Below are 55,029 nucleotides of genomic sequence, written 5' to 3' on the forward strand. Positions count from 1 at the left end.
TTCGGCTTATTCACTTCAACTTCGCCCAGCACCGAATCCTGGAAAATGATACTGTGCGGACCGCCGCCGCGAATGACGGTTTTTCCTTTGACGGTGACTCCCTTCAAATTTACGTTGCCTTCACCGACATCCTCTGTAATCACAAGGTTTCCCGGAATCGTCATATTCTCTAACCGGGTATCGGCCGCGCTGACAATCAGGTTATCGGCCGGCTGGCTCGTATAGGTGCCCGCCTTGTCCGCGCGCATCAATCGGGCCGTAATCTGTTTGGCCCGGTCGAGCGTAACGACCGCTTCCGAGCGGGAGATCGATTTGGCAGGCTGATACGTCGCATCCGGATATCCGTTCATATATCCCAGTGCCGTGACCGCTTCAACAGCCGCGCGGCTCCAGCCCGCAATCTGCTCCACATCCGCAAACGATGCCGACTTGAGCTTGTCCGCTGCGGGAAGCTTCATAACATTGTTCAGAATGACGGCTACTTCCTGGCGGCTAATCATTGCGTTCGGGCGAATCGTATTGTCTTCATAGCCCGACAAATAGCCTGCTTTTACTGCTTTGGCGATGTCGTCGTAATACCAGTCTTCAGGCTTGACATCTTTAAAGCCGACGCTGCTCTTCTCACTGAAGCCGAACACTCTGTTCACAATGGCGACAAATTCGGCTCTTGAGATCGTTGAATCCGGTTTCAATGACCCGTCGGAATAACCGTTAATAAATTGCAGGTCACTCCAGTTGCGGAGCTGTGTCTCCGCCCAGTGTCCTTTGGCGTCAGGTATTGCAGCCGCCGACACATGAGGCGCGACCGGCAGCGCAAGTCCGACAACAAGCGACAAGGCCGCGACCGCAGTGACCGATTTTTTCAGCTGTTTCTGAAAAAACAACAACATTCCCTCCCTCTTGCTTCCCAATGAATTTTAAAAAAGTAGTAATAGAGTCATACCAAAAAATCATAATCATTGTTTGTAATGACAATGTAAAAACAATAATAAGATTTTCTTAAGCTCGAACAGAGGAAAATGAACGCAAAAAAAGTCGAAGCAACTTCGAGCCGCTCCGGGCAAGCTCGATGCTTCGACTTACTTCAACATATTCTTACCTATTTATACATTATCAATTATGCTCTCCAGAGCTTCCACCACGCCAGCGCGATTTTGTACATCGCATATACACCTAGATAGGCGCCTGCGGTCAGGAACAGCGGATTGAGAAAGATATGGTGAATATCCGTCATCATGACGGTGCCGTTGATCAATACGTTTCCCGTGTAAACGGCTGCAATGACTCCGAATAAGTAGGCGCTTACGAATGCCAGGCCTTCGATCCAATAACGGGCAGGCGGCAAAACCCAATGGGCTAGGAGCAGCAGGAACACCGCCGCAAGAGCGGCCAATCCAACAAAAATGGTCATCGTTTCCACCTCTTTCCTACAGGATGCTCCGCTGCAGCCATTTTCATGCAGAGGGCCCCGAATCGGCGGTTGCGATTCCGTCCCAACTATGTCAATATTATCGAAGAACGAAACGCAAGAACCTATATAGACAGGAGACCCAACGGCATCATGGCAAAACCTCTATACCGTTTAATGACAGAGCTCTCCTCCCGCAAATGGGTGTCTCGACTGACGGGTTCGCTCGCCAAATCGAAGCTCAGCCGCAAATTCATCCCAAAGTTTGCCGAGGCATACGGAATCCGCATTCAGGATGCGGAGAAGCCGCTGCATGAATATTCGACACTAAACGAATTTTTCACCCGCCGGCTAAAGCCAGGGCTGCGTCCGATCGATACCCACAAGGATTCGCTCGTTAGTCCGGTTGACGCGCTGATTACCGGAATGGGGCCGATTCACGAAGGGGCAATCCTCAACATAAAGGGACAGGACTATACCGTCGAAGAACTCCTCAACCGCTCGCCTCGAGTAGTGAATTATAAACACGGCTTTTGCTTTGTTCTCTATTTAAGCCCGACCGACTACCATCGAATCCACTCTCCTGCCTCCGGTGACGTTGTGGAATCCGAGCATGTGCCGGGGAAAGTGTATCCGGTAAACGACTTTGGGTTAAAGCATATGCGGCGTGTCCTTTCCCGAAACGAACGGCTCATCACCTTCATTCGCGAGGAGGCGGGTGAAATTGCGGTCGTCAAGGTCGGCGCGCTGAATGTGAGCTCCATCCGGTATATCGAACCGCTTCCGCAACGTTTGGAGCGCGGCGGAGAGCTCGCATATTTCGAATTCGGCTCTACCGTTGTCCTGCTAACGGAAAACGGTATTTTCAAGCCTCGTGACGATCTGGGAGTCGGCTCCAAGGTGAAGATGGGCGAAGCGCTCGGTCGTTTCATCCGAAAACATTAGCGAGAGAGGAGCGACCCGAAATGTCGTCAAGCACCACAGCCGCCGCAGCCGGCGCAACCTCTACCTTGCAGCCTGGCGGCAGCGCAAAACCAACCATGTATCGCATCCTGTTGTCGATCAGCATCGTTCATCTGTTGAACGATTCGATGCAGTCGGTCATTCCGTCAATCGCCGGTGTGCTTGAAGAATCCTTAAAGCTCTCCATGTCACAGATCGGCTGGCTCCTGTTTGCCATTAATTTTACGTCCTCCGTCATGCAGCCCGTCGTCGGCATGTATACGGACCGCAGACCGTCTCCGTTCATGCTGCCGATGGGCATGGCCTTTTCCTTGATCGGTATGCTGACGCTCGCCTTCGCTCCTTCCTATATGACGGTGATGATCGCCGTCATATTCGTCGGACTCGGCTCGGCAGCCTTTCATCCCGAAGGGTCGCGGGTTTCAAGTATGGCGGCCGGCAGCCGCAGGGGGCTCGCGCAGTCGATTTTCCAAGTGGGCGGCAACGTCGGGCAATCGCTCGCCCCGTTATTTGCGAAGTTTATTTTCATCCCTTTGGGGCAGTTCGGAGCCGTATATTTCACGGCAGTCGCCGCTGCGGCGATAGCCGTCCAAATGTACGTCGCTTCCTGGTATCGGGGTGTGCTTGCCTCGGGGGGACGCACCGCCAGAAAGGCGGTTACGCGGACGATCGATCCTGCCCGTAAAAAGCAGCTGCAATTCGCCATCATCGTACTCATTCTGCTAGTGTTCTGCAGATCCTGGTATAACGCCATGATTACGGGTTATTATCAATTTTTTCTCCGCGATCATTACGGCGTTACGCTCAGTGATGCACAGACGTACATCTTTCTGTTTTCCATTGCCGGAGCGGTGAGCACGTTCTTCGGCGGCCCGCTGGCCGACCGGTTCGGCCGCAAGAACGTCATCTGGTTCTCGATGATCGGTTCGGCGCCGCTTGCGATTCTGCTGCCTTATGTAAGCTTAACTTGGGCGTATGTACTGTTGATTGTAATCGGGCTCATCCTTTTGTCGAGTTTTAGCGTTACTGTCGTATATGCGCAAGAATTATTTCCCGGGAAAGTGGGAACCGTGTCGGGTCTCATCGTCGGCTTGGCGTTCGGTTTGGGCGGCATTGGGGCGCTGGCGTTCGGCTACCTGATCGAGCTGTACGGTTTGAAATCGGTTATGATTGCAAGCAGCTTCTTGCCGATATTGGGAATTTTGACGTTTCTCCTCCCGTCGGACCGGACGATTCGGGAGTGGACGAAGGACGTGTAAGTGGAAGGCTGTGGGTACAAACGGAGACGGTATGCGTCATGCTAGGGACGCGTCCGTTTTCGGCGATGCGCTGGTTATGAGACGCCGGGCCAATTGTTCGTCGGCTATCCCCGGGATTGATTTTCCCAACGCATAATCAGCCAAGCTTTCGTTTGAATGTAATAGTGATGAAGTGAAAAGGCAGCGAGAGTCGAGGACGCAGGGCGTTCCCGGACTACGCTGCCTTTTTATATGGTCGGTTACTGACGCTTGCCGCCTTTGTTGACGCTCCCGTTTCCCTCATTTATTCTTCTTGGCGGTGTCCGCGCACCCGGCGGGCAACACCCGATTCGACAGCCGCCCTTATGACCGCTTCGCGAACCCGCTCGACGACAGCGGCGTTAAATACACTCGGAATAATATAGTGCTCGCTAAGCTCGTCCTCCTTGACCACGGAAGCGATCGCTTGGGCCGCCGCCAGCTTCATCTCTTCATTGATCCGAGCAGCCCGGCAGTCCAAGGCGCCGCGGAACATGCCCGGAAAGCACAGCACATTGTTGATCTGATTCGGGTAATCGGAACGGCCGGTAGCCATTACGCGCACGTACGGCTCGGCCTCCTCCGGCGTAATTTCCGGTGTCGGATTCGCCATGGCGAACACGATCGGATCCGCCGCCATTTTCTTAATGTCGTTAACGGACAGTACCTTCGGACCCGACAGCCCGATGAATACGTCGGCACCTTCGATCACATCCGACAGCCGTCCGGTCAGGCGATGCGGGTTCGTATGCTCGGCATACCAGGCCCACGCCGCATTCCCGTACGTTTCTCCTCTTACCAGCGCTCCGGCCCGGTCGACGCCGATCAAGTTGGTTACGCCGGCGGCGAGCAGCATTTTGGAACATGCAATTCCCGCAGCGCCGATGCCGCATACGACGACTTTGCAATCCTGCAGCCGCTTGCCCGCCACCTTAACCGCATTCAAGAGTCCCGCCAGCAAAACGACGGCCGTACCGTGCTGATCGTCATGGAATACCGGAATGTCGAGCTCGGCGATCAGCCTTTGCTCGATCTCGAAGCAGCGCGGCGATGAAATATCTTCCAGGTTGATGCCGCCGAACGCCGGTGCGATCGCTTTGACCGTCCGTATAATTTCCTCGGTGTCCTGCGTGTCGAGGCAGATCGGGAACGCATCGACGCCCGCCATCTGCTTGAACAGCATCGCCTTACCCTCCATGACCGGCATAGCGGCTTCAGGTCCGATGTTGCCCAGACCGAGCACGGCGGTTCCGTCGGATACGACAGCAACCGTATTGCGCTTGATCGTCAGCGAATACACCTTGGACTTGTCCTCATGAATGGCCGTGCATACCCGCGCTACCCCCGGTGTGTAAACGCGAGACAGGTCGTCCCGGTTTTTGATCGGCATTTTGGCCTGGACTTCGATCTTCCCTCCAAGATGCATCAGGAAGGTTTGATCCGATATATTGATAATTTTTACGCCTTCCAAAGCGTTCAGCTTGGCGACGATCGTGTCGGTATGGCTCGAATCGCTCATTTGCACGGTGATGTCGCGGATCGTCGTCGTGCCGCTTGCCTGGCTGACGTCCACCGCCACAATATCGCCGCCGCCTTCACCGATAGCTGTGGCGATCTGTCCGAACGTGACGCGCTCCTTGTGCATTTCCAGACGCATAATGACGCTTGTTGCCGCTCCCGGCGCCGAATTGACTGCCATAGGTATCACTCCAGTAAATAGGATGTGTTCCTAGCTTGCCCCAAAATTCGGAGCAACTTGGCCCTATTTACAATTTCTTTACGGTCACTTGACAGGGGGAAAACGAACGGAACGTATAATGGCGTCGGTAACTACATCGTTCGACAGGAGGACCCCTTCTTTGCAGATAGAATTAGATCGCGTTACGATTCAGTTCGGTTCCGTCACCGCAGTGGACCAATTGTCGGCTGCATTTCGGAGCGGCGAGCTGGTCGCGCTGCTCGGGCCGAGCGGCTGCGGCAAAAGCACGACCCTGTTCGCGCTCGCCGGCATCTACAAGCCGACGTCAGGAGAGGTGCGGTTTGACGGCAACGTCGTCAACAAGCTGGAGCCCGAGGACCGCGAAATCGGCATGGTGTTCCAAAACTACGCCCTCTACCCTCACATGACCGTGCTGGACAATATTCTATTCCCTTTGAAAATGAAACGGACGCCAAAACGCGAAGCGCTCGAGCGGGCTCGGGCTATGGCCGATACGGTGCAGATCGGCCATCTGCTCGACCGCCGGCCGGGCCAGCTGTCCGGCGGCCAGCAGCAGCGCGTAGCGATCGCGAGAGCGCTCGTCAAGGAGCCGAGGCTGCTGCTTCTGGACGAGCCGCTCTCGAACCTGGACGCGCGGCTGCGCCTGGAGATGCGCGAGGAAATTCGGCGCATCCAGCTCCAGGTCGGCATCACGACGGTGTTCGTGACGCACGACCAGGAGGAGGCGATGAGCATCGCCGACCGGATCGTCCTGCTGCAAAGCGGCAAGCTGCAGCAGGACGCCGCGCCGGTGGCGATGTACCGCGAACCGGCGAACTTGTTCGCGGCACAGTTCATCGGCACGCCGCCGATGAACGTGCTGGACGGTGCGCTCAGCGCCGACGGGCGCACCGCCGTGCTGGAGGCCGCGGAGCCCGGAGCCCGCGCCGTCAAGATCGGCGTCCGTCCGGAGGACTGGACGCTGGCCGAGGCCGGCGCCGGCAGCGCGGTCGCCACGGCCGTCGTCTCGCACGTCGAGACGATCGGCCGCGACACGCTGCTGCGCGCGCAGATCGGCGCAACGCCGGTGCGCCTGTACGTGCCCCAGGAGCGCGGCGCCGAGGTCGGCGAAGCGCTCCGCCTGAACGTGCGCCCGGGCAAGGCGCACGTGTTCGACCCGGCGAGCGGGGCGAGGCTCGCCGGGCCGGTGGAGCTGCGCGGCGGCAGCGGGCCCGACGCCGGCAGCGGCGGGGGCGCAGGCGCGCACAGCGGCGCCGCCAGCGCGAGCAGCGCTGTCCGCGCTCCTGCGGACAGCGGCGCTTCCTCAAGAGCAAGCGTCAACGCCGCCGCTAACGGCAACGGCAGCGCTTCCGCTGACGATCGCAGCAGCGCGGGCCGCGCGAACGCCGCCGATACCACAACGGGAGGCGGCTCCCGCGTATGAACGAACGCCCGACGCTGCGCCAGGCGGCGTATGCCTTGCTCTACCTGCTTCCCGCGCTCGCCGTCGTCTTCATTTTCACCCTGTACCCGATCGTTAAGTCGTTCGATATCAGCTTGTACACGAAGTACAACTTCTACAAAAACATCGTGTTCGAACGGGGCTTCGGCAACTATGTCACGATGGTGAACGACCCGGAATTTTGGCAGTCCCTGCGCAATACCGCCGTCTTCGTCGTCGGCACCGTGCCGCTCACAATGCTGATTTCGCTGGCGATTGCGATGCTGCTGACGTCGAACATCAAGGGCCGCGACTTCTTCCGGTCCATCTACTTTTTGCCGGTTGTGACCTCTGTTGTGGCGGTGTCGCTCGTCTGGAAGTGGATTTTCCATACGGACTACGGGCTGCTGAACGAAATGCTGGGCTGGTTCGGCATCGGCCGGATCGGCTGGCTCACCACCCCGGAATGGGCCATGCCCTCGCTGATCATTTTCAGCATATGGAAGGGGCTCGGCTACAACGTCATCATTTTTCTCGCCGGGCTGCAGTCGATCGACAAGCAGATGTACCTCGCCGCCCGCGTGGACGGCGCCCGACCGTGGCAAAGGTTTCGGCGCATTACGCTGCCGCTGCTGTCGCCGACGACATTTTACATCTCGATTGTATCGCTTATCACGTCCGTGAAGGTGTTCGACGAAATATTCGCCATGTTCGGCGGAATCGCCTCGCACGGGGGGCCGGGCCGCAGTGCGATGACGATCGTTTACTACATTTTTGAAAAATTTTACGTCGAGAACAAATTCGGCCTTGCCTCGGCGGCCTCCTATGCGCTGTTCGTCATAACGCTGCTGTTCACCTTGATCCAAATGTACATCGCCCGGAAGAGGGTGCATTACACATGAGCACGACGACCAAGCCATGGGCGCTCGCCCTCATTTACGCGCTGCTTATCGCCGGGAGCATTCTCATGCTGCTCCCCTTTCTCTGGATGATCAGCACCTCGCTCAAGCATAGCTCCGAGGTGATCGTCCTGCCGCCCAAATGGATTCCGTCCCGCTTACAATGGCAGAACTATGTCACAGCATGGCAGGCCGCGCCGTTTGGCAGGTACATGATCAACAGTGTCGTTGTCACCTTCCTATGCACGGTCGGCGAGCTGGTCACGACGATTCTGGCGTCGTTCGCCTTCGCCAAGCTGCGTTTTTACGGACGGGATGCGCTGTTTGCGATTTTGCTCGCGACGATGATGGTGCCGCAGGAAATGCTGCTCATCCCAAACTACATCACGCTGACGGAGCTCGGCTGGCTCGACCGTTACGAAGCGCTCATCATCCCGTGGATCGCCTCGGTGTTCGCCATTTTCCTGCTGCGCCAATACTTCCTCGGCATTCCGCAGCAGCTTTACTACGCTTGCCGCATCGACGGCTGCCGCGACTGGGGCTTCCTGTGGCGGATCATGGTTCCGCTCAGCAAGCCGGCGCTCGTCACCATCGCGCTGCTTAAGGCGATCGGCTCGTGGAATGCCTTCCTTTGGCCGCTCATTATGACGAACTCGGAGGAGATGCGCACGATGCCTGTCGGGCTGACCGCTTTCTTTTCCGAAACCGACCTGAACTATGAGCTGCTGATGGCGGCCTCGATGATGATCGTGGCGCCGATGCTGCTGCTCTACGCTGCCCTGCAGCGCTCAATCGTGGAAGGCATATCCCGCGGCGGATTAAAGGGGTAATCTCAGCCCCTGCAATCATAAATAAATTCAACCATTATCGGAGGGGAACACGTAATGATGAAAAAGCAATTGGCAACCCTGGGGCTTACGCTCGTATTCGCAGCGACAGCTGCGGCTTGCGGCAGCGATGCGGCAAATAACGGCGCTGCTAACGGCACATCGAACGGTACGGCGAGCGGCAGCGAGCCTGCCAAGGCGGCTGCACCGGCAACGGGCATTACGACCAGCATCGAAGGCAAGCAGGTGGAGATCGAATTCTGGCACGCGATGACCGGCGAGCAGGAAAAAGCGCTGAAGAAAATTACCGACGATTTTACCGCGAAAAATACGAACATCAAAGTGAAGCTCGTTCCTCAGGGCGGCTACAACGACCTGCAGCAGAAGCTGACGGCGGCGGCTAAGGCGAAGAACACCCCGACGCTGTCGCAAACGTACGAAAACTGGAACAACGAATTTATCGAAAACGGTGTCGCCGCCGATCTGACTCCGTACATCAACGACGCCAAGTACGGCTGGACGAAGGACGAGCTGAACGACATCGCCCAAGTGTACCGCGACAACAACACGTGGGACGGCAAGTTCTATTCCGTACCTTTCAACAAGTCGACGAACGTGCTGTTCTACAACAAGACGCTGCTCGACAAAGCCGGAGCTAAAGTGCCTACCACTTGGGACGAGCTGAAGGACGCTGCGAAGAAAGTAACGCAGGACAAGCCGGACGGCAAGGGCAAAATTCTCGGCATGGGCTTTGAAAACTCCGTCGGCCTCGACTTCAACACGTACGTTCGTCAAGCCGGCGGTAATTTTATCGACGAGAAGGCCGGCAAGGCGCTGTTCAACTCGGCGGAAGGCAAAGAAGCGCTGACGTTCATCAACAGCTTCATCAAGGACGGCACGGGCCGGCTTGCAGGCGAAGACAAGTTCATGTCCGAGCCGTTCGGCCGCGGCGACGTCGCGATGTACATCGGCTCCTCCGCGGGCTTGACCTTCGTGGACAAGGCTGTCGCCGGCAAGTTCGAGTGGTCGGTCGCTCCGCTGCCGAAGGGCAAGAAGGCCGCTGCGGTCATCCAGGGCACGAACGTATCGGTCTTTAACACGGCTAACGATGAGCAGAAGCTTGCCGCCTGGATGTACCTGAAGCACCTGATCAACACCGAGAATACCGCCTACTGGGCGATGAAAACCGGTTACTTGCCGGTGCGTACGTCAGCTTCCAACTCCGAAGAGTACAAAAACTTCGTGAAGTCGAACCCGAACCAGGGCGTAGCGGAAAAGCAGCTGGGAGACGGCTACTTCTACTACCGCGGTTATGGTGCGAACGCGATCCAGAACGTGCTGATCAAGGAAGTCGAGAACGTGAACCTTAACAAGAAGTCCATCGAACAAGCGCTGGCGGACGCGGAGAAAGCTGCAAACGACGAAATCGCGAAAGCGAAGGCCGCTGCCGGAAAATAATACGCTTACTGCTAGAGGAGAAAGGATCCGCCCCGGCGCGATCCTTTCTTTCTTCCCGATATTCCAAATGCAACTTGCTAAAGGAGTCTACCGCCATGTCTGCATCCTCCAAAACATCGGTCCGGTTCTGGTCCGGACTGCGCACGATCGGCGGCACCGTCGTTACCGTACAATATGAGGACGCGAAAATCGTGTTCGATTTCGGCGCAGCGTACAATCCCGCAGCGAATGTGCTGGACGGTCAAGTCCGGCTGCGTCAAGGCGCCCTGCTGCACGATTACATCCGCCTCGGCACGCTGCCGGGCGTCGACGGCTTATATGAGGCCGAGCAGCTGCGCGGGCTGTCCGGCATTCGTCCGTTCGATCGAGAAAGGGACGCCCGAACGGCAGTGTTCATCTCTCATCTGCACTACGATCATATGCTGGGTATAGGCCTCATCCCGGAGCACATTCCGGTTTACATGAGCCGTATGTCACGGCGGCTGTACCGCCGTCTGCATAAGATCGGCGAAGGCGTCGCCGGTTCCCGCCACCGTTTTCAAGCGATGCCGGGCGGTCTGCAGCCTGTCCGCATCGGAGCCATCGAGGTGACCGCTCTGCCGGTCGACCACGATATTCTCGGCGCCTGCGCATTCCATATTCGCACGCCGGACGGCACGATTCTGTATACCGGCGACCTGCGCTTCCACGGCAATCATCCGGAATGGACGGAAGCGATGATGGCCAAGGCGAAGGAGCTCGGCGCCGACATTCTCATCATCGAGGGCACGATGCTGAACCTGCCGAACGACGACGGACTGCCGGTGGACGTAAAGCCCGCGGACCTTGCGCCGTCGCGGGAGCTTCCCGAAGGCTGGACGCGGGAGCCGGATATGCCGGGTCTGGTGGCGAACCGCTTGCTCGCTGCGAACGGGCTCGCCCTCGTCAATACGGCCCCGCGCAATGTCGAGCGCCTCGTCTCGATGGCCGAAGCTGCCCGGCAGGCAGGCCGGATGGCCGTATTCGAGCCGGAATCCGCGTACCTGCTGCACACGATGACCGCTTGCCGGGACTTCCTCGTCTACGAATCGGATACGACCAGCCGGCTTCTCGCCGCCGGCAAAGCGCCCGGCTGGCTGCGTAAAACCGCCATTCGATCCGTACTGATCAACGCTGCTGGTGTGAACCGCAGTCCTTCCCGCTACCTGCTGCAAAACACGTACGGCAACCTGCTGGAGCTGCTTGATCTGGATACGTCTGGCGGCATCTATGTGCACAGCGACGGCGTACCGCTCGGCTCGTTCGACCCGACCTACGGCAAGCTGCTTGCCTTCCTGGAGAGCCTCGGCCTGCCTTTCGCCGCGGTTCGCTGCTCCGGCCACGCTCCGGCCGAGAACCTCAAGTACATCGCCGACATGATCGATCCGCCGACGCTCGTGCCTCTTCACAGCTTCCATCCCGAGCTGCTGCTGCCGAAGTCCGGCGTACAGCTGCTGCCGGAATACGGCCGCACGTACCGCCTCGAAGGCGGACGTCTGCTGTAAAGGCAAAAAGCCCCCACCGGCGGCACCATCGTCGCGGTCGGGGGCTTCTTCCTACTTATCTTCGATTTTCACCAGCTGTTCCCGTATTCGCTCCAGCGGCTTCTCCAGCTTCGGCTTCACATCCGGATACGTCTCCGCCAAATGCGTGAATATCCGATGCGCATCGCCGAACTTCCCGGCCGCCTTCGCCACCTCGGCGAGCGAGGCGTCCGCCCGCCAGCGCCGGATCTCGTGATCCGGCGACACCGTGCCGCGGTACTGCTCAAAGCCCTTCTTCGCGCCGCGCAGCAGCTTCTCGGCTTCCCGGTGCAGCTGGCGGGCGCGCTTCATCTGCAGCAAGGCTAAATAATACTGCGCGTCCGGATAATGCGGCTCCAGCTCCAGCGCCTTCCGGCAAGCCCGCTCGGCGGCGTCCAGCTCTTCCCGCTCCGTATACAGCTTCGCCTGCAGCATATACACATCAAGCCTTCTCGCAAAATGCGGCTGCCGCCCCGCATGCTTCTCGGCTTCGTGCAAACCGCGCAGCGCCTCGTCCTTCGCTCCGTCCGCCAGCGACTCTCTCGCATAATACAGCCACCAGCCGGGATTGTCCGGCTCCTCCTCGACCATCATGCGCAGCAAGTCGAGATTGCGCCGGATTTTCCCCTTGCGCTGCATCATTTCCGGCTCATAGCCGTCATGCAGGAGCCGAATCCGCACCGGCTGGCGGTACGCTTCCGACGCGAACATCCCCTTCCCTAGGGCGATGACCTGCTCATGCACGCGGCCGTAGTACCGCAGATTCCGATTCAAGGGAAACATCCGCGTCTGCGAAAATTCATGGTGAACCGCGCCTTGCTTCTCGTTCACCTGCCAAATATAGAGCACCGGCGGCGCCTTCAGCTCGTCAAACAATCCAGCCGCTTCCCGCACCGCAGCGATATCGGCCGGATGAAGATGCTCGTCCGCATCGACCCAAAGCACCCAATCCGTGTTCATCGCCGCAAGCCCGGCATTCCTCAGCGCCGCAAAGTCATTCTGCCATACCGCCGACACAACACGCACTTTCGCGTATTCCCGAGCGATCTCCACCGTGCGGTCCTGCGACTCGCAGTCGACGAGGACGATGTCATCCACGGCGTTCAGCAAGCTCTCGATGCATCGCCGGATCGAACGCTCCTCATCTCTGGCAATGATACCGGCCGTAACGGTCACCGGCTTGCAGCGGAGCAGCTCCTCGATGTCCGGTCGGCGCGAGCCCTGCGGCACCGGCCGCAGCGACTCCTGCGCCTCCGCCACCCACGTCGCCTGCGGATCCAGCAGCCAGGCGCGCTCGTAGGCGGCCGCCGCCGCGGCGCCGGAGCCGCGGCTCTGCAGCGCTTGCCCGAGCAGCACCCACAGCTGCGCCTGCAGCGGCTGCTGCCGGAGCGCCGCGGCAGCCTGCGCTTCCGCTTCGGCATGCCGGCCCGACTGCAGCAAGCCGATAAGAATCTCTATTGCACTCATACTGGGTGATCCACGATAACTGCAAAGCGATCGATGATCCCTTTCCCCGTTGTCGGATCGGTACCCACGAGGGTGATGTAACCATGACCTAAGCCGTTTGACTTCACCTTCAAATCGTTTCCTTCCATCGTCACCGTTGGTGCCAGATCATTGCTCTCCATGCCTGTCCATTCCATAGCAGCGATCGTGAATCGCGTCGCTGAGGTAATCCCGGCATCGGCAGCGGCATACAGCTCATACAAGTTCTCTACAACACTTTCCGTATCAATATTCAAGTTGATGAATACATAATCAACAGGTTCGGTTAGTGGATCAGCCGGAGCTCTGAGCGTGACGGTCTTGCCTGTCAGCTGCTCCTCGGACGTATTGCTTATCGTCACATTGATCAACGCATCCGTAGGACGCGATTCCGCATGGCCGGCAAATTCAATCACAGGATAAAACGGATCGGTTTCATCCGTATGAACCCAATCCTGCTCCGAACCATACGTTCCCGGGATCCATGTGTCCACCGTATACATCCGCCCGTCCGTACCGCCGATGAAGAGCGGCTTCAAGCTTAGCGACAGCCCCTCCGCTTCATACACCGTATAAGAGTCCGCCAAATCGATAATCGGATTGATCGTATACGGCACCGTCAAAGCCGGACCTTTACCGTCCGTCGCTGTCACCATGAACGTAGCCGGAGTCGACCAGTTGTCAAAGCTTCCTGATAGTACCAAATTACCGCTATCCAGCGTGGCCGTCACTCCGTTGCTCTCATCCGTCATCAAACTGGACGTAGAGGACAGGCTGAACGAAAGCTCATTCGATTCCCGATCGTAAAACTTATTATACAAAGATACGTAAGGGCTCGAACCGCTCACTGTAGGCGTATAGTACTCGTTCGTGGATACCCCGTCTTTCGTTGTGACAGGCGTATTGACTTCGATGCCGTACCGCTGCCGAGCACTTTTTCCGTCGGAAGCGTAGAAGTACAAGTAACCCCCGGACCAAAACGTTCCGCTGTATACCAGCTTATGTCCATCTACAATGTAGTCCATTAGTGCGCCTGAAGCCGAGCTCCAATCATATTCGAAGGTGATCGTATCGTTATCCGAATCGGTAAAATAATCCCGGAGATCGATCGTCGTTATCGGTACATATTCATTCGGCACCGCGTTGATCAGCGGCAGCGGCTTCGTCAGGCTCGGCTTCGCGTTTTTCAAGATCCGATACGGCACCGTTGACTCAAACGTTTTCCCGTTAAACTCTTCCTTGGCTTTCACCGTAAACATGGCCTCGTCATCGTTCAACGTGCCGCTGAATGAGAGCTGCCCGTAGTCAAGGTTCACGGTCAAACCGCCTACATTCAACTGGTTCGTTTCGGCCGCACCGTCCATCAGGTAATACGATAAATTTCCACCGTCGGTCGACTCGAACATATTCCACATATACTCGGAGCCATAAGGTTCTTTCAGGAGCTCGCCATCCGTCCAGTAAATAACAGGTTCACTCACTTTGACGACCGGATTCCGAATCGGCTTCAAATTCACATAGTAGTACACCGGATCTGACTTGTGATCGGTTCCCGTGACCGTAAAGGTAGCCATAGATGCCAGAGGGCCGGTAAAGCTCAATACCCCCGAATCGCTGATGCTCGCCGTCAACCCGCCGCTCATGTATGTGTAAACATCGTAATCGATCGCGTCCTGATCGCCGTCCGAGAAAATCGTATTCAAATCAATGTCAGGCAGCGGCTCGCCGTCTTCCAGCGTAAGCTCATAGCTGCTTGAAGATACTGTAGTCACGTTGTTTTGGTATACGGTATACGATGCGGTCGCGTAATAGCTCGGCTTGTAAGGTTCCGCAGCCTTAACAATAAACGTTGCCTCCGGCCCAGTCAGCTCGCCTGTAAAGTACAGATTGCCGCTTGCAAAGTAAGCGGTCAAGCCGTCCGCCGGATTGTCTCCTACCACAGAATACTCCAGATCCCCTCCATGGCTTGATGTAAAGTTCCCGCTCAAATCCGCCATTGGAAGATAAACGTCATTGTTAGGCGTTCTATTCTGGTACAACGATACGCTATTTTCGTGTACCGTCGGGTTGCTCAGCGGCCTGAAAGTAATCCGGGTATTCACATGGCCTCCCTTTTTGTCTTCCGCATAGAGGTAGATCACCGCCCTTTCGGTCAAATCGCCGGTGAACGTCAGCTCTGTGCCGGTAACGATCGGCTCAATATCACCATACCAGTCTGCTGAATACTCAAGTGTATCCCCGTCGGCATCTTGGAAGATGTCCAACAAGTTCAAAGTCGGCAGCGTTTGTCCTTCTTCGATATAGATCGAATAATTATTATACTCATCGGTCACCGTAGGGGCTGTGTTCGGCAATACGGTGTAAATGGCCTGCGAATCGAATTTCGTTCCGTCCGCAGTCGTTTCCGTCGCTTTCACGGTAAGTTCGATAGAACCGGAATATAAGTTTTCGTTAAAATAGATCCATCCGTCTTCTTCCGAGAGCTCCGCATTTTCCGGAACTACGTTCACAATCTCAAAGCTCAACTCTTCCGATTCCGACGATTTGTTGAAATTGTCCCACAGGTTAATATATGGAATCTCCCCGTTCAATGCATAATGCGTGACATTGCTCTCGAAGACCGGAGGAACGAGCTCATAATGGATGTGAGCGCCGGATTTATACTTCCCGTCGTTGGCAACAATGTCAAACTGGGCTTTGCGCGAGTCCCAATTTCCGTCGAATCTGACGATATTTCCGTCCCTGTATGCGGTTATGTACTGCTCCGGATCGAACCACAATTCATACGTTAAAGCATCGCCGTCATCATCTTTAAACAGCTGAGACAAGTCCAGCTGCGGCAGTGAATCGCCGTCCCGGATAACTTTGTAATAGTCATCCTCGTAATAGCTCGATGTCACGACCGGCTTATGGTTTCTCGAGAACGTATACACGGCCTCCGAGCTGAGCTCTTCTCCGCGAATCGTCTGCGAAGCCGTCACTTTATAGGATACGGTCTTCCCTTCCGGCAGATTACCTCTTAATACAAGGTAGCCGGATGGCAGCGCTTCTCCATCCACATACACATCCGGTACCGTTGTACCGATTTGCTCGGCGGTGAACGTCAGCGGACCTGTACCGACCCCGATGAAATTTTCGGATAAGTTAAATACGTTCTCTCCGCCATCCGCTCCGTTCACGGTGAAATATTCCGTTATGTTAGCTTCGATCACTCTCGGAGTGCCGCCCAGCAGCAAAGTGTACGTAACGTAATTTTCTCCGCGTTTACTGTCCTTCGCCCAAATCTTAATCGTCACATCTTCCGTCAAGCTGCCGGTTAAGCTGAACATATTGCCGGTAATCAATGGCGTAATGCCCGAACCGCTGATCACCTTTGCATCGTAGCTCAACGTATCTCCGTCCATATCGTAGAAAAGCTCCGTCAAATCGATCGGCTCGGGCAGCGGGTCGCCATCGAACAGCAACTCACGATACGTATCCGTAGTCACCGAAGGAACCGTATTCGCTCTCACTTTATAGACAGCTGACGCCGAGGACGTTCTTCCGCCAGGAGCCGTTTCCGTCGCCGTTATCGTAAACGCAGCTTCCGTCCCCTTCAAGTCTCCGGCGAAATACAATTGATCGTGCTCAATTTTGTCGACTTTAACCCCGTTTACATTCCATGCCGGCGCTTCATCGACCGTGTAAGACATCGTTCCGCCGTTTTTCGGTATGAAGTTGTCTCTTAAATTGACAGGGAAGAACACCCCTCGTCTCTTATCTTTTTCATCATGATAGAACTGCTCATATACGATAACCTCGGACTGAACCGCCTCCAAATCCTCATACGATTTGAAGGTAAACACCGCTTCGCCTCTTGCTCCCTTTGAATCCTCAGCATATATGACGTAATGCACAGGGGACCCTGTGTACGTTCCGTTGAACGACAATGTCGAGCCGTTAATCGTTGCCGAAATAGTAGCCCCGCTTGTCGATTGACCTTCATTGATACCGAACGTCAGGGTGTCATTGTCTGCATCCGTAAAAATGTTGTCCAGATTGTACGTTACGCCCGTCACGCTGTCCCCGCTGTCGTACGGGAACGTAAAGTTGTAAGGATGTGCTGAAGGCGCATGATTGACTGGCGGTATGGCAACAAATTGGTATGTCGCATAGCCGCTGCGAAGGCCTTGCGGATCCTCGGCATAAACGGTAAATGCCGCATCGGAGAACAGGCTGCCCGAGAACGTTAACCAGCTTCCGCTCATCGACGCGGTTACCCCGCCTTCCGTCTGAGGCGAGACCGCGTAAACGAGCGAATCGCCGTCCGGATCGCTGAAATCGGCGGACACGTCAATCGGTTCGAGTTCAGCAAGATAAGGCTTCTCATACGTATGCGAAGCGGTGATGACGAAAGGCGGGCGGTTGACGTGCTGCGGGGCCTCGGGGTCCAAATACACCTCAGCCGTTACCGTGTTCGCGCTCTTTCCGTCGTTAGCAAGGACATAGAACCGTGACGGAGCCGTCATCGTTCCGCTCAGCTGCAACTTCGAACCGGATATCGATGCGTTCACACCGTTCTGATGCTCGGAGCCTTCATTCAAAATAAATGTCAGCGTATCATTGTCCGCATCTTTCACTAATTTGTTCAGCTCTACGGTTGTGTCTACATACCCGATCGGCGCATATACACTATACGTCACACTGCTTACTGTCGGGGCATGGTTCGGTTTGACGACTACTAACGTCGATGCGGAGAGCCCGGCGCGGTCGGTTGCGGTGACGGAAATCGTTTTGTCATTATTCTCGAAGCCGGTCACCGACAGGAGCGAGCCGGATACGAGACTTGCACGGAGTCCGGTGCTGGTAGGATTATAGTCGATAGAGTAGCGCAAAAAATCGTCCGGATCCTCATCGTCGAAGAATTGGGTCACATCAATGTACGGCATCAATTCATTTTGCGTCTTATACCGTGCCTCGGGAACCCGTACGACCTTGGGTGCATGATTGAACGGCATTTCGCTGGCAACCGGCGCAACCTGCGTTTCGATCGCCGTCGCTAAATCAGTCGCCTTAAACGAGTTTTGGGAGCCATATTGATACATATGGCTGACGAGGTCGCCGATATCCGCCCTGCCGTTGGCGCCTAGCCCGATGACGTTGACGTTCACGGTTTGCTGCTGGCTCGTTACCATATTGGTGACCGTCAACTTGGCAAATCCGGCACTGCGCAGCTTGACATTGAGGAACGCCCCGTTCAACTGCCATTCGGCGATATTTCCCGCCCCCGGAGTCTCGGCGTCAATTTTAAAAGTTGAAAAACTGTTGGTTGCCAGCTTAATCGTTTTTGATTCGCCCGGTTGACCGAGGATTGTGAAAGGCTCGGCAGCGGCATATGCAGCGGGAGCCGCCGCGGGAACGATCCCCAGCGTTGCGGCTAATGCGGCCGCGATTTTCGTATTCGCTGTGTACTGCTTTGTTTTCGATTTTCTTCTACCCATACGTCACCTCTATCAACTTGCATCGTTATGAATATTCTAACATTGAATTAGTTCTGAAGGAATGCTAAAGTCAGTATTTTTCGACTATTATTCGTTCATTTGGACTACAAAAAGAGGAAGGCCGCTCGAACCGAGCAGCCTCTGACTATCCATGATGTAAACTAATTCATAAACTTAACGTATTGCAGCATCCGCTTGAGAATGGAAACTCCTTGAGCTCTCGTAGCCGATTCTTTCGCCGCAAACGACGTATCCGTCATGCCTTGAATAATCCCTGCTGACACCGATTGTGCGGCAGCGTCCTTGGACCAATCCGCTATGTTGCTTTGGTCGACGAATGGATTCAGTACGGTGCGGTCTGCTTTAACCTCGGTGCCTGCGAACTTCATCGCTCTTGCAATCATGACCGCGAGCTGTTCGCGGGAAATGACCTCATTTGGACGGAAGGTGCCGTCTTCATATCCATTGATCAAATCAGCCTCTTGAGCGGCTCCGACGCTGCCTGCGAACCAATCGTCGGCCCGCACGTCCTTGAATCCCTCCGCCTTCCGCTGCTCAATGCCAAGCGCACGAACAAGAAGAGTGGCGAATTCTGCTCTGGTGATTTTGGAATCCGGCACAAAATGTTGATCATCCACGCCGCTCACAATCAATTTGCTGGCAAGCTGCTCAATATCCTTTTTAGCCCAATGGCCGGACAAATCATCGAACGTCTTGGAGCTTGTGATGATGGAATAAATGCTGTTACCTTTTCTCAGCATGGTGGCTTGATTGTTCTCAAACCACGTTGGTATTGGATACAGGGTCTTTGCCGTCGGATCGTACAGAACGCCTATAGACTTTTCGGCGTCAACCGGCTGAACCAGCGGCACGGAACGGGAAACGTAGGAAGCAAACGAGCTCAGCTCCTGGCGCTGGCCATTCGCGCCGGTTACATCCACCTTGAAATCAACCGGTGAAACGATCATCGAGGCTCCCAGGCCGGAGGCCGTCTGTTCAGCCTGCGACGACACGTCCGGCTTGGCCTTCTCGATCGTAATTGTAATCACTGCGTCCTTCTCCGTTACCCCGAGAGTTTTAGCTAGAGTAGGCGCATCTACGTTGGTTGGCAGATTGTATTTGCCGATGTTGGTGTTGACTTGCAGAACGGACGAAGGATTCTTCTCAGCCATCCGAGCTAAAAGCTCGAGCGTCAGTTCTGTTTTGATCGTATCACCGGTACCTTGTACGTCAACCGAAAATACCTTCGCCTGAGGACCCGAGCTCGTAACGATTTCGCTCAGTTTGGCTGAATCTACTTTGGCTGTAACAACGCCCTGCTGAACCGTTTCAATGACCGTTTCTGTGATGGGGACGATCTCAGACTGCGTGGTCGGTGTGGCCGGTTTGTCCGTATTGCCAGTTGTGGCACCACCTCCGCCACCGCCGCCTCCGCCGCCTCCGCCGCCACCGTTACTAGGAGCGGCAACAACGAAGGTTGCTTTGCTTACATCCGTAGCGGAACCGGCTACCGTCACGTACGAGCCTAGATCGGCGCCAGTCGGGATCGTGAACGTCTTCGTAAAGTTGCCGGAAGAATCCGTACTAGCTGTATCTATATAAAACACGGTGTTATTCGTACTATTAATGACTTTGATGATGACTTGCGGATAAATCGAGTTGCCGGAAATGGTTAAACTGTTGCCGGGATTAACTTGCGTTTGGCTGACGTTTACCGTTACAGAAGCGTCGGCGTAAATGGTTGCGGACATACTGCCCCATACGATGGCCGCCGCTGAAACGATAGTTAACAGACGTTTCTTCACTCTTGCATCCACCCCCATGATGTGCGGCCAAATCCGGCGAGCACCGGATTTGGTCGACTGTATTGCATTGTTTTTTAATTAGGTAATTTCGTTAATTCAACTTCATCAGCCAGCTGTGTGCCTACCGTACTATCCAAATTATTGAAGGAATCTAGGATCAAAACTTTGACTTTATGAGTTGAAACGTAAGCTTTATTAAAGAGTGCCGATACGGTTTGAGCAGTATCGCCTTTATATTCGAATACGACAATGCTGTCCGGTGTAGTCCCGTTCATCAATTGGAACACGACATACTTGGTCTTGGTGTCGGATACGCCCGGTTTCGCCGATACCGTTACGGTCGCCTTGATGCCGCCGGTTGTTTCAAGCTTGGCGTCCTTAATCTCGTACGGCTTGCCGGACTCGGCAGCAAACGCCTTAGACGTCGGAGCACTCTCATCCAAACCGCTGTGGGTTACGGTCACCAAGATCGTTCCAGACTCTGCACCAAGCTGAGCAATCGTAACGGTTGCTTTTGCGGCGCCCGGAAGGACAGTTTGATTGCCAATCAACGCCGAAGGGTTAACCGCATCCCGATAAACCTTAACCACATCGCCTGGATTCAGGTTAACAACTTCAACCGTGTCGGCCTGTCCGCTGGCATTGTTGATAACGGTAATATCGGATCCAGCTGGAGCCGGGCTGATGTCCTTTTTAATTACCGTCACCGTGAAAATTTTATCTTCATGAACCGTACCCTTCGTAATTGTCGCCGTCAGCGTTACATCCTTGTTGCCCGCGCTGTTAGCCGGTCTGTTGACAACGCCGTTTGTTGCAATCAGCGCCGGGTCTGAGGATACCCATGTCACTGCTGTGCCATCCCCGCCATCTGTAGGGAGGGTGATGTTCTTTGTTACGTCGTAACGGGTTTCTCCAGCGACGTAACCGATCTCCAGGCGTGCTTTCGCCCCACTGACTGCTTCCGCATCGGACAGAGCCGTTTGCTTCAGTACATTGACAGTAAATACCTTGTCGGAGGATATACCGTTCTTTGTAACCGTTGCGGTCAGCGTCACACGCGTATCACCTGTTGTAAACAAAGGACGGATTACGGTTCCGTCTGATTTGACAACTTCATTGTTACTTGAGGACCAGGTTACAGTCGTACCGTCCGCCGATGTTGTAGGCAGTGTTAGGAGTTGCGTGACGCTTGCCGCACTATCGCCGACTGAGTATCCGATTTCCAGAGCTTCTTTACCGTTTGTTAATGCCTCCGAATCGGATATAGATTTCTTGAGCACCTTGAGTACGAAGTCTTTGTATTCGGTAGCGCCATTCTTCGTAATTTCTGCCGTCAGAGTAACCACAGCATTGCCGGCAGAGTGCGAAGGACGTTTCACAGTACCGTTCGCACCACTCACTTCGATAATATCAGTATTATCAGAAGTCCAGCTGATCGATGTACCGTCGGCTCCTGCAATCGGGAGAGTAATGTCTTGCGTTACACCCGAAGGAGAATCGCCAACCCCATAGGTGAGCTGCAGCGCCGACTTGGCGATGCTGACCGCTTCCGCATCGGTTTCAGGTTGCGCAAAGACTTGTACGACGAATACCTTCTGTAGTGGCGTTGCCGCTCCTTTGGTAATTGTCGCCGTGAGCTCAACCGCCGTGTTTCCTTCGACATGGGTCGGACGAGTGACTATCCCATTATTGGCAGAGATGGCAATCACACCGGTCTTATTCGAAGACCAAGTTATTGTCGTTCCATCCACCCCTGTTGTAGGAAGGATCAAGTTATTTGTCACAGCAAACGCCGAATCTCCTGACGTATACCCGATTTCCAGCACGGACTTACCGTTTGCAATAGCTTCCTCATCGGTAATTGCATTTTTAATGACCTTGACTACAAACTCTTTAGTTAACGTAACGCCGTTCAGCGTTAAAGTGGCTGTCAGCGTAACCGCCTGATCTCCCGTGGAATACGCCGGACGAGTAACTGTGCCATCAGCTGCGACTACGGCAGGATTGTCACTGCTCCAGGTAATCGCGGTACCGCCAGTGCCGGTCGGTAGAAGCATCAGGTCGCCTGTCACACTGTTGATTTTATCGCTTCCTGTGTAGCCGATTTCCAGCGCGTCCTTCGCGGATTGCAGCGCTCCTGTATTCAGACCGGCGTCCAGCGCGGTCTGGATGGCCGCCTTATCCGCATAGCCATCCGCCGGTTTGCCGTTATAAACGTAGCTCGCGGTGCTATCTTTGGCCGCATTGCTCAACAGATTGTAGACACTGAGGTCAAGCGCCAGTCCCGGTGCCTCCAAGGCGGTTCTCGTCGCTGCTGCATCAACAGCTTTATTAACATCGGCTTCAGGAGTCCTTGCTGTCACAGCGTTGTCAAAAGCAGTTTGGACGGCCGTCTTATCGGCAAAAGTCGTCGCCCTAGCAGCGAGAACAGCTGTCGCCGCTGCGTCCTTGTCGGCATTTTTCCAGCCTGAATATGCACCAAGCGTTAACGCAAGTCCCGCATCTTCAAGAGCTGCTCGCATTGTCGTTCCATTAGCGAGGTTGACGTTGGCTACACCCTGACGTGCGGTAATAGCTGCGTTGAATGCATTTTGAACAGCTGCTGTGTCGGCATATCCATCCACAGGACGCGCTGTAAACACTTGAGAAACAACATCGCCCTGATCCACCGAAGTCCAAGCCGGATACGCCCCCAGAGTAAGATTCAGTGTCGCGTCTTCCAACGCCGACTTCATCGTTCCGGAAGTTGCCGTATTCACAGCCGCGACAGCAGCTCGCGCGTTCAGAACCTCATCGAACTTGTTTTGCAGCGACGCAAGGTCGACATAGCCTATCGACGGACGGTCAGCAAGTACTTGACTGGATACTGCCGCTTGATCCGACGCTGTCCAGCCTGCATAAGCACCTAGGTTCAAACCCAGCCCGCCATCTTCCAGGGCCGACTCCATGGACGCCGCATCCGTTGACGAGTTCACGGCAGCCATCAGAGTTCGAGCCGCAATGGCGCTATCGAAGGCGGTTTGAATATCGGATTGCAGCACATACCCGTCTGTCGGCTTATTGGAAAGCACATCGGAGGCTACCGCCGCTTGGTCTGCAGCCGACCAGCCTGCATAAGCTCCAGGTATCAGGCTCAACGCCGGAGCTTCAAGCGCCGTCTCCATTGCAGCTGCGTCTGCTGCTGTGTTAACCGCAGCTACTGCGGAGCGAGCTGAAACCGCAGCATCAAAAGCCGATTGAATCGCAGCAACGTCTGCATATCCCATACCAGGACGACCAGCAAGCACTGCACTCGAAACCGCATCTTGGTCTGCATTCGCATACCCTGCATACGTCCCTAGGGTAAGATTGAGAGCCAAATCCTCTAAAGCGGTCTGCATGCTTGTTGCATCGGCTGCCGCATTCACTGCCGCTACCGCGCTTCTTGCGTTCACCGCATTGTTTAGAGCCGTTTGAACAGCTGCTGCGTCGGCAAAGCTGCCGGCTGCCAAAAGTACTGCATGTGCAACGGCAGTCTTATCGGCGGTCGAATAGCTGCTATAAGCGCCGAGTGACAACCCTAAAGTTACATCCTCAAGAGCCGTTTGCATATCTGTGTCTGTGGTCGCTGCATTGACATTGGCTACCGGAGTGCGGGTGGTCAATGCCGAATTGAACGCAGCTTGGATTGCAGTAAAATCAGCGTAGCCGGAGCCAATGCCGGCGATAACGGCGTTTGCTGCATAATCTTTATCTGTGCTTGTCCAGCCGGCATACGCGCCCAGATTCAGTCCGAGCCCTGCATCCTCAAGGGCCGATCTCATGTCGGCTGCTGCAGAGGCGATATTCACTTTCGCTACATACTGGCGCGCCGCAACTGCCGCATCGAAAGCGGTTTGGATGGCATTGACGTCGACATAGCCGGTACCCGGGCGTCCATTTAAAACGTCAGTCGCAATAGCATTCTTGTCGGCGACCGTCCATCCGGTGTATGCCCCATGAGTCAGACCGAGCGCTACGTTTTCCAAAGCCGTTTTCATGTCACTGCCGGTCGAAGCATTGTTGACTGCTGCCATTGGCGCGTCGGCAGAAATGGCGCTGTTGAGCGCCAATTGAATGCCGGCGGCATCAGCAAACCCCGTTACAGGGCGGTTCGTAAAGAGCAATTCGTTCACGTTGTTTTTATCCGCAGTGGAAAGCGCATTGTACGCAGTTAAATCCAACGCAAGGGAAACATTCGTAATGGCGGAACCGATTGCTGCTGCAGAAGCGGCCGTGTTGACAGCCGATACTGGTCCTCTATTCGTAATCGCAGTTCCAAGTTCCGCTTGTACGGCAGTGTCGTCCGCATAGCCGCCTATAGGGCGATCGGAAACAACTTCAGCCGCAATTGCATCTTTGTCTGCATCCGTCAATCCGGAATAACCAGTCAGATCCAGTGCTAAGGTCCCGTCCTCAAGTGCCGTGCGCATTGCGGACGCTGAACCCGCAGCGTTAACATTGGCCATTGGAGTGCGGGCGGTGAGCGCCGAATTAAATTCCGTTTGTATTGCAGGCTGATCCGCATATCCGTCGGTAGGACGATTTGCCAACAACGTTGCTGCTACAAAATCTTTATCTGCTGTTGAATAAGCTGAGTAAGCCCCTAACGCAAGTCCTAAAACAGGATCTTCAAGAGCGGTTGTCATCACGCTGTTGCTGCCGGCAGCATTTACCGCAGCAACGGCCGAACGAGCGGTAATAGCGTTATCGAACACAGTCTGAATCGCTGCCGTATCCGCATAACCGTCAGCAGGACGGCCAGCGAAAACTGCCGAAGCGACATACTTCATATCTTCGGTTGCATAGCCGGCGTATGCACCTAAATTCAGTCCTAGCCCTGCATCTTCCAATGCCGTCTTCATTGCTGCATCAGATGCCGCCGTGTTTACCGCCGCCACATAAGAACGATTCGTTACAGCCGTGTCAAACGCCCCTTGTACGGCTGCTATATCTGCGAATCCGCTGCCCCTGGCTGCTCTTACCGCTGCTGCAACAGCCGATTTGTCGCTAGTTGCATACGCGGGATACGCTGAACCAAGGTTTAACCCCAGCGCCACGTCTTCGAGCGCCGCTTGCATGGCCGCATCGGTAGCTGTACCATTCACAGCTGCAATATACTGCCTTGCAGCAATAGCGTTATTAAAAGCGGTTTGGATAGACGCTTGATCGGCAAATCCACTGCCTCTATTCGCCATAACATGATCTGCGACAGCGTCTTGGTCCGCTGCTCCCCATGTGGAATATGCGCCCAATACCATAGCTAATGTCGGGTCGGTCAGCGCCGTATTCATCGCCGTCGCCGTCGCAGCAACATTCACGTTCTGAATCGCTACCGCCATGTCGAATGCCGATTGAACCGCTGCTGCGTCCGGGTAGCCGCCAACAGGACGGGCATTTAGCACCCAATTCGCCACAGCCAATCTGTCCGCACCGCCAAATGCTGTGTAGGCAGCGCCTAGAGTCAAGCCTAACCCGCTATCTTCAAGTGCTGTCTGCATTAAAGCGTCGGATGAAGCAGCATTAATATTGGCCATTGGGGCCACCGCAGTAAGAGCTGCGTCAAATGCCGATTGAATAGAGGCGCTATCTACGAAGCCGCTTGGCAAGCGAGACGCCATGACAATGGCCGCTACGGCCGTTTTATCTGCAGTTGACCAAGTGCTATACATTCCCAAGTTAAGGGCAAGGGCAACGTCTTCAAGCGCAGTTTGCATATCCGATACCGTCGCAGCTACGTTCACATTAGCCACAGGCGTACGAGCCGCAAGCGCTGTATCAAACCCGGTTTGAACGGCAGCTTGGTCAACATATCCGGTACCCGGACGTCCGGCAAGCACATCCGCCGAAACGGCAGTCTTATCGGCTGCAGTCCAGGTGGTATATACCCCCAGCGTCAATGCAAGCGTACCATCTTCCAATGCTGTTTGCATTTGTGTTGCATCTGCTGCAATATTCACCGCCGCAACAGGGATGCGGTTCGCGACAGCTGTATCAAACGCGTTTTGAATGGCCGCAAGATCAGCGTATCCGTTCGCCGTACGTGCAGCAAATATTTCGGCGGCCACAGCTGCGCGATCCGCGTTAGACCACGTAGGATAGGCAGAGCCCAGATTAAGGCCAAGAGGAGCATCTTCCAGAGCAACTTGGATAGCCGTGGCATCGGCGGCAGTGTTTACGGCAGCAACCGGTGTACGCACAGTCAAAGCAGCATCAAAGGCTCCCTGAATGGCGGCTTGGTCCACATAACCGGATACCGGTCGATTTACCCGCACGATATGCGCAATATCATCTTTGTCGGCATCAGTCCAGGTGGCATAGGCCCCAAGCGTAAGCCCGGTCAAAGCTTCCAGAGCCGTCCGCATGCTTATATCGTCCGAAGCAATGTTGATGTTGCTGACTTCGGTACGGAGACCAACTTCCGTATCCAAAGCCGCCTGCACGGCCGCTTTGTCGACATAGCCTGTCCCAGGACGGGCTGTCAGCACTCCGGTAGAAACCGCCTGCTTATCGGCTGATGTCCAATTAGTGTAAGTAGTCAAGTTCAATGACAGCGAGACCGATTCCAAAGCGGCTTGAATCGCTGCAGCGTCCGGGGCGATATTCACATTAGCCACTGGTGTCCGAACCGTAACAGCCGTGTCAAATGCCGCTTGAACCGAGGCAAGATCTGCATAGCCGGTACCCGGCTTCGCTGCAAAAACCGCTGCTGCGACTGCAGCTTTGTCAGCAGTAATCCAGCTGGAATATACCCCCAGACTCAGCCCCAGTGACCCTGCTTCCAGTGCGGCTTGGGTAGCTGCAGCATCTGCAGCTATGTTGATATTCGCAACGTCCGTACGCGCAGTAACGGCATTGTCAAATGCGGTTTGAACTGCGGCTGCATCAACATATCCCGTTGAAGGACGGTTCGCCACAACGTCAGCCGCTACTGCAGCTTGGTCAGCCGTAGTCCATGCAGGATACGAGGCCCCCAAATTTAAACCAAGCGCCACATCTTCAAGCGCCGCCTCTGCAGCCGCAGCAGTAGCCGCCTTGTTGACGGCTGCCATCGGTGCATTGGTTGCAATGGCACTATCTAGCGCCGTCTGAATAGCCGCCTTATCGGCATAGCCACCGCCGACTCCGGCTCTTACCAAATCCGCTACCGCATTGCGGTCTGCCTTCAGCAAAGCGTTATAAACCGTAAGATTCAGCCCCAGGACAGGCGATGTAATCGCCGTATGAGTGGAGGTGGTGTCATAGGACGTATTAACCGCCTCAACCGCGATCACGAGTCGTTCGTTCGCAATGATCGGAGTAAATGCCGCTTGAATATCGCTCTGACGTGCATATGCACCGTTCGCGGTGCGGTGTGCCAAGAGGGCGGCAGCAACATTCATTTTATGGGACGCAGAGAACGAATAATACAGCGTTAAATCCAGACCCAGCTCAGGCGCTTCCAAAGCAGACCTCATTGCGGTCGCATCAGCAGTCGAGTTCACATTGTCTACATATGGTTTAAACGCCTCATATTGGGTGCGGTCGGTTACGAGCAGGTTCAACTGCGTTTGAATGGCCGTCTTGTCGGCATAGCCTGCTCCGCGATTGGCCAGCATAGCGTCGACGACTGCATCCTTGCCGTCCGAGCTCAGGTTTTGATAGGAAGTAAGAATCAGACCAAGGTACGTATCCTCCAGTGCCGCTTTCATCGAGGCGCGGTCGGAGGCATTGTTCACCGCAGCCAGGTAGCGGGCATTGATCTGGTCCGTTACTGCGTTGTTGAGAGCGGTTTGAATATCGTTTTTCGTACCGAAAGCACCATGAGCTGTCCGATAATCAAGCACACGTCCTGCGGCGAGTGTCTTCTCCGGTCCCGTCAGGTTGTCGTAGGAAGTAAGAATAAGTCCCAGCTCGTAATCCTCAAGCGCTGTCTGCATATCCGCATTGCTGGAAGCGCTATTCACCGCATTGATTGCACTCTGCAAAACTTCAGCGTTCTGCTCTACGGCAGTCTCATCGTTCAGCTTCACTTGAAGGGCTGTAACATCCGCATACGGTGCGCTTCCTACTAATTTTGTTGCTACATTCGTTTGTCCGGCAGAGCTTAAAGCGGTATAGAACGTCAAATTCAAGCCGAGCTCAGGCGCCGATATAGCGGCCTGCATATCTGCGGCTGTTGCAGCCGAGTTGACCGCAGCCAAAGCGCTGGCCACATCGGCGCTTGCGATGCCGGCGGGAATGACGGATACAACCGATGAAGCGGCCAAGGTTGCCGACAATACTTTGGAAAGGCCCTTGCTTATCGTCTTATTGGGAGTTTCTTTTTTATTCTTGGACATTTCGTAACCTCTCTTTGTCTCGGAAGTGTTCGGAACGTTTATCCGTCCAGCTTATTTTTGACCTGGAACACGCGCCAGGCATCGTCAGCAAAGCGGATCAGACTGACCACGTAATGGATATGCCTCAGGTTATTTTGATCTTGGAAAAAGTAATCCAGGTTCGCTCGAAACACCGTTTCCGTACCCGTTGTGACAAATATTTGGTTCTGCAAAGCGAAGCCCTTTTGCAGATCTGCAGGAATCTTCATTTCATGCAGAACAAACTCGTTCATATATCGATCGGCAATACGGATCATCGTTAGCTGCTCCGCAAGCTCAATCAGGGCAAGGTTCTGCACAATTTCGTCTTCAAGCTCTTGCTCCGGTTCATCCAGACAGGCGGGTTCACGATTGCCGCCTGAAGTCCATTGCGACAGCTTGTCACGAATTCGATCTCTCAGCGTTCGTATGGAGGTCATACCGTTACTTTACGTCGTTTTGCTGTGAAAGCTGGTTTTTGACAGCGGTGTTCAGCGCTTCTTGAATCGCTGCCGAGTCGGTATAGCCCCCGGATGGACGGGACGTCAGGACCTGACCCGCTACAGCCTGCTTTCCTTCCGACGACAAGTCTTGGTATACAACCAAAATCAACCCCAAGTAAGGACGTTCCAGTGCATTCTTCAGCTCATCCGGCGATGTCGATTGGTTCACAGCTTGTACCGCTTGACGAAGACCTGCTGCATGCTGGGCGTCGAAAACAGCTTTGCCGAGAGCTTTCTGCAGGCTGCGCACATCCGCATAACCGGATGCAGGCTTATTGCCTACCAGCTTGCTTGCCACAGTGTTCTGGTCAACCTCGTCAAGAACTTGATAGCCGCTCAAATTCAAACCCAGCTCGGCAAGAACGATAGCAGCTTTCATGTCTTCGACTGTGGCAGCTTGCTGAACTTGGGCCAGCGATTGAGCCAACGTCATCTTTGGCACCGCAACAGGGACAACGGGCTTCGGAGCTACCGGTACGTACACTTGATCGGTAACCGTCGGCTCCGGAGTCGTTGGAGCGTCCCCCTCAGAATAAACCGTTTCGCCGACAGACTGACCGGACGGCTCGTCACGGTATACCTCTTGCTCAACCGTCGCATCGTTGCTATTCGCGCTGTTCGAGGTCAGAGCTGCAATGCTGCTGAACGTCTCTCCGGGCAGCACGGCGACGATTGTGGAAGCCGCTAAAGTTGCCGTTAATATTTTGGCTACTTCCTTGGACTTGCTCTTGGAATTCGTTGTTTTCTTGTTTGCCATGGTTTAACCCCTATTCTTAGTAAATTGAAAGCCTATATGATGAATGAAATGGATACCGAAATGAAAGCTACGCACTTCCCCGCAATTTGCGGTTGCAAAAGTCCAGCACTTCTCTAATGAACTTGCCCCCCGCTTCCAGTCGGAACTGCCTCTCGAACATTTGGAATAGTACAAAAGACTCTTCTTCATAAATGTCCAAAGGGTCCCTCTTCTCTAGTGCTCTAAAATGAATCCCCAGTTTTAAGGCATTCAAGCTTTCCATATGTTCGAGCCAGCCTCGGTCGAGCAGCTTCATGAGCTCAAGCCTCCACTCCTCCGACCACAATGGGCTGACAAGCCTATACTGGAAGGAGAACCAATGCTGCTCCCAAGTTTGCTTGATCTGATCGAGTACATCCTGCTGGGTGACCCCCCCGCTGAGCCGGATCGGCTCACCCCACCCAAGCTCGCTTCGGAGCCGGTCCGTCTGCCACTCCTCAAATACATCATTCTCCGGACAATACGCTGCGACTTTCTCAGCAAAGACGTATTTGGCGGATGCCAGCAGCTCGTCGGTCACATTCCCAAGGCTGAACAGCTTCTCGCGGTACTCGTAGTACCACTGCCTTTGCTTATGTACAACACAGTCTAATCGGTACACAAACAAACGAACCTCATACATATGCCGTTCCGCTCGTTCCTGCACCGCATCCACCCAGCGCACCAGCTCCACGTCGGAGCTTCCTTCTTCCCCTGTGCGCCAGCCGATTGCAACCGTTTCCGCTTCCTCCCCGCCAAAACGCCGGATCAGGTCGTCCTCTAACGAAATAAAAAACCGGGATGCTCCAGGAAGCCCTTGCCTGCCCGATCTCCCTCGAAGCTGAAGATCGATTCGTCTGCTCTCATGACGTTCAGTCCCTAAGACATGCAAGCCTCCGAGTGATATGACTTCGGGATCCAAATGGATATCCGCCCCGCGTCCAGCCATATTCGTGGCAATGGTTATGGCCCCCCGTCTTCCGGCGCGACCGATGATTTCAGCTTCTTCTCGCTCCGTCTTGGCGTTCAAAATTTGGCAAGGCAAGCTCATCCCACGAAGTAGCTCATATATTTCCTGGGATTGGCTGATCGAGGTCGTCCCCACCAAAACCGGTATACCTCGTTCATGCAAAGAGGACACCTCACTGGCCAGTCCCCTGTATTTATCCCGCTTGGTCAGGAATACACGATCAATCAAATCCTTGCGAAGGACAGGTTTATGCGTCGGAATTCGGAATACATGCAGCCCGTATATTTCACGCATCTCCTCTTTGTCCGATTCCATCGTGCCCGTCATTCCCGATATGAACGGGTAGAGGCTGAAAAACTTTTGTACGGTAATCGAGGCATGAGCTCGGGTTTCTTCGCTGAGCGGGACATTCTCTTTCATTTCAATGGCTTGCTGCAATCCGTCGCTAAACTCGCGCCCGTCCATAATCCGGCCGGTAAACGCGTCGATAATTTGAACCTTACCCTTATCAACGATGTAGTCTCGATCGGCTTGCATGATGACTCGCGCCCGCAGGCATTGCAGCAAATGGTGATAGATGGTGACGCAGCTTATATCAAACAAATTATCGATCATGAACATAGCCTCGATCTTCCTGATTCCGGCTTCCGTAAACATGACCTGCTGCGTTTCCTCATCGACCTCATAGTCCCTGTTCGTCAGGGCGCGCAACAGCTTGTCGCTTAAATAATAAAGATCGGGGGAAGCCCGGGATTTCCCGGCGATAATGATTGGGGTCTTGGCTTCATCGATGAGGACGCTGTCGATTTCATCAATTACGGCATAATTAAATCCCGGCATGACTCTGCGGTCGATCTGGTACTCCATACGATCCCGCAAAAAGTCGAAACCGAATTCCGACCATGTCCCGTAAACGATCTCCTTCGCATAAACCTCTTTCTTTTGAAGCCCAGACAATGCGGCATGGTTCCACCCTACTGACGTGCCCAACACAGCCATAACTTTGTCGGCTTGAACATAATCGCGCTGTGCCAAATAATCATTAACAGTGATCATATGAACTTGATTCTGAAGACTCAACCAAAAGAGAGGGGGTAAAGAGGCGATTGTTTTTCCTTCGCCGGTCTTCATTTCGGCAACTTGACCGTCAGCCATGACCCAAGCGCCCATGATCTGCTCGTCATGCATAACGATGCCTAGCTTGCGGCTTACCGCTTCCTTGACGAGGGCAAAAGCTTTCACGCGCAAACGATCGGTTCTGCCGCCGGTTTGGACCATTTGTCTTAACTCGCTAGCTTCAGCTTGCAGTTCGTCATCGGTAAGAGCAGATATGACCCGATGCTTGTCGTTGACGAGTCCAACGAATTTACGCAGCCTATCCCTATCGTTGCTTAGCCAACTTCTCCAATTACGAAACAAGCCCTTCACTTCCATTTCATGACTTGATTTCATATAACGGCCGAGCGTCATAAACCTGCCGCCACACAAGCACACCGATGCTGCTCCATTGCTGAACAACCATGTCTTTTAGTCCAGTAATCAAAGACCAAAGTCATGATAAATCCATAATTCGACAATTTTCACGTAGTACAAAATACCCTTTTCAACCGTCATATTCGACATTGTACCCTATCTTCCTGCATATTTCGGTATTCCGATTCACACTTTCTCAAAAAAGTATAAATATTTCGCCCCGTTGTTCCGTTCAGTGCAAAGAAAAGAAAAAATCATCCGAACAAATCCATCCCGTATTGCCGTGACGCACAGCCGCGAAAGTGGTATAATAGCTCGAAACCAATCTGTGGAAGGTGGCACGCTCGCTATGAACCCTCTGGCCAGCCAGCTCAACGAAACGCTGGAACGCGAAAATCCCCACGTATATGAGATGCTGTCCAAGCTCGGCAAAGACATTTATTATCCAAAGGAAGGCATTCTAAGCCAATCCGCCGAAGCGAAGAATAAAGCGACCAAATATAACGCAACGATCGGCATCGCCCTGGAGAACGGAAAGCCGATGCACTTGGCGACGATTCAAGACACACTTTCGGCTTATGCCCCGAAGGATCTGTATCCGTACGCTCCGCCGGAAGGCAAGCCGGAGCTTCGCGCCGCATGGCGCAGCAAGATGGTGGAAGAGAACCCGTCGCTGAAGGACAAAGCGTTCGGCACCCCGATCGTGACGAACGCCTTGACGCACGGTCTAAGCATCACGGCCGACTTGTTCGCCGACGCCGGCGACGCGGTCATCATTCCGGACAAAAACTGGGAAAACTACGAGCTGACCTTCGGCATCCGCCGCGGCGCCGAGCTTGTCTATTACCCGCTGTATAACGATCAAGGCAATTTCAATGCGGATGGCCTGCGCGAGGCGATTATCGCCCAGAAATCCAAGGGCAAGGCGATCGTCGTGCTGAACTTCCCGAACAATCCGACCGGGTATACGCCGGGGCCGCAAGAGGGCGCCGCAATCGTAGCGGCACTGCAGGCCGGCGCCGAAGCCGGCATCAACGTCGTTGCCGTAACGGACGATGCTTATTTCGGCCTGTTCTTCGAGGATTCCCTGCACGAGTCGCTGTTCGGCCGCCTGACCGGTCTGCATCCGCGCATTCTCCCGATCAAGGTGGACGGCGCGACGAAGGAAGAATATGTATGGGGCTTCCGCGTCGGCTTTATTACTTATGGCGGAGGCAGCGCGGCGCTGCTGTCGGCTCTTGAGCAGAAGACGTTGGGCATTATCCGCGCCACCGTATCGTCCTGTTCGCACCCGTCGCAGACGTTCGTGCTGCATGCGCTGCAGTCGCCGGAGTTCGCGGCGCAGAAGCAGCAAAAGTTCGAAATTATGAAGGGCCGGGCCAACCGTGTCAAGGACGTGCTCGACAGCGGACGCTATGACGATGCGTGGGACTACTACGCGTTTAACTCCGGCTACTTCATGTGCTTGAAGCTGAAGACGGTGAATGCGGAGACGCTTCGCACCCACCTGCTCGACAAGTATGGCATCGGCACCATCGCGCTCGGAGACACCGATCTGCGCGTCGCCTTCTCCTGTATCGAAGAGAAAGACATTGACGATCTGTTCGCTACGATTTATCAGGGCGTGAAGGACCTGGAGACCGTAACGAGCGGCACGAATTAATACGGAGCTCCCCATTTATCCATAGAAATTTGCTTCGCATCAGTTCACAAACCAAAAGGCTCCCGCACGGCGCGATCTAAAATCGCCAGAGCGAGAGCCTTTTTGGTTTTATCGAATGCGCCCTTCCGTCAGTTTGAACTGGTTGACCATCGCCAGCAGGGAGCTTGTAATATCGCTGACGCTGGCCGAAGAATACCGCGCCTGCGTCATGCTTTCCGTCAAATCGCTGACGGTCTGCTCCACCTCGCGGGACAAGCGGCGGTTCTCAATGCTGACCTGGGCGATATTCTCCATAACCGAGACCATTTCTTCCACAACCCGAGACTTGCTCGATTCGCTGGCCGCGCTCGCCTCCAGAATGCCGATCGCCGCTTCCGCCATGCGAGCCCCCTCCGATGCGCTGCGGCTGCCTTCGTCAATCGATGAAATCGCCTCTTCGGCATGTACTTTGATCGAATCGACGATACCCGCGATTTTCTCGGTCGACTGCTTCGTCTGCTCCGCCAGCTTGCGGATTTCTCCGGCAACGACGTGGAAGCCTTTCCCATGCTCGCCGACCCGCGCCGCCTCGATGGATGCATTCAGGGCAAGCAGGTTCGTTTGCGACGAGATTTTCTCGATCAGTCCTACGACTTGAGCAATTTCGCCGAAGGTGGTTTGGAACATATGAATCGTTTGATTCGTCTCCGTCACCTTGCGCTGGATGTCTTTCATTTTGCCGCCGACCTGCTCGACCTGCTCCTTCGCTACCGCCAGCTGCTGCGCCGCCTGCCGCTCCATCGCCTTGAGCGAGTCGCTCATATTGGTCGAAACGTCCTTCGCCAGATCAATGTCTTTGAGCTGCGCGCGCATGCTGCGGATCATATCCTCGATTTTGCCGCTGACCTGCCCCGTCGACTGCGCCGTCCGGCTCGTCGTATCGAGCAGCAGCTGCTGGCTCTCGCGCACGTCCGCCGCGGACTGCTTCATGCGCAGCATGATGCCCTCCAGAGAATCGATCAAATTATTGATCCATTTGGCCAGCTCACCCGTTTCATCCTCGGCAAAATCGTCCAGCGACAGCCTCAGTGTCAAGTCGCCTTCGCCCTCCGCGTTGATCCGGATGAACCTCGTCAGCTTGCGCAGCCGTTCGGCGACGCCCCCGGCTCTGCGGCGCAGCAGCCCGAAGCCGAACCAACCGAGCAGGATGTTCACGCCGGCGCTGAGGGCAACGGCGCCCCACGGCGGCAGCAGTCCGGCGCTTAGCCAGGTGATTCCCATATTCAGCACGATGAACAGCAGGGCGAGTCCGATGCGGACGCTGTCCAGCTGCGACTGCAGGCCGCGGATTCGATATACTTCCTCGAGATCCCCTTCGCACATCATTCCCCACAGGTCGGGACAATGCGGCAGACGGAACGTAATTCCTTTGCCGATGACCGGAATGTGCCGGTAATCGGAATAGCCAGGAAACTCGACGAATAAGTTGGAGCCGTTCTTAATCGTGCTCGCTACGCCGGGGTGCAGCTGCCCCGTAGCCGGATCGGTGAACACGAGCTCGAGCTCCGTATGCTCCTTCACCTTCACCGTTCCCCACGCCGTATGTACGCCGTCCTTCAAATTCTCGCCGTGGGTAAACGTTCTGTCCTCAAAGCGGGACCGCGATAAGGCGGTTCCCGGCGCAATATGATGCAGCAGCTTCGGCTCGGCCATGAAAATATAATTGTCCCCCGAGTCCGGGTACACGTGCCCCGATTCGCGCTGAATCAAATCGCCCAGCACATCGTTCGGCACCCGTGCGCACACCGCTCCGCGCCAAGCTCCCTTATCCTTGAGCGGAACGATAAACAGGAGCGTCATTTTGTCATGAAAGGATGACGTGCTCGGTCCGATTTGCAGCGTGCGGGGGTCTGCGTAAGGCCCGTACAAGCACTTGTTCCCTTGGAGCGAATAGTCAAGCCCGGCCGAGAGGGGCGAATCCGCCCGATGCTCGGTCCCGATGTGCGCGCTATATGTCGAATAGACGACAGTACGGCGTTCGTCCAGCAGGAACACCTCGGAGAAGTCCGGGCTCGCCCGCATGGCGCCCTGAAACGCCTTGTCCCACGCTTGATTTCCGACACCGCTTGAAGCGACGCTTTGCTGCTCGCCGGACAGCTGCTCCACGAGCCGGTCGAGCGCGGTCCAGCAATCGTTCGCCCATTGCGTCAAAATGGCTTGCCGCGTATGCGCGATCCCCTCGAACACTTCGGCCACGTCGTCCTTCAGATGCCGGTTTCGGCGATACGCTCGCCATAGCGGCAGCCCTGTGCGGAATCCTAACCAATCAAACATCGCTTATCCCTCCCGCTGACAACAAATATCTATGGTAGATATCTTAACGGGACTTTAGCGTGAACACAAATTAATTTCGACCATTTTTTACATTGAATGCGTTTAACAGGAAACATTGTGTCATAGTTCTTGACATTACCGCTTGGGACCTCCGTCCCCCCTCGACGTTCCATCGAAATCGCGGATGCGTGTCGCTTTCAATATTTTGCAGCTTTGGCCGTCAAAAAAACGCAAACGCTGTCGTCCCGCGAAGCGCCGCCCGTCTGCCTGACAACGCAAAGACCCCCGTGCGCAGCACGCAGCGGGGGCCTTACCGAAGCTTCTAACCTTTTTAATATCTAAAAATTTACTTTACAACAATGGTCGATACCAGGTTGTCTTTACCCTGAAGCTGAACCGCCTGGCCGGCTACAAGCTTCGAAGCGTCGCCGCTGATCGTAGCGTCGGCGGAAACATTGTACACGCTCGTCGTTACGGTACCGTTAACGTCCTGCACAATAACGATTTGCGAAATGTCGCCGTCATTGTTGATGTTATAATAGCTCAGCGTACCGTCAACCGTGAAGGACGGGCTTACTTCCGAGCGCTGTACGACTTCGACGTAAACGACGATGCCGTTCACCGTGCGGACGCGAACCTGATCTCCTACCTGCAGCTCGCTTGCCGCCACTTGCTGGCCGCCGCGGAACACGAACGTATTCGCGTTAAGCGCATAGCTAAGCGTCTCGCCGTTGTTCGTCAGCGTCAGCAGATTGTTGTAAACGGCGGCGGATACGGTCCCCGTTGCCGCGTCGTCGTTAGCGCCCGGCAGCTGCGAGCCGGTACGGTCCAGCAGCGCTGCGATTTGGGCGCGCGTCACCGGTACGTTTGGACGGAAGGTGTTGTCCTCGAAGCCGTCGATAAGACCGCGCTCTACCGCAAGAGCTACGTAGCCGACGGAACCCGCCGGGATTTTATCCGCATCCTTGAAGGTCAGCTGCGTGTTCATCTTCGCTTGCGCTTCCGCATCCAGCTTGAGCGCCTTGACGAGCAGCGTTGTCGCCCACAGACGATCGGCCGGCTTGTTCGCTTGCACCACCGCCTCCGACTCGGCGAACAGGTTGTTCTCTACGGCAACCGCCACATAACCTACCGCCCAAGCCGGAATTTCGTTCGCATCCTTGAAGTTAAGCTTCGTCTGCATTTCGGCCGGGGATTCCGCCTGCTCGCGCAGCCCCATCAACCGGACAGCCGCGGCAATCGCCTCGATGCGGCTTACATTGTTGTAAGGCTTGAACGTGCCGTCCTCGTACCCTTCAAAAATTTGCTTGGAAGCAAGACTTGCTATGTAACGGAGCGCCCACATGGCATCGCCGGATTTCATATCGTTGAACGTCAGTTTAATCTCAAGGCCGTTGCTGCCTTTGGCCCGTACTTGAGCCTGGGCTTGCGCCTTCGCTTGCGCTTGAACCTGCTTCAGGAAAGCTTCGTATTGCTGCTTGCTGCGGCCAAATTTATGGTCGTCGTCATTACCCTTTCCGTTTTTGGCCAATGCCGCGGTGCCGCTTCCCAGGAGTAAAGCTAATGCTGTGCTCGAGACTACAAGTTTGCGCATGATCGGATTCATCGTTCAGTTCTCTCCTTTGAATTCAGTAGAATTGGATAATTACAGCTGCAGGAGACCTCGCGAGTGTTCCCGGTTATGCCATATCGTTCGCCGCCGGTTGTCCGTTTTTTGGGGGTACGGAAAAAAGAAGTTTTTGTCGGCTTTTGATTCAAGCTTCCGCGGCATGATAAACTAGATCAGGAATTTCCAAATGCACAATAGAGGAGCTTATCCATGCCGTACATTCGCAAATCTGCGCGAAGCTGGGCCGGAATCGCCCTTATCGCGGTACTGTCCGCCTGTACTCCCGCCGCGAACACCCCCTCGACTACGTCGGAAGTCCCTTCCGCCGCACCGCCCCATTCGCAAGCGTCCGACAAACCGGCCGCCCCGCCCGCTCCGGCGGAGAAGCCGGTGCAGCAGGAGCAGGCTGACGTTGTCCTGGTCGGAAGCGAGCTGGAGGGCCTGTACTTGGCCCGCGCCGCCGCAGACGAAGGCTTAAGCGTGAAAATCATCGATCCCCGCCCCGCGTTCGGCGGCCAGGTGCTTCAGGGCGAAATGCTGTTCCTTGACGCAGTATCCGACGGGCACGGCAAATCGCTGCATCAGGGCCGGGTCAAAGAGCTGTTCGACGGCTTCAAGAACGGCAAGATTCGTAAGCTGGCCGAGTTTGAGCAATATTTTGCCAAGCTGTCCCAGGGCATACCCGTCGAGCAGGGCGTGAGCTTGGAGCAGGTCGGCGCCGTACAGGGTCCTGACGGGCGGGAGCACGTAAAGGCCGTCACGTATACCGCCAAAGACGGTACCCGGCGACAGCTGACTGCCCAAACGTGGGTGGAGAACACCGATTCGGCCGAGCTGGCGAGCAAGCTGAAGGTGAAGCGGCTGCCGGGTCTCGAAGCCTTCTACGGGCAGGAGCGCATCGAATATATGAGCGCCGGCTATATGATGAAATTCAAGAACGTCGATTGGAAAGCATGGATGACCGCATTCAATGCGATGTCGGACGCCGAGCGCCGCAAGAAGTTCGGCACCGCGTATTTGTCGGAAAGCTATGCGCTCGTGTTTGACGGCGTGACGAAAGCGTATAAGGCGTCCGACGACCGCCTGTTTCTGCGCGGCTTAAACGCGGTGTATCAGCGGGACGGCGAAGTGCTGATCAACGCGCTGCTCGTGTACGACATCAATCCGGCGGATCCCGCATCCGTGCAGTACGCCCTGGATCTCGGCAAGAAGGAGATGCCGCTCATTCTGGAGCATTTCCGCAAGAGCTTGCCGGGCTGGGAGAAAGCCGAGCTGAACGGCTTCCCGGCGCACCCGTATATTCGCGAATACAACCATTATGAAACGGAATATACGCTGCAGGTGTCGGACATGCTGTCCGGCCGCATGTTCCCCGACAACGTTTCGATCGCCGGCTACCCGCTCGACCTGCAGGGCATCACCTCCAATAAGTGGGGCATCGAGATGGGCCGACCGGACAAGTACGGCATGCCGCTGCGCAGCTTCCTGCTGAAGGGCTACGACAACATCGTCATGGCCGGGAAAAATGTCGGGTCCACCGCCATCGCCTACGGCAGCGCACGCATCCAGCCGAACACCAGCCTTGCCGCGGAGTCGATCGGCGTGCTGCTGGCACAGCTGCACGCCTCCGGCAAGCCGCTCACAAGCGTAACCGGCGATGATCTGGCCAAGCTGCACCAGACGCTTGCGAGCAAGCACGGGATCAAGCTGACCGGCGTTGTCGGCGACAACAAGCTGGCCGGCTGGACAAAGGAAGAGCTGCGGAAGCTCGATTCCGGCGAAATCAATTATCCGTCGTACAAGCGCAAATAGCCGGTTCCCGGCAGACCAAACAACCCTGAGGGGCTCATAGCGAAGCGTCCTCAGGGTTTTCATCATTTTCATATGCTTATGTACTTATAAATTGGAAAAATGGCTGAAACGATTTCCGCATATGGGTCTCCAAGCAATCATCCCCGTGGCCCATGCCCCATAGCAGCAGCGCTCCGAAGAACGTCTGCACGGCCAAATCGGCCATGCCGGCCGGCGGCAGCTCCTTAACGAATTCCCCTCTTCCTTGTCCGGTCTCGAACATTGGGACGAGCGCGTCCCGCATGTCGGCGATTTGTTCATTCTGAATGTCCAATGCGGACGAAGTGCCGATAATTCCTTGAAATACCGCCAGGGTCAACGGCCGCGGTCCGCGAAGATGCTCCGTCAGCTGCAGGACGAGGGCTTCGAGCTGTGGCGCAATCGGTCCGGGCTGTTCCAGCAGCCTTCTCGCCTCATCAACGGTCAGCTTCGTCTTAAGCTCGGCAAGCACATTCTCCTTATTGCAAAAATAATTAAAAAATGTCCCTTTCGCCACACCGGCTTTGTCCGTTATTTGGGCAACAGTCGTCGCTTCGTAGCCTTGCTCCGCGAACAAATCAATGGCCGCCTGCAGCAGCTTTGTTCGGGTCGCTTGCTTCTTTTCCTCGCGATTCAAAGTCTCCCCTCCCGCCGCTAGCTTAACACGATATGTTGCTTCGTACAATGTTTCGCTTGTGAATACTTACATGTTCGCGTAAAATTATGGATAACACTTATATTCACTTGAAAATGCTTAATTATTTATAAGGCAAAGGAGATGGCAGTTTGTGTACCAGGAGGAACGATGGGTTGCCATTCTGGACTATTTGCAGCAGCACGGCCGCATCAGCACCGACGACATCTGCGAGCTGCTGAAAGTATCGCGCGATACGGCTCGGCGCGACCTGGTGAAGCTTGAGGAGGACAAAAAAATCGTGCGTACTCACGGAGGCGCGATTTTGCCGACTTTAACCAAGGACGTACCCGTCTACGCCGAACGGCTGCAGGCCGAAACCGGGCCGAAGCGGGCGATCGGCAGGCTGGCGGCGTCGTACATCAAAGACGGGGACTACGTTTTGATGGACTCCTCTACGACCGTGCGCTGGGCGGCTGAGTTTCTGCAAACGAAACGTAATATTGTCGTTACGAATTCCGTGGACGTTGCGACGACGCTCGGTGATAAGTCCGACGTGTCGGTACACCTGCTTGGGGGGATTTTGAGGGGTGGTCAGAGGTCCGTCTACGGCGCCCGTGCGGTTGCGATGCTGGCCGACTATCAGGTTGACCGCCTGCTGATCGGCACATGCGGCATTACCGTAGACGGCTTGTCGTCGCCCTACGAGGAGGAAGGCTTTCTATGCAGGGAGATGATCCGGCGCGCCGATCAAGTGATCGTGCTCGCGGATCATTCCAAATTCGGCAAGCGGCTGTTTCACCGGTTTGCGTCGCTGTCCGATATCGATGTAATCGTCACCGACCAGCTGCCATCGCCGGAGCTTCAAGAAGCGCTCGAGCGCCATCGGGTCGACATTGCTGTAACTGAACCTCAAGGAGGATGAAACGATGATTAAACTTATAGTAAGCGATTTGGACGGCACGCTGCTCGCTCACGACAAACAGGTTCATGAGCGGGAGCGGACGGCGCTGCTGCAAGCCTCCGCTGCCGGCGTCGAGCTGTGCCTCGCATCCGGACGGCTGCACATCGAGATGGAGCATGTCGGGCAATCGATCGGCCTTACCCCGTATATCGTTTCGATTAACGGTGCTTACGTGTTCGGACCCGGCGGCAAGCCGCTCTACGCTACCGGCTTTGATCGTGAGCTCGCCAGCGAAGTGTATGCACTTGGTGCCGGCTTCCAGGTAGGGATGCTGGCCTGCACGGGCGAGCTGAATGTGACCCCCGAGGCCAATGAGATCGTGGAGCGTGTCAATCCGAGGCTGCAGCGTCCAGCTACCTTAATGCCGGAGCTGCCGGAAACGCTTCGCGGCGGCGGCATCAGCCTGTGCAAGTTCTCCTACTTCGGGGAAATGGCGGAGCTGAAACGGCTGCAGGCTTACGCCGAGACGAAGCTGGGCGGACGGGTGACGACGTATATTACCGATGTCGACTGTCTCGATATCATGCCTCATGGCGTTACGAAGGGAGCCGGGCTGGCGATGCTGCTCAAGGAGCTTGGACTAAAGGCGGAAGAAACGCTCTGTATCGGCGATTCCTTTAACGATGTATCGATGTTCGAGCTGACGCCGCACAGCTTCGCCATGGCCGGCTGCGATCCGCTCGTTCGGTCCTCGGCACGTCATACAGCCGCTTGTGTCGCCGATGCGGTCGCCTGGGCGCTGGAGTTCAATGCCGCCGCTGCCGGGAAGACGGGTGCGCGATGAAGAAGCTGCTGTGGATCGGATGCCTCGCCTACTTGCTGACAGGCTTTACCCACGTCATTCTAGGGGCCGTTCTCCCGGAGCTGCTTGCCCATTATCAGGGCACTTACAGCGATGGAGGCCGAATCGTATTTATCGAATTCGCCGGCTTCCTGTGCGGCGTTCTGCTGATGCCCCGGCTCGCCGGAGCGATCAGCCGGCGCCGTGCGCTGCTGACCGCCGCGCTGCTGCTTGGCAGCGCCGAGGTGCTGCTCTCGCTGCTGCCTCCCTGGAACGTCGCCATGGCACTGGCCGGTATGGCGGGCTTAGGCTTCGGCCTGACGGAAGGCGGGATCGGAACGCTCGTCCTCATCGCCGCCAAGGAGAAGCAGGCGGTGGCGATGAGCCGGCTGGAAGTATTTTTCGGTCTGGGAGCTCTGCTGATGCCTTTCATTTCCTCATTTTTGATTATGCAAGGCGTTTGGAGATTGTCGTTCCTTGTCCTCGGCATATCGGCGCTGGCAATGATTCCCGTCTGGGCGAAGATGTCGTTCGGGGAGCTTGACGAATTGCTTGGGGCGAGAAAGCGCGGACTCCGAACCCGGGATGAAGCGGAGACGAGGGCTGGCGGCAGCGGGGCTGAGAGCGCTGCCGGAAGCAGGAGAAGAAGCGAGGCCGACAGCGTGACAGACAGCGGGATCGGTAGCGTGACAGACAGCGTGGCCGACAGCGCCGCCGCCGCCGCCGGGACCGTTCAGCAGCGCGGCAAGGAGCAACCGGGCAGGGCTCCTCATTACGGTACGAGAGGGCTGATCGTGCTCGGGTTGTTCATTTGCGTATTCTTCTTCTACGTCGGTGCGGAAGTCGCTATCGTCAACTATTTGCCGTCGGTGTTTACCGACAAGCTGTCGCTCACCAGCTCGGCGGCTACGCTCAGCGTAACGGCCTACTGGCTTGCGATGGTGATCGGACGGCTCGTCGCCGGCAATATCGCGGAAGCGGTAACGTACCGCAGCTTTATGCTGTGGAGCGTAGCGGGCACCGTCGTTGTCCTGGTCGGCTTGGCGTTCACGAACGGCTTGATCGGCGCTTTCGCTTTCGTGCTCGCCTCCGGCCTGCTCATGGCCGGCATGTTCGCCGTCGCGTTAATCTATGCCAACCGGCTGCTGCCTGAGGCGCTGACCGAACGGACGACCTCGCTGCTTATCGCCGCGGGCGGACTCGGCGGCTCGCTGCTTCCTCTGCTCGTCGGCCGCATCATGGACGCCGAGGGGGCCTCGGCGGCCGTATGGAGCTTTGCAGCCGCGATGCTGCTCATGCTCGTGCTGCTTGCGGCCGCTGCCGCTGCCGGAGGACGCGAACGGCGCACCGCAGCTCAGCAGCCGTCGAGTCACTAACGGATAAAGGCGTTTCAGCTGGTGCACGGCTCGGCGCCGTGCGGAACCCTCGGCGCACGGTGCCAGTCACACGACTGAAGTCGAACCCCCTGCTTAACGAAGCAGCTTCAAGCCGATGCGCAGGTCGTTCTCGCCGAACGCAACGCCTTGGATACCGATCAGCTTCGGCAGCTTATCGTACAGATTGTACCGGAACTCCGTCGCTGTTTGAAGCCAGCCGGGAGGAATTTCATAACCCTTAATACGGACCGATTCCCGGGTCAGGATCAAATCGGGTTCGCTGTACGACATCCGGTATGTCAGCGTCGTTCCGGCTGCGATCGCGTCGCGCCACAGCACGTTGGCGTCCACGATCAGCAGCTCGCCTTGCTGCTCGGCGGACACTCCCGTCAGCTGCAAATCATGCGGGAGATTCGTCCGTCCGGCCATGGAAGCTTTGATCAAGTTATTCATATCCGCTTCGGTCAGCCGTAATTCCATCGTCCGCCGCTGCACCATCTCGGCGATTTTGTCCGGTACGGACAGCTTCTCGTATTGAAGGTCCAGCGCGCGGGTCGGCTGTACGTACCAAACGACCGCGCCGGCAGCTCCTGTCAAGATGAGAACGAGAACGAACAGAAACAAGATCAGTTTTCTCAAATCAAGCTTCACTCCTTCGGGCAATGGCACTCTCTTACAATATACGGCAAAATGTCGTACCCGGTCCATGAAACGGGCCATATGAAAAAACAGACCGGAAAGCCGTCAGGCTTCCGGTCTGTTCGTATATGGTCACTATCCGCGCTGATACTCCAAAACTTTACGAAGCGGAACCCCCATCTCCCGCTGCACGTCCATGACGGTCGCGCCCGGATGGGAAGTCAAGAAGCTGCGGATCGCTTGAGAAAGCTTCGCCTGCTTGCTCATGCATTCCTTGCAGTAGATCGAGGTCGTGGCCAGATGAAGTTTACCGCAGTCTTTGCAATTGCCCAGAGACACTAGTACCACCGCTTCCTTCTCGCGCTGCAGCAGCAGCGTCAGCATTCGTTCATATCCATATTATATCGACAGTGCGGAGCCCAGCCTATACTACCGGCGTACCATATTTTCGGTCAAATTCAAGAACGTTTGCACGTCCTCCACCGCCATTCGGACCCCACCCTGCCAGAAGTCCTGCTTCGTAAGATCGACTCCCAGGTGCTTGTGCGCCAGCTCTTCGACCGTCATCGAGCCGGTGTCGCGAAGCAGCGCTTTGTACCGTTCCTCGAACGCCGCGCCCTCCTGCTTCGCAATCGCATAGATGCCGGCGCTGAACAAGTAGCCGAATGTGTAGGGGAAGTTGTAAAACGGCACTTCCGTAATATAGAAATGCAGCTTCGCCGCCCAAAAATGCGGATGGTACCCGCTCAGCGCATCCTTGAACGCCGTCTTCTGCGCCTCGGTCATCAGCTCGTTCAGCCGCTCGACGCTGACCAGCCCTTTGCGCCGTTCCGCATAGAAGTTGGTCTCGAAGATAAAGCGGGCGTGAATGTTCATGAAGAAGGCGACAGCCCGCTGAATTTTGTCTTCAATGAGTGTGACCCGCTCCTCATCCGTCGCCGCCGCGCTCACGAGTGCGTCGGAGACAATCATCTCCGCAAACGTCGAGGCCGTCTCGGCTACGTTCATTGCATACTCTTGGGCCAGCGCGGGCATGTCGTTCATTACATGCTGGTGATACGCATGTCCGAGCTCGTGGGCGAGCGTCGACACGTTGTCCATCGTTCCGCCGAACGTCATAAAGATGCGCGTTTCCCCCGCAGCCGGGAACGACGTGCAGAACCCGCCCGGGCGCTTGCCGCCGCGGTCTTCCGCTTCGATCCAGCGCTTCTCGAACGCCATCTCCGAGAAATCGGCCAGCTGCGGACTGAACTGGCGGAACTGCTCCACGATCAGCTTGGCGCCGTCGTCGAAAGAAATTTTTTGTACGGAGCTGCCGATCGGCGCTTCCACATCGACCCAAGCGAGCTTATCCAGCCCGAGCATGGCAGCCTTGCGCTCAAAGTAGCCGACGAAAGCGTCCTTCGCGCCTTCGATCGCTCCCCACATCGCATCGAGCGTCGCTTTGGACATGCGGTTGACGGCAAGCGGTTCCTTATGGATCGATTCCCAGCCGCGGTGCTTGTACACGCTCAGACGGAAGCCGGCCAAATGGTTGAGCGCTTCCGCACAGAAGTCGGCCTTCTCCGCCCACGTCTCCTCCCACTTGGCAAACAGCTCCCTGCGCTTAGCCGTATCCGGGGTATGGAGCTTGTTGAACGCTTGCCCCGCCGAGAGCTCGACGATTTTGCCGTCTTCCTCGACCGGCATCCGGAACTGCGACACGGTCGTGTCGTAAAGATCGCTCCAGCCGTGATAACCGTCGACGGCGAGGTCGGTCAAGAGCGCTTCCTGCTCCGGCGGGAGCTTCTCGCCGGCCAGCTCGCGGCGCTCATTCAGGGCGAATCGTACGGATGCGAACGGCTCCTTAACGAGCAGCTGCTCCCATACCGGGTCCGCCACTTTCGTAAGCAGCTCGTCAAACCGGGTCATCGAGCTTTCGTAGGCAGCCCCCAGCACCTTCACTCTGCCGCTGAGCTGAAGCGCCTTCTTGTCCTTCACATTTTCCGCCGTCAAGCATCCGGTGAACGACCCGGCTTCGCGAAGCCGGATCAGCAGTCCTTGCATCCGTTCCACAATATCGGCCAGTCCAGCGCTTTCCTGCGCGTCAGCGGGAGGGGTCACGCCGTTCAAACGGCTCTTGAACTCCTCGATATCGGTGTCAAGCCGGTCTAGGAATGCGGCGAATTCCGCCGAGTCGCTGCCCCCCGGGAAAATGGCGGAGAGGTCCCAGGTTTGATCCAGAGGCGTATGTAGCGTCATCATTCTCACCCTTTTTTGTCCAAATGTTAATTCTCATTAAAACATACTTCCGGCTTGCTTGCCAGCAGCCGGGCATGTCCCTATTACAGCCTATGCAATCTTTCCAATAATTAGGCGTTTGTCATTGCTTCCGCGACCAAATTGTGATTCAATAAGAGATAGCCATGCCGAACTATCTCGAAAGGGGCTTTTCTCCTATGCGACCTCTGCAAATTTCCCCTGAAACGGCCCAGAAGCTTGCAGCCAAGCTGGGCGTGCCGCTCGAACATCTCATGCATATGCCGCAGCATATTTTGCTGCAGAAGCTGGCCGAGCTTGCCAAGAGCGACAGTGCACAGCCGGACGCTTCGGCGGATAAGCCCGAAGAAGGGCAGAGTTAAGAACCGTGTTTCCATTCGATCATACGTGGCCTTACGAGCAATATATGAACGATCTGTATGTGCAGCGCTGTCCGTTTTGCTCCGCCGAGAACGTTTTGCTCCCGCTCAGGCCATCCGAGCTGAAGTCGATCCAGGGCGGCAAGAAGCATCTGCTGGTGTTTCCTTGCTGCCGCCACAAAGTTACGGTTGTGGACGCCGATCGCGACTATTTGCTTACAGACCGGCCCCTGCGTCGCCGTTGACAGGGGGGCCTTTTTTTCACTTTAACGTGCAAATCCGATAGGGAGCTGTGAGGGGAGGGGGGCGATACAAATGCAAGAATGGATGCTGCCGATCAGCAACGTCTGTATGCTTGTCACGCTGAACTACATCGCAATCAAGCTTAGAAGCAAGTGGTTTCTGGAGTCCTACGAAATCGTTGCCGTCCCTGTGCTGACCGGTCTGGCCAGTATCATCCTGATGCTCCTGCCGCTCCCTTCCGCTTTCGGCATTATTGACCTGAGGTTTGCACCGATCGTCATGGCCGGGCTCTGCTTCGGCATGCCGATTTGTGTATTGTCGATGCTGCTTCCCGCCGCATTCAGCTTCTGGACGAATGAGAGCGATTTCTTTTTGCATCTGTGCCAGAATCTGCTTGCGCCGTCCCTGATCAGCGCATTGTTTCATAACCGTGACTACCGGACCGGTTTTCAGTCGATCCGGCTATCGGACGGCTTCCGTACGCTGCTTCTATTTTTTATAGCCCATGTTCTGATCGGCTACGCATTCCATCCCGTTCAGCCGACCGTTGCCGGCTTAATGCCGGAGTTGTATATGCTCATTCTCTGTTCCGCCGCCATCGTCATCCTCATCAAGATGTACAATGACGATAACAAAGCATGGCTGCTTCAGCGGCAGCTGGAGCTGCAGGCGAACCAGGACGGCTTGACGCGGCTGGCCAACCTGCGCAGCTTCATGCGGCTCGCGGAAGATACGATATCCCGTCGCCGCATAGCGATATTCATGATCGATATCGATAATTTCAAACGGTATAACGATCGGTTTGGCCATCTGGCCGGCGATGAGCTGCTCCGCGAAGTCGGTCAAGTGCTGCGGCATACGATTGCGGAGGAAGATTATGTAGCCCGCTACGGCGGTGAAGAATTTATCTTGTTGTCCCACTACACCGACCCGGAGACGCTAAGCGCTTATGCCGGCAAGCTGTGCCAGGCGGTATGCGAGCAAGTGCGGAGCGAATATGATCGCGTTCCGGACAATGCGGCCGCAGCGGACAAGCCGGGCATCACGATCTCGGTCGGCATTTCGGTAGCCGCTCGTCCGGGCGCCGTGCTGGGGCAGCTCATTGCCGAAGCCGACGAGGCGCTGTATGCCTCGAAGAAGAGCGGCAAGAACCGGTTTACGTTCCACCTTCCCGCCGCTTCGTCGACCGGATAGGCGCAAGGCTATACCATCACAAATATAGCGGTTTCGAAGAGCGTTACTTGACAACTTGACATGAGCATAACAATAATAGCGGATTGGCAGCAGCTTATCCGTTGCGATAACCCGAGAACGGCATCCATTTCAAGGTTTCGCAATGTAATAAGCGTCTGTAAATCCGCTATTTTGATGTGCGCCCGAAAATCCCCAGAAAAAATGCCGGGCCCCGGACGGACCCCGTCCGCCGATACCCGACATGATTTTACTTCAGCTTCGACTCCTCCGGAACTTCCAGCTGCTCGGCCAGCATATCCTCGCGCGTCGTCATCCACGCTTCACGGCTGGCTCTGATCATGCCGGAATCCATGATTTTCTTATCGTTGACTACCCGTGCAAACCACTTTACCGCTTCAAAATAACGCTTCAGCCTCCGATTCAATTCGCCGATCAAGAACATCAGCCGCGCGTTGTTCAAATCGACGCCTTCCTTCTCGAAGACGCTGATATAGGCATCGAGAGCATACTCCAGGAACCGGTCCTCGTTCGTCCTATCTCCCTTTTCTCTGTATAACCAGGCGATATGATGAAGAATCCCGGCGATTACCCGATCCTTCTCGCCGATCGTCTGAGCCGTAAGAAGCCCCAGCTTATATGTCGCGAGCGCGTCATCCCAGCCCCGCTCGCCGCCGTAGTCGTGCATCGTCCACAGCTTGGAAATTTTCTCTTTGAAAGCTTCCTTTTGTCCGGACGTAAGTTCCGTGACGAAGCTCTCCGTAGAGGCGAAGCCGCAGAACGGGCAGACGCGAACGACATAATAATCCGGATTGTGCTCTTTGTAATGCAGGCAAAAATCGCTGTCGGTCTTGCTAGCCTTCTTGAAGCTCGGCCGCACCCGCGAGGTCATAAATGAATTAGCGCAAAAAGCGCAATGAATCGTAACCGTAAATAAGGGCTCCACCATGCAGTTTGTACCTCTGCTTTCCAGACGGTTCTCTCCACAGACGTCTAGTAATTCTCTACTTCGTCTTCCGACGGATTTATTCTCGCCACTTCGATGACATAGACGCACAAACAAACCAAAATTCCGGCAATCACTTCAATCATCGCCATCCCTCCGGAACTTATAGAATCCATGTCGTTCTAGTTCTATTGTACCACATGCCCTGACAATCTCGGAACCCCTTCGACAAAATAACGCCCGGCCCTATTCGGCACGGCCCCGCGCCGTTCTGGCATGTCTGTCCGACTCCGCACATAAGCATGTACGAGAGAGGAGTTGGGAGCGAAGTGCGTTACTTGAACAATTATATGACGGCCGTCGTAGCCGCCGGTCTCTTCACGATAACGGCGCTGCTGCTTGCTTTTCCCGGGTCCAGTCTGACGGCCGCGCTGCGGGGTGTCTCGATTTGGTGGGACGTTCTGTTTCCGGCGCTGCTGCCGTTTTTCATCATATCGGAGATGCTGCTCGGCTTCGGTATCGTGCACTTCTTCGGCACGCTGCTCGACCCGCTTATGCGGCCCTTGTTCCGCATCCCCGGCATCGGCGGCTTTGCGATGGCGCTCGGCTTCGCTTCCGGCTATCCGGTCGGGGCGCGGCTGACTTCACAGCTATGGGAGCAGAAGCTGATCACCCGGGTGCAGGGCGAGCGACTCGTCTCCTTCATTACGACGTCGGACCCGATCTTCTTGATCGGAGCGGTGTCTGTCGGATTTTTCCATGATGCTTCGCTGGCCGTCATTCTCGGGATCGCCCATTATGGCTCGGCTGTTCTGGTCGGAATCGGCATGCGGTTCTATGGCCGCAAGGAAGAAAAAGCAGCCCCCGCCGATACAGTCTTGAGTCCATCCGCCGAGGCGGAAGCGGGACCGGCGGCCGCTGGTCCGATCTGGCTGCGTGCCTTCCGGGCAATGCACCATGCCAGAATCAAGGACGGCAGGCCGATCGGCATGCTGTTAAGCCAAGCGGTCGGCAATGCGCTTCAGCTAAACTTTGTCGTCGGTGGACTCGTCGTATTTTTCTCCGTCATTCTCGAAGTGCTTACTTCTGCGGGGGTTATGGGTGTGCTCCATGCCGCAGCCGGCACGGCTCTGCAGCTGGCAGGGCTTCCGGCTTCGCTGTCGCAAGCGGTTGTCAGCGGCCTGTTCGAAGTAACGCTCGGCACCAAAGCGGCGGCTGCGGACGCCGGTCTGCCGCTCGTCAGTAAAGCGGCTATAGCCGCCTTCGTGCTTTCCTGGGCCGGATTATCCGTCCATGCCCAGGCCATTTCCCTGATGAGCCGCACAACAATTCGCTACGGGCCTTTCCTTCTCGCCCGCTTCGCGCACGGCTTGCTGGCCGCCTGCACGGTTGTGCTGCTGTGGACGCCGCTGCAGCCGCTGCGCGGACACGCCTCGGCCGCCTTGGCGGCAATTGCCGCAGAGGGTCCGGAGCAAGCCGCGTGGATGTGGGCGCTGCCGATCGGGGCGCTGCTCTTTTCCGGCGCCATGGCTGTGCTGCTGTCGGCCGCAATCCTGCTCGCGGCTGCCGCCTTTGTACGCCGCAATACCGCCGGTCCGACCGAATGACGCTCTTTCTAGAACGGTATTCGTCAGGGCTGTCCGTTAGTCCCGCCGATTTACCCGCAGCATGCCGCTCCTGTCCGCAGGTGTAGGTTCCATGCCGATGTGTGGCAACCGCTCCGAAGCACAGACGCCACACCGCTTCGGGCGATCCGCTTCCGGCAAACCGCTCTCGCACATGATGAATACTGAGGGACGGAGAACGATAGTATAATAAAACAGCGACAGTCTAGGACTTTATTTCCTCGTCCTTGGCTGTCGCTGCTTCAATTTACGGTCTCAGTCTATAACGTTAACTAATTTTTCACAAATCTTCTTCTTAAAAAGAATCCAAATGCGATCAGGGCGATTCCGCCAATTTCCGTGAACAGATGGCTGGATTCTCCTGTCTGCGGCAATTGCTCCATCGCGCCGCCGTTTGTGACAGCCGGAGCTGCGAGCGGTACTGGCTGGACATCGATGTCGACAAAGATTTCCGTTTCGAAGCCGTACTTGTCCTTTACTTTGATGCCAAATCCGTCTTGCCCCACATACCCGGGATCGGGGCTATAGGCCCAACGCCCATCCGGATCAATCGTAGCCTTCCCGTGATTCGGTTGTTTACCGATCGAAGATACGCCGCCGAGCGGCAGATCGATACTTCCCTCAATCAGGGTGTCCTGATCCGTCGTCTTCTTTACCGGAGGTTGACTCGGCGTCACCGGTGGTGTTGGCGTAGGCGTTACCGGAGTTGGATCCGGAGCCGGTGTTACAGGCGTCGGACCCGGTGTCGGTGTTACCGGCGTCGGCTTCGGTGTTACTGGCGTCGGATTCGGTGTCGGTGTTACCGGCGTCGGATCGGGTGTCGGTGTTTCCGGCGACGGGTCCGTCGGCGTGTCTGGTTGTGGATCTGGATCCGTCGGCGTGTCTGGTTGTGGATCTGGCTTCGGATCCGGGTCCGTCGGCGGTGTTACTGGATCCGTTGGCGGTGTTACTGGATCCGTCGGCGGTGTTACCGGGTCCGTCGGCGGTGTTACCGGGTCCGTCGGCGGTGTTACCGGGTCCGTCGGCGGCGGTGTCGTCGACTTCACGTTCGCAACGTTCAGCGTAAAGCCCGCTGTCGAATTGATCGTCACCTGATGCTCGCTGGAATCCAGCACATAGCCGGCCGGTGCCGTTGTTTCTTTCACAACGTAATCTCCGGCAAGCAGCTTCTTGAACACGACAGTTCCCGTCGTATCTGTCGTCAACGTGTCGATCAGCAGCTTGCTTGAACCCGATTTCCGGTACAACTCGAAGGTCGCGCCGCTCAGCATCAAGCTGCTGCTCGCAGAATCGGTTTTCTTCACGGTCAGCGAGCCTCTGATGCCCGAGCCGGTGCCCGAGCCGCTGGAGACGCCCACGACGATGTCCTCCGAAGTGCTCTTCGTTACCGTCGTGACGTTATTGCCGCTAAAGCTGACCTGGTTCGAGACGGTGTCCTTGTCATTCGCTACAATTAACGATTGATACTCCAGAATGTACGCGGAGCTGATCTCATTCGTAAAGCGAAGCTCAAAGCTTTGCTTCCCGTCATCGTCGGTCGTGAAAGCAAGCGTATAATCCGTTCCTTTCATCAGCTCCGTACCCTTGGTTACGTCGCCGTTAACCGCTACTGTCGTCGCGTACAAATGGAAGGTATCCGGCAGCAGCAGTTGGTTAGAGCTCGGGTTATCGACGATCTTCGCATCCGCTACCGTCGATTGGCCGCGGTTGATATTAATCTTCCAGTTGATCTTGTCCCCGCTCTGCGTTCCTGTCTTATTCACATATTCGCCGCCTTGAGGGATAGAGACGGAGCCGATCAGAGCTTTGGTTACGGGAACAGATCCGTCGAACATGCTGGCCGAATTCGTGACTGTGCTGTCGATTAGTTCGCCGTCCAGGCTCGTCTTAAATTCAATATAGTACGGCGTAGAGATCGGATTCCGGAATGTAACGACCAGCTTGTTATCTGCTGTCACCGAGTACGTATAGTCGGCACTGTCGACTAGGCTTCCCTTCGACGCATTGCCGCTAGCCGGAACGACCATATTGTATACGGCAAGAGAACCGTCGACCAATTTCTGATTGAACAGCAGCGGATCCTCTACTATGGCATTCGCAATCGCTTTGCTGTTGTAGTTGACTCCGACGGTCCACGTAACCTGCTTGGTAACGGCGTTGTACAAACCCGACTTGAAGCCGTTGTTCTTCGACTCGCTTCTAGGCTCGAAAGGATCCGTTACCGATTTATTGCGGTTCGTATTCGAAGCATCCGTCCATGTAAGATCTGCGGTGTTTGAATAATTGCTCGTGTTCTTCGACGGATCGATCCAATCAGGATTAAATTCGGTTACGTAGCTGATCGTGACCCGATCGGTAAGATCTTTGTTGAACGTGATCTTGAAGCCCTGATCGGCCGTCATCGCGCCATCCACCGAATAGTCCGCAGGACTGATTAGCGTTGTACTTGCCGGGCTTCCTTCTTTAATCGTAAGCGATCCGGGAATGAATCTGAGCCCTTTGGCAGGGAACGTATCCGTTAAGGTTACGCCCTTCATCAGCTGCTTATCGGCGTTTAAGGTGATGGTCCAAGCTACCGTTTTTGCTTGGTAATCTTTCGTTCCATCGCCCTTGACCAGAACGACTTGAGTCACATCGTGATAGGCCGAAGTACTTATCCCGCTGCCGGAGGTTACATCATTCGTAATTCTCGCATTATCGAGAACCCGGCTAACGGATTGTGTTCTATACTCGACCTTATAAGCCGAAGTAATATCCTGCGCAAATTGCAGCTTAAAGCCTGTCTTGCCTGTTGCTGTCTCCGGGACTACCGTATAATCGGAAGCCTGCAGCTCGCTGCCAAGCGTCTCGTTACCGTTCTGATCCAGCGTGACCGGATACACTTTCAGCGAACCGTTGACCAGCTGCTGCGAATCGTTGAACAAATCCGTCAGATACGCATTCGCTTTCGCGATCGACTTCTCGTTGTAGTTGTACTTGATCTCCCAGTAGACCGTTTGCGTTATTGAATCATATTTCGTCGATGTTTTCTCTAGCGATTTTCCACGCGTCACGGCGACGGTTGACGTCGCTTCCACGTTCGATGTGTTGCTGCCGCCGAAGATGGCCTTGTTCACGAACGAGGTCTTGTCCATATCGGTGACCGGCGTCGTATACTGAATCCGGTAAGCCGATGTAATCGGGCTGTCCGTAAAGCTGACTTTCAACGTATTGCCCGTCGTGTCCACCGTATACTTGCCCGGATCGACCAAAGCGCCTTTGGTTCCCGTGCCGTTCAGATTCATATCCAGCTCATAGACGGCAACGGAGACCGGAACGGATAACCCCGCTGGAATCGGATCCGTCACGACGGCGTTCTGTACGGAGTCCAGCGCCTTATTGACGTCGATCGTCCAATCGATGTTCTTCGCATTGTAGCCTTGCGGCACGCCGCTCTTGGCAACTGTAGACGAGACAGTCGGTTTGAAGCGAAGCGTAAACTCTTGAGCTCCGCCTTCCGGAACCGTAATCTTCTGCGTCGTGCTGCCTGTTATCTTCGCCCTGTCAAACTGGGTCCGAAAGGTCAGCAGGCCTTGGACGTTGTCGTGGGATTCAATGTAGTCGTTAAACCTCATCACCACTTGATGATTCGCAGCGGTGACTTGGAACGTCCCCACCTCTTCGTCGTCGATCTGCAGCGGACCGCTGACGTCGTTAAACAACAGGAATTGCTGCGGCAGTGTGAACGCAAAGGTATCCCCATCCCCGTATCCATGGCCGTTCGGCAGCGCCCACGTGAAGTCGAGCTGTACCCGGGAGCCTTGCTCGTACACGCTGTCCGTCACAACCTTGCCGCTGCTGTCGTACACAGCCATGGACACGCTTGTCAGGATATTGCTCGAGATCGTTGCCGCATTAGCCCGCGTCAGCAATCCGGTTCCGCTCATCTGCATCAAGACGAGAAGAACGACCAGCAGCATGCTTGTTTTTTTCTTCCACAAGGGACTTCCTCACTCCATTCAACTCTGGCAAATTGTTCTATGAGGCTATTTACAAGTTTCTATTTTCCGTCCCCTCCCTCGACTCTCAGTTTTTGTATCCTCAAGTAGGATACAAATTGTATTCTAAAATATCAACCTAAACAATTTCTAAACAAAATCATACACACAAAAAAAGAACCTGCGCTGCCGGGATGGAGTGCACCCCTTAGAATAGACATTGGAAAAACCCCCTGGTTATTCCGATGAATTCTAAGGG

At 55.5% G+C, this 55,029-nt stretch carries 34 protein-coding genes (1 of these 34 running past the window's edge); 16 read left to right on the plus strand and 18 right to left on the minus strand.

Translation table 11 applies throughout. From position 1 onward, the window contains the following. Positions 1–884, minus strand: partial view of an immunoglobulin-like domain-containing protein gene (locus tag ACFFK0_RS09545; protein ID WP_377469909.1) — the beginning only. 6,544 nt of this gene lie to the left of the window's left edge; 884 of the gene's 7,428 nt are visible here — the first part of the coding sequence; its start codon is at positions 882–884; its stop codon lies off the left edge, out of view. 233 nt (positions 885–1,117) lie between these two features. Continuing rightward, a complete protein-coding gene (locus ACFFK0_RS09550; RefSeq protein WP_377469910.1) occupies positions 1,118–1,411 on the minus strand; it encodes a hypothetical protein in 294 nt (97 codons plus the stop codon). A 150-nt stretch (positions 1,412–1,561) separates the two neighbouring features. Here ACFFK0_RS09550 and asd point away from each other — a divergent pair, with 150 nt between their 5' ends. Further along, the gene (asd, locus tag ACFFK0_RS09555; protein WP_377469911.1) at positions 1,562–2,353 is read left to right on the plus strand and encodes an archaetidylserine decarboxylase; all 792 of its coding nucleotides are present in this window, start codon (positions 1,562–1,564) and stop codon (positions 2,351–2,353) included. Positions 2,354–2,373: 20 nt separating this feature from the next. Further along, positions 2,374–3,630, plus strand: a complete 1,257-nt coding sequence (locus ACFFK0_RS09560) for an MFS transporter (RefSeq protein ID WP_377469912.1) — start codon at positions 2,374–2,376, stop codon at positions 3,628–3,630. Between the two features lie 283 nt (positions 3,631–3,913). Here the strand turns inward: ACFFK0_RS09560 and ACFFK0_RS09565 are convergent, their stop codons facing one another. Further along, a complete protein-coding gene (locus tag ACFFK0_RS09565) occupies positions 3,914–5,305 on the minus strand; it encodes an NAD-dependent malic enzyme (protein ID WP_377469958.1) in 1,392 nt (463 codons plus the stop codon). Between the two features lie 202 nt (positions 5,306–5,507). Between ACFFK0_RS09565 and ACFFK0_RS09570 the strand changes: the two genes are divergently transcribed. The 5 genes from ACFFK0_RS09570 to ACFFK0_RS09590 all read left to right on the plus strand — a co-directional run bounded on the left by ACFFK0_RS09570 (position 5,508) and on the right by ACFFK0_RS09590 (position 11,495). After that, positions 5,508–6,791 (plus strand): ABC transporter ATP-binding protein, encoded by a 1,284-nt coding sequence (locus ACFFK0_RS09570; RefSeq protein ID WP_377469913.1) that lies wholly within the window; start codon positions 5,508–5,510, stop codon positions 6,789–6,791. Further along, positions 6,788–7,690, plus strand: a complete 903-nt coding sequence (locus ACFFK0_RS09575; RefSeq protein ID WP_377469914.1) for a carbohydrate ABC transporter permease — start codon at positions 6,788–6,790, stop codon at positions 7,688–7,690. The genes ACFFK0_RS09570 and ACFFK0_RS09575 overlap by 4 nt, the downstream gene beginning before the upstream one ends. Then, the gene (locus ACFFK0_RS09580; RefSeq protein ID WP_377469915.1) at positions 7,687–8,517 is read left to right on the plus strand and encodes a carbohydrate ABC transporter permease; all 831 of its coding nucleotides are present in this window, start codon (positions 7,687–7,689) and stop codon (positions 8,515–8,517) included. The genes ACFFK0_RS09575 and ACFFK0_RS09580 overlap by 4 nt, the downstream gene beginning before the upstream one ends. Before the next feature lie 54 nt (positions 8,518–8,571). Then, positions 8,572–9,972 (plus strand): ABC transporter substrate-binding protein, encoded by a 1,401-nt coding sequence (locus tag ACFFK0_RS09585; protein WP_377469916.1) that lies wholly within the window; start codon positions 8,572–8,574, stop codon positions 9,970–9,972. Between the two features lie 95 nt (positions 9,973–10,067). After that, positions 10,068–11,495: an MBL fold metallo-hydrolase gene (locus ACFFK0_RS09590; RefSeq protein ID WP_377469917.1), complete on the plus strand. Its 1,428-nt coding sequence runs from the start codon at positions 10,068–10,070 to the stop codon at positions 11,493–11,495. A 51-nt stretch (positions 11,496–11,546) separates the two neighbouring features. Here the strand turns inward: ACFFK0_RS09590 and ACFFK0_RS09595 are convergent, their stop codons facing one another. The 7 genes from ACFFK0_RS09595 to ACFFK0_RS09625 form a co-directional block, all read right to left on the minus strand. Beyond that, positions 11,547–12,980: a glycosyltransferase gene (locus tag ACFFK0_RS09595; protein ID WP_377469918.1), complete on the minus strand. Its 1,434-nt coding sequence runs from the start codon at positions 12,978–12,980 to the stop codon at positions 11,547–11,549. Further along, positions 12,977–18,478: a hypothetical protein gene (locus ACFFK0_RS09600; protein WP_377469920.1), complete on the minus strand. Its 5,502-nt coding sequence runs from the start codon at positions 18,476–18,478 to the stop codon at positions 12,977–12,979. Before ACFFK0_RS09600 ends, ACFFK0_RS09595 begins: the two co-directional genes overlap by 4 nt. Before the next feature lie 161 nt (positions 18,479–18,639). Continuing rightward, on the minus strand, positions 18,640–20,283 hold the full coding sequence (locus ACFFK0_RS09605) for an S-layer homology domain-containing protein (protein ID WP_377469921.1): 1,644 nt from the start codon (positions 20,281–20,283) through the stop codon (positions 18,640–18,642). A 74-nt stretch (positions 20,284–20,357) separates the two neighbouring features. After that, on the minus strand, positions 20,358–28,415 hold the full coding sequence (locus ACFFK0_RS09610) for an immunoglobulin-like domain-containing protein (RefSeq protein WP_377469922.1): 8,058 nt from the start codon (positions 28,413–28,415) through the stop codon (positions 20,358–20,360). Positions 28,416–28,660: 245 nt separating this feature from the next. Further along, a complete protein-coding gene (locus tag ACFFK0_RS09615) occupies positions 28,661–29,080 on the minus strand; it encodes a hypothetical protein (protein WP_377469923.1) in 420 nt (139 codons plus the stop codon). A gap of 4 nt (positions 29,081–29,084) precedes the next feature. Continuing rightward, a complete protein-coding gene (locus ACFFK0_RS09620) occupies positions 29,085–29,900 on the minus strand; it encodes a hypothetical protein (RefSeq protein WP_377469925.1) in 816 nt (271 codons plus the stop codon). A 67-nt stretch (positions 29,901–29,967) separates the two neighbouring features. Then, a complete protein-coding gene (locus tag ACFFK0_RS09625; protein WP_377469926.1) occupies positions 29,968–32,358 on the minus strand; it encodes a preprotein translocase subunit SecA in 2,391 nt (796 codons plus the stop codon). A 352-nt stretch (positions 32,359–32,710) separates the two neighbouring features. On the opposite strand from ACFFK0_RS09625, the gene ACFFK0_RS09630 reads away from it, so the two are divergent. Then, on the plus strand, positions 32,711–34,024 hold the full coding sequence (locus tag ACFFK0_RS09630; protein ID WP_377469927.1) for an aminotransferase class I/II-fold pyridoxal phosphate-dependent enzyme: 1,314 nt from the start codon (positions 32,711–32,713) through the stop codon (positions 34,022–34,024). Positions 34,025–34,132: 108 nt separating this feature from the next. Here ACFFK0_RS09630 and ACFFK0_RS09635 read toward each other — a convergent pair whose 3' ends face one another. Both ACFFK0_RS09635 and ACFFK0_RS09640 read right to left on the minus strand, forming a co-directional pair. Then, a complete protein-coding gene (locus ACFFK0_RS09635; RefSeq protein WP_377469928.1) occupies positions 34,133–36,337 on the minus strand; it encodes a methyl-accepting chemotaxis protein in 2,205 nt (734 codons plus the stop codon). 346 nt (positions 36,338–36,683) lie between these two features. Next, a complete protein-coding gene (locus ACFFK0_RS09640; protein WP_377469929.1) occupies positions 36,684–37,943 on the minus strand; it encodes an S-layer homology domain-containing protein in 1,260 nt (419 codons plus the stop codon). Between the two features lie 213 nt (positions 37,944–38,156). Between ACFFK0_RS09640 and ACFFK0_RS09645 the strand changes: the two genes are divergently transcribed. Next, on the plus strand, positions 38,157–39,758 hold the full coding sequence (locus tag ACFFK0_RS09645; RefSeq protein WP_377469930.1) for an FAD-dependent oxidoreductase: 1,602 nt from the start codon (positions 38,157–38,159) through the stop codon (positions 39,756–39,758). Between the two features lie 76 nt (positions 39,759–39,834). Here ACFFK0_RS09645 and ACFFK0_RS09650 read toward each other — a convergent pair whose 3' ends face one another. Then, the gene (locus ACFFK0_RS09650) at positions 39,835–40,413 is read right to left on the minus strand and encodes a TetR/AcrR family transcriptional regulator (RefSeq protein WP_377469931.1); all 579 of its coding nucleotides are present in this window, start codon (positions 40,411–40,413) and stop codon (positions 39,835–39,837) included. Between the two features lie 151 nt (positions 40,414–40,564). Between ACFFK0_RS09650 and ACFFK0_RS09655 the strand changes: the two genes are divergently transcribed. Genes ACFFK0_RS09655 through ACFFK0_RS09665 form a run of 3 tightly spaced genes read left to right on the plus strand, consistent with a single transcriptional unit; the run spans position 40,565 to position 43,531 of the window. After that, positions 40,565–41,335 (plus strand): DeoR/GlpR family DNA-binding transcription regulator, encoded by a 771-nt coding sequence (locus ACFFK0_RS09655; RefSeq protein WP_377469932.1) that lies wholly within the window; start codon positions 40,565–40,567, stop codon positions 41,333–41,335. 4 nt (positions 41,336–41,339) lie between these two features. Further along, positions 41,340–42,158: a Cof-type HAD-IIB family hydrolase gene (locus ACFFK0_RS09660; protein ID WP_377469933.1), complete on the plus strand. Its 819-nt coding sequence runs from the start codon at positions 41,340–41,342 to the stop codon at positions 42,156–42,158. Further along, positions 42,155–43,531 (plus strand): MFS transporter, encoded by a 1,377-nt coding sequence (locus tag ACFFK0_RS09665; RefSeq protein WP_377469934.1) that lies wholly within the window; start codon positions 42,155–42,157, stop codon positions 43,529–43,531. The genes ACFFK0_RS09660 and ACFFK0_RS09665 overlap by 4 nt, the downstream gene beginning before the upstream one ends. Positions 43,532–43,624: 93 nt before the next feature. On the opposite strand, the gene ACFFK0_RS09670 is transcribed toward ACFFK0_RS09665, so the two are convergent. The 3 genes from ACFFK0_RS09670 to ACFFK0_RS09680 all read right to left on the minus strand — a co-directional run bounded on the left by ACFFK0_RS09670 (position 43,625) and on the right by ACFFK0_RS09680 (position 46,414). After that, positions 43,625–44,170: a hypothetical protein gene (locus ACFFK0_RS09670; protein WP_377469935.1), complete on the minus strand. Its 546-nt coding sequence runs from the start codon at positions 44,168–44,170 to the stop codon at positions 43,625–43,627. A 135-nt stretch (positions 44,171–44,305) separates the two neighbouring features. Then, positions 44,306–44,554 (minus strand): hypothetical protein, encoded by a 249-nt coding sequence (locus ACFFK0_RS09675; RefSeq protein ID WP_377469936.1) that lies wholly within the window; start codon positions 44,552–44,554, stop codon positions 44,306–44,308. A gap of 45 nt (positions 44,555–44,599) precedes the next feature. Then, positions 44,600–46,414 carry a M3 family oligoendopeptidase gene (locus tag ACFFK0_RS09680; RefSeq protein ID WP_377469937.1) on the minus strand — a complete coding sequence of 605 codons (1,815 nt, stop codon included), beginning with the start codon at positions 46,412–46,414 and terminating at the stop codon, positions 44,600–44,602. Between the two features lie 194 nt (positions 46,415–46,608). Between ACFFK0_RS09680 and ACFFK0_RS09685 the strand changes: the two genes are divergently transcribed. The 3 genes from ACFFK0_RS09685 to ACFFK0_RS09695 all read left to right on the plus strand — a co-directional run bounded on the left by ACFFK0_RS09685 (position 46,609) and on the right by ACFFK0_RS09695 (position 48,225). Then, complete coding sequence (locus ACFFK0_RS09685) at positions 46,609–46,791, plus strand: YycC family protein (RefSeq protein WP_377469939.1); 183 nt, start codon at positions 46,609–46,611, stop codon at positions 46,789–46,791. 5 nt (positions 46,792–46,796) lie between these two features. After that, positions 46,797–47,033 (plus strand): hypothetical protein, encoded by a 237-nt coding sequence (locus ACFFK0_RS09690; RefSeq protein WP_377469940.1) that lies wholly within the window; start codon positions 46,797–46,799, stop codon positions 47,031–47,033. Between the two features lie 70 nt (positions 47,034–47,103). Beyond that, positions 47,104–48,225: a GGDEF domain-containing protein gene (locus ACFFK0_RS09695; RefSeq protein WP_377469941.1), complete on the plus strand. Its 1,122-nt coding sequence runs from the start codon at positions 47,104–47,106 to the stop codon at positions 48,223–48,225. A 247-nt stretch (positions 48,226–48,472) separates the two neighbouring features. Here the strand turns inward: ACFFK0_RS09695 and ACFFK0_RS09700 are convergent, their stop codons facing one another. Continuing rightward, positions 48,473–49,171, minus strand: a complete 699-nt coding sequence (locus ACFFK0_RS09700) for a DUF2225 domain-containing protein (protein ID WP_377469942.1) — start codon at positions 49,169–49,171, stop codon at positions 48,473–48,475. 347 nt (positions 49,172–49,518) lie between these two features. Here ACFFK0_RS09700 and spoVV point away from each other — a divergent pair, with 347 nt between their 5' ends. Beyond that, complete coding sequence (gene spoVV, locus ACFFK0_RS09705) at positions 49,519–50,775, plus strand: dipicolinic acid transporter SpoVV (protein WP_377469959.1); 1,257 nt, start codon at positions 49,519–49,521, stop codon at positions 50,773–50,775. A gap of 290 nt (positions 50,776–51,065) precedes the next feature. Here the strand turns inward: spoVV and ACFFK0_RS09710 are convergent, their stop codons facing one another. After that, complete coding sequence (locus tag ACFFK0_RS09710; protein ID WP_377469944.1) at positions 51,066–54,773, minus strand: collagen binding domain-containing protein; 3,708 nt, start codon at positions 54,771–54,773, stop codon at positions 51,066–51,068. Between the last annotated feature and the right edge of the window lie 256 nt (positions 54,774–55,029).

The sequence above is a fragment of the Paenibacillus chartarius genome, assembly GCF_042432825.1.
Taxonomy (GTDB): domain Bacteria; phylum Bacillota; class Bacilli; order Paenibacillales; family NBRC-103111; genus Gordoniibacillus; species Gordoniibacillus chartarius.

What these genes read in the sequence shown, in the direction of transcription:
- ACFFK0_RS09550 (WP_377469910.1), bottom strand. Translation starts at nt 1,411, where the DNA reads ATGACCATTTTTGTTGGATTGGCCGCTCTTGCGGCGGTGTTCCTGCTG.
- asd (WP_377469911.1), top strand. Translation starts at nt 1,562, where the DNA reads ATGGCAAAACCTCTATACCGTTTAATGACAGAGCTCTCCTCCCGCAAA.
- ACFFK0_RS09560 (WP_377469912.1), top strand. Translation starts at nt 2,374, where the DNA reads ATGTCGTCAAGCACCACAGCCGCCGCAGCCGGCGCAACCTCTACCTTG.
- ACFFK0_RS09565 (WP_377469958.1), bottom strand. Translation starts at nt 5,305, where the DNA reads ATGCGTCTGGAAATGCACAAGGAGCGCGTCACGTTCGGACAGATCGCC.
- ACFFK0_RS09575 (WP_377469914.1), top strand. Translation starts at nt 6,788, where the DNA reads ATGAACGAACGCCCGACGCTGCGCCAGGCGGCGTATGCCTTGCTCTAC.
- ACFFK0_RS09580 (WP_377469915.1), top strand. Translation starts at nt 7,687, where the DNA reads ATGAGCACGACGACCAAGCCATGGGCGCTCGCCCTCATTTACGCGCTG.
- ACFFK0_RS09585 (WP_377469916.1), top strand. Translation starts at nt 8,572, where the DNA reads ATGATGAAAAAGCAATTGGCAACCCTGGGGCTTACGCTCGTATTCGCA.
- ACFFK0_RS09590 (WP_377469917.1), top strand. Translation starts at nt 10,068, where the DNA reads ATGTCTGCATCCTCCAAAACATCGGTCCGGTTCTGGTCCGGACTGCGC.
- ACFFK0_RS09595 (WP_377469918.1), bottom strand. Translation starts at nt 12,980, where the DNA reads ATGAGTGCAATAGAGATTCTTATCGGCTTGCTGCAGTCGGGCCGGCAT.
- ACFFK0_RS09600 (WP_377469920.1), bottom strand. Translation starts at nt 18,478, where the DNA reads ATGGGTAGAAGAAAATCGAAAACAAAGCAGTACACAGCGAATACGAAA.
- ACFFK0_RS09615 (WP_377469923.1), bottom strand. Translation starts at nt 29,080, where the DNA reads ATGACCTCCATACGAACGCTGAGAGATCGAATTCGTGACAAGCTGTCG.
- ACFFK0_RS09620 (WP_377469925.1), bottom strand. Translation starts at nt 29,900, where the DNA reads ATGGCAAACAAGAAAACAACGAATTCCAAGAGCAAGTCCAAGGAAGTA.
- ACFFK0_RS09625 (WP_377469926.1), bottom strand. Translation starts at nt 32,358, where the DNA reads ATGACGCTCGGCCGTTATATGAAATCAAGTCATGAAATGGAAGTGAAG.
- ACFFK0_RS09630 (WP_377469927.1), top strand. Translation starts at nt 32,711, where the DNA reads ATGAACCCTCTGGCCAGCCAGCTCAACGAAACGCTGGAACGCGAAAAT.
- ACFFK0_RS09635 (WP_377469928.1), bottom strand. Translation starts at nt 36,337, where the DNA reads ATGTTTGATTGGTTAGGATTCCGCACAGGGCTGCCGCTATGGCGAGCG.
- ACFFK0_RS09640 (WP_377469929.1), bottom strand. Translation starts at nt 37,943, where the DNA reads ATGAATCCGATCATGCGCAAACTTGTAGTCTCGAGCACAGCATTAGCT.
- ACFFK0_RS09645 (WP_377469930.1), top strand. Translation starts at nt 38,157, where the DNA reads ATGCCGTACATTCGCAAATCTGCGCGAAGCTGGGCCGGAATCGCCCTT.
- ACFFK0_RS09660 (WP_377469933.1), top strand. Translation starts at nt 41,340, where the DNA reads ATGATTAAACTTATAGTAAGCGATTTGGACGGCACGCTGCTCGCTCAC.
- ACFFK0_RS09665 (WP_377469934.1), top strand. Translation starts at nt 42,155, where the DNA reads ATGAAGAAGCTGCTGTGGATCGGATGCCTCGCCTACTTGCTGACAGGC.
- ACFFK0_RS09675 (WP_377469936.1), bottom strand. Translation starts at nt 44,554, where the DNA reads ATGCTGACGCTGCTGCTGCAGCGCGAGAAGGAAGCGGTGGTACTAGTG.
- ACFFK0_RS09680 (WP_377469937.1), bottom strand. Translation starts at nt 46,414, where the DNA reads ATGATGACGCTACATACGCCTCTGGATCAAACCTGGGACCTCTCCGCC.
- ACFFK0_RS09685 (WP_377469939.1), top strand. Translation starts at nt 46,609, where the DNA reads ATGCGACCTCTGCAAATTTCCCCTGAAACGGCCCAGAAGCTTGCAGCC.
- ACFFK0_RS09695 (WP_377469941.1), top strand. Translation starts at nt 47,104, where the DNA reads ATGCAAGAATGGATGCTGCCGATCAGCAACGTCTGTATGCTTGTCACG.
- ACFFK0_RS09700 (WP_377469942.1), bottom strand. Translation starts at nt 49,171, where the DNA reads ATGGTGGAGCCCTTATTTACGGTTACGATTCATTGCGCTTTTTGCGCT.
- spoVV (WP_377469959.1), top strand. Translation starts at nt 49,519, where the DNA reads ATGACGGCCGTCGTAGCCGCCGGTCTCTTCACGATAACGGCGCTGCTG.